Here is a 54,665-nt window from a genome sequence, read left to right on the forward strand (position 1 = left end):
TTATTGAGCACGGTGCGTCGGTTTTTAATATAAACAATGGCGGCAAATCTATTGCTGACTTAGCAAAAGAAAATAATAAACCGGCGTTGTTGAAATTGTTGGAATACCGCGGCGCAAAGACGACCGATTAATCGACATAAAAAAGCCCGCGTGAAGCGGGCTTTTGAATAACTGACTTATTGATTAAGCAAAGTTTTTCTCTACGAAATCCCAGTTTACTAGGTTCCAGAATGCGTTTAAGTAGTTCGGGCGCGCATTACGATAATCGATGTAATAAGCGTGCTCCCAAACGTCAACGGTTAGGATAGGGGTAACTGACGAGTCAGTTAATGGGGTTTCAGCGTTGCTGGTGTTCACGATAGCTACTGAACCGTCAGCTTTTTTCACCAGCCAAGTCCAACCTGAACCGAAGTTACCAGCGGCTTGCGCGCTGAATTCTTCTTTGAACTTGTCGAATGAACCGAACGCTGCATTAATAGCGTCCGCTACTGCGCCCGTTGGTGCGCCGCCGCCATTTGGGCTTAGGCAGTTCCAGTAGAACGTGTGGTTCCATACTTGCGCTGCGTTGTTAAATACGCCGCCTTTAGAAGTCTTGATGATGTCTTCGAGTGACTTGCCTTCCATATCGGTGCCTTTTACCGCATCGTTCAGCTTGGTCACGTAAGTTTGGTGATGCTTACCATAGTGGTATTCAATGGTTTCAGCTGAGATATGTGGCTCAAGTGCATTTTTCTCGTAAGGCAATGCTGGTAATTCAAATGCCATGTCGACTCTCCGTTGTTGTTGAGAAATGAATGTTTGTTGTGGTTTTAAATTCTTGGCATTTTACCATTGAATTCAAAACTTGCTGTCACTATATAGTTAAATTGTGGCACAAAAGTTTATTTCAAGGGTTAACTTTACCCAAAAGTATAACTTGTTTGTGGCGATTTGGCGTACTGAAAGTGTCATGGACATGTGATAAACTGTGCGCCGTTTGAAACGCTTAATACCTGAGGTAATCATGGAAACTGTTGAAAAGATTAAGCAGCAGATCGCAGAAAACCCGATTCTGTTATACATGAAAGGTTCTCCGAAGTTGCCAAGTTGCGGCTTCTCTTCGCAAGCTTCACAAGCCCTAATGAGCTGTGGCCAAGCCTTTGCGTATGTCGATATTCTGCAAAACCCTGAAATTCGTGCTGAGCTGCCTAAATATGCAGACTGGCCAACGTTCCCGCAGTTATGGGTAGAAGGCGAGTTAGTCGGCGGCTGTGACATTATTTTGGAAATGTTCCAAAAGGGTGAGTTACAAGAATTAATTAATGAAGTGGCTGCGCGTCATCCGGCGCCAGAAGCTGAGTAATTTTCGTTTAAACACACAATAAAATGGAGATAAACCATGGGTGTATTAGTAGGTCGTAAGGCTCCTAACTTTACTGCTGCTGCAGTATTAGGCAACGGTGAAATTGTTGAAAACTTCAACTTGTTCGAGCAAATCAAAGGTAAAAAAGCAGTTATCTTTTTCTACCCACTCGACTTCACTTTCGTATGTCCTTCTGAGTTGATCGCATTTGATCACCGTTTAGAAGAATTCAAAAAGCGCGGCGTTGAAGTGATTGGTGTGTCTATCGACTCACAATTCACGCACAACGCATGGCGTAACACTGCCGAAGCTGACGGCGGCATCGGTGAAGTGAAATATCCATTGGTTGCAGACGTGAAGCACTCTATCTGCCGTGCTTACGACGTTGAGCACCCAGAAGCTGGCGTTGCTTTCCGTGCGTCGTTCTTAATCGACGAAGACGGCGTTGTACGTCACCAAATCGTGAACGACTTACCATTAGGTCGTAACATTGACGAAATGATTCGTTTGGTTGACGCGTTGAACTTCCACCAGAAGCACGGCGACGTATGCCCAGCTGGCTGGAAAGAAGGCGACGAAGGTATGAAGGCTGATCCGAAAGGCGTTGCTGATTACCTGTCTAAAAACGCTAACAAGCTGTAAATACGAAGAGCGTTATTCGTTATTCGTTGTTCGTTATTCGGAAGAGTGAAAACGAACGATCGGAAAGGTCGCCCTTGGGCGGCCTTTTTTATTTTAGGGCGGAAGCGACGGCTCTCGCGGCGTGAATTTCGGTGGTGTCGTAGAGTTTTATGGTGGTGTCCAATTGGTTTATGAGTAAGCTAATTTCAGTGCAGCCTAAAACAACTCCTTCGGCGCCGAATTCGGCCATTTCTTGTATAATCTCTAAGTAATCTGCTTTCGAATTTGCTTCTATTTTTCCAAGACACAATTCGTTAAAAATAATCTCGTGTACACGGTTGCGCTGTGCTGAGCTCGGCACAACCACGCAAATGCCGTGATCTTCTAGGCGCTGCCGATAGAAGTCTTGTTCCATGGTGAACTTGGTGCCGAGTAGGGCAACGGTTGTGATGCCATCGGCCTGCAAGGCCTCTGCCGTGGCATCGGCAATGTGCAGCAATGGAATGTTCACGGCCAACTCAATTTCTGGCGCTACTTTGTGCATGGTGTTGGTGGCTAAAACAATAAAGTCAGCCCCTGCGGTTTCAAGAGCTTGCGCTGCTTCGGTGAGAATTTCGGCGGTACCGTCCCAGTCGCCGGCATGCTGCAATGGTTCGATTTCGGCAAAATCAACGCTGTATAGAATGAGCTTGGCTGAGTGCAAACCACCGAGTTGCTCACGTACTTTCTGATTAATTAGCCGGTAATAGGTTTGCGTGGATTCCCAGCTCATACCGCCAATAACACCGATGGTTTTCATTCGTAGTGGCTCCATAATCGCAGTATTTTAACTGTTTGTTCGCTCTCAACTACTTGATAAACCAAGCGGTGTTGAATGTTAATTCGTCGCGAATAAGTGCCGGCTAAGTCACCAACAAGTTTTTCAAACGGCGGCGGAATTTTAAATGGATTTTCTGCAATGACATGAAGTAATTCCAACGCTCGTTGTTTTAGGCCGCAAGCTGCTAACTTTTTCGCGTCTTTTTGTGATTGCTTGGTATAAACCAACGTCCATGTCACCAGTTAAGCTCCTTGTCACAGTCTTTTGTATTCGTTTCCATACCTTGTCGAATAGACTCGCGCATACCTGGAATAGATAACAAGTACAAAGTCTCTTGAATAGCGTTCCAGTCTTGCTCGGACAGCAATACTGCATTATTTCGTTTACCAGAAATGATAATGGGCTGGTGCGATTCCGCCGTTTCATCAATAAGACGATATAGGTTACCGCGGGCTTCGGTCACGGAGATATTAGACATAGTACACCTTTTATTAATTCCTAAATTGACTAAAGTGTACGCTATTGCGAACGTACGTCAATACGAACGTAAGTGTAAAATTGAGCACATGCATCAATATATGTTCACCTTGTGACCTACGGTATTTGTCGCTAGATTACATCTAGCATAGATCAATTGCTTCGATGGGAAATTACGAGATTAGCAGCGTATTATTTCAACTTTACTCACACAAGAAGGAGCTTGCAGATGAAACATTGGTTGATTGCTTTTAGCTTATTTTTTATCAGCTTTTCAGCTTTAGCGAATAAATGTGCGTTTCGCATTAGTGGCGGCGAGCTCATTCGCTGTGGCATGTCGAAAATTGAGGTGATGAACCATTTAGGACAGCCTGAACTGACGAGTACTGAGTCGCTTGGTGTGAATGATGGCTTTGGTCATGGAGGACAAACCGTGGAATCTTGGTCATATGTTGCGGTTGGTGACATTGGTGGGGAGTATTATCTAACCGTCCGATTTGCTGAAAGTAAGGTCATCGGAATTGAGTCAGAGCAGGTCAATCGCTAACCATGGCGGAGCAAGTATTTATTGGGGTTGATGTTTCCTGTGCGCTGAAAAAGCGCATCCCCATTGTGTTTGCGGTGAAGCGCAAAGGGCGACTGGTGCCGTTGCCGGCACGGCATTTACCGATGAAAGCGCCTTATGGGCATGGTAATCGGTATGTGATTGAGCACCAGCGAAACCTCGATTACGCCAAAGCGGTGCGCGACTATGTGCTAGAAGTGTGTGATCATTTTGGGGTGCAGCCAACGTGCATCGGCGTTGATTCGCCGCTGCGCCCGCGCGCTGAAGCCCTTGATTACCGAATTGCTGAACGGGCTTTAAACCAGGCCGGCATTAGCTGCTACAAAACTCCCTCAGCCACTGAGTTTGAGGCTATTAAGGCTAAAGCACGGCAGCATTTGGCTACCGGTGGTGAGCTACAACGCATGCCACATGCCATGCAATTGTGGATGTTGGCGGGCATTGAGATTGCTCGTGAGATGGCCACCATAGCACCCGTTCGTGAAGTATTTCCGCAAGCCAATATTCGCCTGTTAATTCCTAACGCGCCACACAAGAGTGGCAAAGGCGTGCCGCTGTTGCAATTGCAAGCACTCGCGAAGCAGACGGGGTGGCCGCTCACGCAAGAAGAGTGGAAAGCGTTAAAACAGATTAGCGCTGGAGGTACGCATGACCAAGTGGATGCCTACAGTGCCGCCTGGGTGGCAAGTTTAGCTGACACTGACATTGATATTTTTGGTGATATTCGGCAACAAGACGCCATTTGGGTGCCGTGCCGCAGAATAATTGAGCTATAGTCATAACATTGGCAGCCAATAGTGGCGGATTAGCCAATATCAGTGGGGCATAGGTTATGAATAACAGTGAACAGGGTCTTTTCGGCTACTTAAAAAGCGGTTTTTCATCGGGCTTGGGTTGGCTAATTAGCTTGGGCTATTTATTGGCATTTATATTTGCCGGCCTGCTTATTTTTTGCGGTTATAAATTCTTTACCGTAGCAGCAGACCAGCAACTTTATTGGGGCGTTTGTTTTATTGTCAGTTTTATTGCGCAAGTAGCAACAAAGCTTTGGATATTCATGCAAACCAACCACAACCGCGTGATGCATGAACTACGTCGCTTGAAAAAATAATTTAAAGGGCCCTAGCGCGAAATCGTTTGCCTTTTATTTTGTCGTTATTGATAAGCGACAACGCATGTTTAGCGCTGGTGTTATTTACCGTGACGAACGACCACTGATTTTGCACTTTTATTTTACCAATATCAGCCATAGTGAGTTTATTGTCGCGCGTTAATGCGCCAACAATGTCGCCTGGACGCAGTTTGTCCTTTTTACCGCCACTTATTTGCAAGGTGACTAAATCGCTTTTTAATGGTTTCGCTGCGTTTGGCGGCTCTGGTAATGGCTGCAATTTAATCGGCGCTGCCATGTCGTCTTCCAGCAAACGCATTTTGTAATCGTCTTGCGGGCCAATCAAGGTTACTGCAAGCCCTTCAGCGCCTGCACGCCCGGTACGCCCAATACGATGGGTGTGGGTATCAAGGTCATGGGCCATATTCACGCTAATCACTAAATCAAGCTCGGCAATATCAAGGCCGCGGGCGGCAACGTCGGTGGCCACTAATACGCGCGTGCTACCGTGGCTGAACTGGATCATGGTTTGATCGCGATCTTTTTGTTCTAAATCACCATGTAGCGCCAATGCACTAAAACCCTTGGCAGCTAATTTGTCGGCAATGGTTTGCGCTTCGGCTTTGGTATTACAAAACACCATGGCATTGGCCGGCTGCAAGTCTAATAGTAATTGCTGTACGGCATAGGCAGCAAAGGTGTCGGCTAAATCATAGAAGCGCTGCACAATTTTCGCTTTCGTCTGCGTGGAGGCCACTTTAATGTGCTCAGCCTGCGGCGTGACCTGCTTGGTTAATCGCGCTATGCCCGACGGATAAGTTGCGCTAAACAGCATGTTTTGTCGTGTGTTCGGCGTTTTGGCGATAATCGCTTTCATATCGTCTTGAAAGCCCATTTCCAGCATGCGGTCAGCTTCATCAAGAACCAAAGTGTTCAGTTTTGAAAAATCGAGGCGCTGTTGACTTAAGTGATCAAGCACGCGGCCAGGCGTACCCACCAATACATGCGCACCGTGCTCAAGCGAAGCAATTTGACTGCGCGCCGGTACGCCGCCGCAAAGCGTCAGAACTTTGACGTTGCCCATGGTTTTGGCTAATCCACGAATAGTTTCAGCAACTTGCTCGGCCAGTTCGCGGGTAGGGCATAACACCAATGCCTGCGGTGAAAAATGGTTGGTATCAAGTTTGGCTAAAATTCCAAGCGCAAACGCTGCGGTTTTGCCCGAGCCAGTTTCTGCCTGCACCACCACGTCATCGCCACGCAAAATAATAGGCAAACTTAAGGCCTGTACTGGCGTTGTTTGGGTGAATCCGGCGTCTTTAACGCTGGTTAATAGTAATTGTGGCAGTGGCAAATCTTTAAATGACGTTACTGCAGGCGTGGCTTCAGACATGATGATAAATCGCTTGTTAAAAATAAGGCGTCAGTATAGCAGAGTCTTTGTTTAGGTTTTCTAATTCTGGTTCGGTAATTATTCTTGCGCGAATTTTCGCGGTTGGTTAAATTCCAACTAATTCACAAAAGGACTAATTTAAGATGCTGCGCAGAAATGGAACCGTGATTAGTTGGAATGCTGACAAAGGCTATGGCTTTATTCAATCTGCAAACAATCAGCAGCAATTTTTTGCGCATATTACAGCTTTTTCAAATCGGCGCCGCCAACCTGCTATCGGTGACCATGTTACCTTTATGGAGCAACGCCAAGCAGACAATAAACATCGCGCTATAGACATTGACTATGTGCATACCAAGCTCAGCTTTGCTCTATTACCCATTCTAACCATTGCCGTCGCCTATATTGCAGTTATCGCCTATCTCGGTTTGCTCGGCTATTTACCCGTTCAGCTGTGGTTGATCTTCACATTTGTCAGCGTAATTGCTTATGTTTTTTATGCTCTCGATAAAAAAGCGGCACTTAACAATAAACGCAGAACGCCAGAAGATTGGCTGCAATTTTTAGCATTAATGGGTGGTTGGCCAGGGGCCTTAATAGCGCAACAGCAATTTCGTCATAAAACGCGTAAAACATCGTTTCGGGTGGTGTTTTATTTAGCGGTACTGATAAACATAGCCACGATTACTTTTTATATTTTGGAAAAAGACACGATTATTCAATGGATAAAAAGCACTCTGGGTGCGATAAGATTGTAAAACTATAACTTTTGTCATGCGAAATTCATAAAAGCATGGTTAAATACGCTCGTTTATGTCGCGATTTGATTAAAATGCGATCAATTCAGGCTGAAAACACTCGATGTATACACCAATAATATTAAAAAATATAAAAGGTAAATCGATGAGCGCCCACACCAATAAAAGCCTTTTCAAGAAAGGCCTAATTGCGGTATCTAGTTTTTCTTTATTATCATTTTCTTTTGCTGTTTCGGCAGCACCACCCGCTGGTTATTACAACAACGTTGATGCGACGAATGCACAAACTTTGCAGCAGTCATTGCATGAAATAATTGATGACCATCAGCGCTTCCCATATACCTCTAGTAGTACCGATACATGGGATATTTTGGAAGCGGCAGACCAAGACCCGGATAACCCCAACAACGTTATCGACATTTATAAAAATGCCAGTTACGGAAAAGTTGGCGGCGGCAATACCTTATATAACCGGGAGCATAGTTGGCCAAAATCATATGGTTTTCCAAATGACGGCAGCAGCAATTATGCCTATACCGACGCCCACCACTTATTTATTTCCGATAGTAGTTATAACTCCAGCCGCAGTAATAAACCTTACGCCAATTGCACCTCTGCTTGTACCGAAAAACCAACCGAATTTAATAACGGCCGTGGCGGCAGTTCGAGCCAATCAAACTGGACCGATGGTTCGTTTGATACGGGTAGTTGGGAAACCTGGTCTGGCCGTCGTGGCGACGTAGCGCGTGCGTTAATGTACATGGCTGTGCGCTACGAAGGGGGCACCCATGCAGTAACGGGCCATAGTGAACCCGACTTGATCTTGACCGATGATCGCAACTTAATTGCGCAGTCCAACCAAGGCGCAAACATTTCGGTCGCTTACATGGGGTTGAAGTCGGTGTTGCTGCAATGGCACCAAGAAGACCCTGTAGACGACATGGAGCGCCGTCGTAACGACGTTGTGTATTCGTTCCAAGGCAACCGTAACCCGTTTATTGATAACCCCGAATACGTGGCGTGCGTGTTCGAGAACATCTGTAACGGTGGTGGCGGCGGCTCGGGCGATACCACAGCCCCAGCAGCACCTAGCTACCTCAGTGCAACGCCAGGTACTGGCATTGTGTCACTGGCGTGGAACCAAGGCAGTGAAAGCGACTTAGCTGGCTACTACGTTTATCGCAGCGATATTTCAGGCAGCAACTATACCCGCTTGAACACCAGCTTGATTACCGCAGCAGCGTTTGACGATTACAACGTGACCGGCGGCAGCAATTACTTCTATGTGGTGACTGCGGTAGATGCCTCGGGCAACGAGTCGGTATTTAGCAGCGAAGTAAACGCCACGCCAAACCAAGGCTCAACCGGCAGTGGCCAAGTGTGGATTAACGAATTGCACTATGACAACGACGGTACCGACACCGGCGAATTTATTGAAGTAGCCGGCAGCGCAGGTACAGACCTAAGCGGTTGGCAGATTATTGCCTACAACGGTAACGGCGGCACAGCATATGCAACCGGCAACTTAAGCGGCGTTATTGCCAACCAAAGCAACGGTTTTGGCGCGGTTAGCGTGGCCATGAGTGGCCTGCAAAATGGCTCACCAGATGGCGTGGCACTGATTGACGCACAAGGCACTGTGGTGCAGTTTATCAGCTACGAAGGCACCATGACTGCCACTGACGGCCCTGCAAGCGGCATGACCTCACAAGACATTGGCGTTAGTGAAACCACCTCAACGCCAGTCGGGCATTCATTGCAATTAGCCGGCTCGGGCAGTCAATACAGCGACTTCAGCTGGCAGGGCCCGCAGGCTGGCAGCCCAGGCCAATTAAATAGTGGCCAAAGTTTTGTTAGCTTAGAGCCAGTAAACGAAGCGCCGATGGCCTCGTTCTCAACTAGCTGCAATAACTTAGATTGCGCGTTTGATGCTTCAGCAAGTAGCGACACCGACGGCAGTGTTGTCAGTTATAGCTGGGACTTTGGCGATGGTAACGCAGCCAATGGCGTTAACGTAAACCACAGTTATGCCGCAGCCGGTGACTACTCAGTGACTCTAACCGTTACTGATAACGCCAATGCCACGGACACCATGACCGTTGTGTTGTCAGTAACGGCCCCACCAGCAGCGCCAGTGGTGTGGATTAACGAGTTGCATTACGACAACAAAGGCGGCGACCGCAATGAGTTTGTTGAAGTTGCAGGTACTGCCGGAAGTGACCTAACGGGCTGGTCTATTCAAGGCTACAACGGTGCCGACGGCGGGGTTTATGCAAGCATTAACCTCACAGGCGTTATTGCCAACCAACAAAATGGCTTTGGTACCTTAGCGTTTGACTTTGGCGGTTTGCAAAATGGTTCACCAGACGGCTTAGCGCTCGTTGACGCACAAGGCCAAGTGGTGCAGTTTATTAGCTATGAAGGCACTTTTGTGGCTTCGGCTGGCGCTGCTGCAGGTTTAACGTCCGAAGCTATTGGCGTAGAAGAAACCTCAGGCACCTCAGCCAACAACTCACTGCAACTAAGCGGCAGTGGCTCGCAATACAGTGACTTTATCTGGCAAAACCCTGCACGCAACACCGCGGGCAGCGTGAACAAGGGCCAAACCTTAGGTTTGTAACGAGCGCAAAGCTAAGAATGCAAAAGGGGCTTTTCAGCCCCTTTTCTTTTAGCAGATGAAGTAACAATCATCAAAGCTGCCCACCAACCCCTTTGAATTTCTCAACAAACGCCGAGATCTTCTGAAACACCGTTTGCTTCTTAGTTCGGTATTCCGGGTTCAGCGGGCTTAGTTTCGGCAACGTGGAGTTGAGTTCGGTGCCGTTTTCGCTGGCGTATTCGCGGCGCAATGAGGCTGCGATGTAGCGCTTGGCCGCGTCTTCATTTAGGTTTTCTGAACGAATGAGCTCTTCGGCTTCGCGCTGTTGCTCGGCTTGAGCGAACTTGAAGAACTCATCGATAATGCCCGCTTTATCGGGCATTTCATCTAGGTCGGTCTGGTTGATAAAATCGACAATTAAGCTTTCTTTGGCACGGTTGCCAAGGCTTGCACGAATCAGACGGCGAACTTCTTCAATCAAGTCACCTTTGCTTTTGTTTTTCTTGTTCTGCTCGAATATCAGTTCAAGAATGTAGTCGAGATTAATCTCCTGCGACTTCAGCAAGTCGATTTCAAACTCGATATCGTCCCAGTCAATCGTTGACTGTGCTTGGTTCTCGGCTGATTTCTCGCGGCGTATCCAGTCGCGAATATCGTTATAGGTCGAGCGGTAATCCTGCACCTTGCGCTCAGGCGGTATGCGAATCGTTTGCAACGTCGCGATATCGTCGTCGCTTAAATGGTGCTCAATCTTGAACGCTTCAACAGCTTCCGCATCGCTCGTATCAATGGTCTGCAACGCCTTTAAGCTGGCAAATTCATCGTAGTTTTGCAGAATGTTTTCAACTCGCAAATATTCGCCGAATAACTTGGCGAAGTCTTTCTTGTCTTTCTCGAGCTCAATTTCATCGGGGTTCGGGAAACGCTGCTCAAGTTCGGAAACAACTTCCACAAAACCACGTCGCGCTTGCCCAGTCACGAGGTCTGTAAAGCCTTCCATGTACTCTTTATAGCTCTTCTCGAGCACCACGTTCTTGGTATTCTTATCACCAAATAGAGTGATGGCATCAATCGTCGCTTTCTCCAAATCACGGAAGGTCACGATATTGCCGAAAGTCTTCGTAGCATCGTAAATACGATTGGTGCGCGAATAGGCTTGAATAAGTCCGTGGTAACGCAGGTTCTTATCCACAAACAAGGTATTCAGTGTCGGTGCATCAAAACCGGTTAGGAACATACCCACCACAATCAACAAATCAATTTCTTGGCTTTTCACACGCTTGGCAAGATCACGGTAATAGTTTTGAAAGCCGTTGCTGTCCACACCATAGTTGGATTGAAACATGGCGTTGTAATCAGCAATCGCTGCGCTTAGAAACTCTTTACCGCTGCTATTCATGGCAGAAACTTCAAAGCTTTCATCGGGTATCTCACCGATGGAATCTTGCTCTTCATTCGCGGCGAACGAGAAAATGGTCGCCACACGCAAAGGTCGCTCGGCATCTTGTTGCAGTTGCTTAAACGCCTCGTAGTAGGCTTTTGCAGCATCAACGCTGCTGACCGCGAACATGGCATTAAAACCTCGCCCGCCCGCCTTCATTCGGTGCGTTTTTTGTCGAAAGTGCGTCAGTATGTATTGGGTGACTTCCCGAATACGTTCAGGGTGTAGTAATGCTTGTTTATTCTCTGCGGCATTGAGCTTTTTCTCGTCCTGCTCGGTCTCAATTTGGCGGAACTGGGGTCGTACGTCGTTGTAGTCCACTTTGAACTTAAGCACTTTTTCGTCGCGAATGGCATCAGTGATCACGTACGAATGCAGTTCACGGCCAAACACGCTAGCGGTCGTCTCAGCGCCTAATGCATTCTGTGGAAATATCGGCGTTCCGGTAAAACCAAACTGATAATAGCGCTTAAATTTCTTTTGTAAGTTCTTCTGCGCTTCACCAAACTGGCTACGGTGGCATTCGTCAAAAATAAACACCACCTGCTGACGATAAACTGGCAAGTCACGCTCGGTTTTCATCAGGTTATTTAGTTTCTGAATGGTGGTCACAATGATTTTGTTGTCATCCAAACTCAAATTGCGCTTAAGCCCTGCGGTGCTATCCGAGCCATTCACGCTATCCGGCGAGAAACGCTGATATTCCTTCATGGTCTGGTAATCGAGATCTTTACGGTCCACCACGAAGAATACTTTATCGATAAAATCGAGCTCGGTCGCCAAACGCGCCGCTTTAAAGCTGGTTAATGTTTTCCCCGAGCCTGTGGTGTGCCAGATATAGCCGCCAGCATCGGTTGAACTCCATTGCTTGGCCTGAAACGCGCTCTTAATCTTCCATAAAATTCGCTCTGTGGCGGCAATTTGGTAAGGCCGCATCACCAGCAAGGTGTCGCTCACATCAAACACTGAAAAGTGCAGTAATACTTTGAGCAGGGTTTCTTTTTGAAAGAAGGTGGCGGTGAAGTCTTTGAGATCTTTAATCAAGCCGTTGTCAGATTTCGCCCAGTTCATGGTGAAATCAAAGGTGTTCTTGTTACGCTTCACGGTGTTAGCAAAGTAGCGCGTGTCGGTACCGTTTGAAATCACAAATAGCTGCAAATATTTAAACAGCGAGCTTTCGGCATTGAAGCTCTCTTTGCTGTAGCGATGCACTTGGTTAAAAGCTTCACGAATGGCCACACCGCGTTTTTTCAGTTCAATTTGAACGAGTGGCAGGCCGTTCACCAAAATGGTGACGTCGTAACGATTCGCATGCGAACCCGTTTGTTCAAACTGCTTGATCACCTGCACTTTATTGCGTGCGATGTTCTTTTTGTCAACGAGGTAGATGTTTTGAATGCGGCCATCATCAAAAACGAAATCTTCAATGTAATCGTCATGAATCTTGCGAGTTTTGTCGGTGATGCTGTCACTGGGCCTATCAAGGTAGGTTTCAACAAAACGCGCCCACTCGCCGTCTGAAAACGCAACGTTATTCAACGCTTGTAACTGCACGCGCACGTTGGCAAGCATCGCCATTGGGTTATTCAGCCCGGGAACATACTCATAGCCCTGATTCACTAAATCTTGAATCAGCTCACGCTCTAAATCACTCTCGCTTTGATAGCTTTCAGCAACTTCATATTGCTTGGTGTACTTATCTAAAACGATAAAGTGTTTTGACTCGGCTATGGGTTTGTAGGTGGTCATTCCTTTGTTTCCTTTTTCTGCAACAGCGCTTTATTCACGTGCGGTTGAGTGGTTGTTTCCAAAGTGGAAATAACCAATTAATCATCTGCTTTTAATAAAATAAAGTGCTCGACTAAACGAATCATCAGCTCTTTTTGGTCGGGCAAGCTTTCAGCCACTAATAGTGCCAGCGCAACCAGCGTATTGTCGTTTATCAGTTGCTCAACGGGCTTTGCCAATAAGTGCTGATTCACTCGTAAATACCATAAAAATAAAAATGACCCGGTGCGCTTATTACCATCGGCAAGCGGGTGGTTCTTAATGACAAAGTAGAGCAAGTGTGCAGCACGGCTTGCAACGTTCGGGTAGAACAATTCGTCGGCGAAGCCTTGCTCTATGGTAGCCAGTGCAGACGCCAAGCCGTCACCACGCATTTGGCCAAACAGCTCTGTCGCCTCACCTTTTGCAATGAGCGTCTTTTTGAGTTCGGCAATGGCAACAAGTACATCGTCTAGCTCCAGCGCCAGCATGTCATTTTGTTTTTTCGTTAGCGATTTTAAGCTTTGTTCGTCGTACCCCTGTAACAGGCTCCAGCTGCGCGCATAGTCATTAATAACAGCAAGCACCGCCTCGCCTTCATCACTCACTAATTGTTGGTTTGCAAGAGTACGAGAAAGCAAAGCAATCGCTAGCTCGAACTCAACACCACGCTCTTCCAACCGGCGCTGGTTAATCGTGTAGCCTTCAATGAGATGCTGTTTCAGGATACTGTTGGCCCACTGACGGAACTGTACGCCGCGCTGGGACTTAACCCGATAACCTACGGAAATGATCACATCTAGGGAGTAAAAGGCTACCGGCTTGTCGGAGCCAGCAATATGCATTTTTTGCATATTGCTTTTTTCAGACAATTCTCCGTCCTTGAATACATTGCGAATATGTCGAGATAACACTGACTGGTCACGCCCAAATAGCTCTACCATTTGTAGTTGGGTGAGCCAAACCGTTTCGTTCTCAAGGGTAACGTTGAGTTCTAGTTTACCGTCATCGGCTTGGTAAATTTCAATACTATTGGTCATCGGAAATTCCTTTTCCTTGAATGCCATTAAATCGACTAACGACTTGAACTGGTAAGAAATCCTTATCAGTTGCGGTTGGCCGCGCACTTTCTTTGCGAGCAAGGGTCTCAGTTGCTCGGAAAGCAACACTCAAAAGATTGATATTTCCGAGCGCCATCGACATATCAAGCTGCCTGCTCGTCTGGCTTGGGAAAGCTTAGCAGTAAATCACGGTAGTACTCGTACTGCTTTTGCCGCAGCTCGATTTCGCGCGGGAGGCCTTCGGTTATAGAGTTGGTTAGAGCGTCGAATTTGTCGAGTATCGCGACAACACGAGTCTGCTTTTCGGTATTTACAATTGGAATTGGTATTGACTTAATCGCTTTCAAACTCAAAGTTTTTTGATTTCCGCCACCGACGTTTTTCTCTATAAAGCTCTGCCCGATCGCAGATACCAAAATATGGAAGAGATATTTGCTATTAATTTTAGGTTGGATCACCACTGTGTTTTGCCCCATACAAACAGAGTTATCCGAGGGAATGATTCCAACATTCCCATAAGAACCAACTCGAGACATAACCAAATCAAGTTTCTGTGGGCGGTATTTTTTTGTGAAATTGTTAAAAACATCTTCACTAACTTTCAATGTGGTGTTCAAGTTGACAAAACCACCTTTTATATCCGTGACTCGAACCATACTTAAACCAGTTTCCGAATATTGAGGGGTTTGATGTAAAGAATCAAAAACATTCGCCACTTCCCCCAAAGACTTCCACTCCACCTCGCCGTCTTCAAAGCTGAGCAATTTATCGCGGTAGTAGTTGTATTGTTTTTTGCGTGCGGTAAGCTCGGCGGTAAGCTCGGCGGTAAGGGAGGTAAATGCGTCCAAAATTCGGACGATTTCCGCTTGGATTTGCAGCGACTTTTCTGGGTTTTCAGGGCATGGGACTGGGATTGTTATATCGACCAATTTTCCTTTGGTCAGCTTAGCTCGTCCTCCACCAGATAAAAACGGGATGAAGTTAACAGTACAAAGAAAGTGATATAAAAAACGTGTATTCACCCCTGATTTACCTCGGACAACATGGACATGATTGTTAGCCCAAAACTTTCCAGTAACATGCTGAACCGAATAGTTTTCAAGACTTGCTGAGCCATCTTCGGCAATTAAGACGAATTCACCGTCATGAGTATGACCCTCAACATAGTCTTGAATGTTGTTAGCGCCATAGTAAGGGATCGAACCAGGCGCGCGTAGAGACGCTTTGACCGGTTTCCTCCCACTATTGGCTATTTCAAAAAACTGAATATCACCTAGTGTCTTCCAAGCGATGTCAATATCACCAAGTAGCTTCTCCAGATAGTTTATTGCTTTCATGCCTGAGTCCCTTCAATCTCCGCCACAATCGCATCAATATCCGCACGCAATTGGTCAATCTTGGCAACGGTGATTTTCAGCTCGGCGTTAAGCTCGCTAATGTCGATAACTTCGCGATTATCTTTGGCTTCCACATAGCTACTGACGGAGAGGTTGTAGTCACTTTCTGCAACTTTCTCGAACGGTATCGACTTGGCAAAATGCTCAACATCCTCTTTGCTCTCGAACACTTTCATGATCTGCTCGATGTGCTCATCGGTCAGAATATTGTTGTTGGTTTCCTTCTTGAACAGGTTACTCGCGTCAATAAACTGTGTACTGGTGTCTTGCTTATGCTTGGAGAGCACCAAAATGTTGACGGCAATCGTGGTGCCAAAAAACAAGTTTGGCGCTAACGAAATCACGGTTTCAACGTAGTTGTTATCCACGAGGTACTGACGAATTTTTTGCTCAGCACCACCGCGATAGAAAATGCCAGGAAAGCAAACAATGGCTGCACGGCCTTTGCTTGAAAGGTAACTGAGTGCATGCAACACAAAGGCAAAGTCAGCTTTTGATTTTGGTGCTAGTACGCCTGCAGGGGCAAAACGCTCGTCATTAATCAGTGTTGGGTCGTCACTACCTATCCATTTCACCGAGTAAGGGGGGTTAGAAACAATGGCATCAAACGGCTTGTCATCCAGAAAATGTGGGTTAGTGAGCGTGTTTCCTAACTGGATATTGAACTTGTCGTAGTTAATGTTGTGCAAGAACATATTCATACGGGCAAGGTTGTACGTGGTGTGGTTAATCTCCTGCCCGAAGTAACCGTCCTCAATACGATGCACGTCGATGTGCTTTCTCGCCTGCATCAGCAGAGAACCCGAACCCGCTGCTGGGTCATAAATTTTATTGATGCTGGTTTGCCCATGTATAGCCAGTAACGCAATGAGCTTCGATACATGTTGTGGCGTGAAGAACTCGCCACCTGATTTCCCGGCATTCGCTGCATAGTTTGAAATAAGAAACTCGTAAGCGTCTCCGAATAAATCGATTTGGTTGTCTTCGAAGTTGCCGAAGTCTAACCCGGCTACGCCCTTTAATACGGCCGCTAAACGTAGGTTTTTGTCTTTGACGGTATTACCCAAGCGATTGCTGGTGGTATCAAAATCTGCGAACAAGCCTTTAATGTCATCTTCCGATGCATAGCCGTTGGCTGAATTTTCAATTTCACCAAAGATGCGGGCCAGGTCGGTGTTCAAGCTCTCGTTATTGTTCGCGTTTTTGGCAACGTTTACGAATAACTGGCTTGGGTAAATGAAATAGCCTTTGGTTTTAATGGCATCGTCTTTGATTTCGTCGGTAATCACTGAGTCATCAAGTGATGCATAGTTGATGCTTTCATCACCGGCTTCGATGTAGCTGGCGAAGTTTTCGCTGATAAAGCGATAGAACAAGGTACCGAGTACATACTGCTTAAAATCCCAGCCGTCTACTGAGCCACGAACGTCGTTAGCAATCTGCCAAATTTGGCGCTGAAGCGCGGCGCGCTGTTGGGTACTTGTCATTATTTTTCCTGTTTTAGTCCGTTAAAAACGAGTTCGCGACGTAAGGGAAGGCGTCGCGATTTTTATGATTTTGTGATGGTTAAAGTGTGGTTTATTTGGGGGGGCAAGTAAAGCCTAAGTGGGCTGAAATTGCATAAAATTCGGAAGCAATTAAGGGGCAAAATATGGCGACCATGTAAATAGGCCACCATGGTTGCTAACCTGTCAGTTTTTACAGCCATTATTGATTTCCTCTTTTGAGTTTACATAGTAAGCTTCTTGAGTTTAGTTTATTAATTAACCATTTGCGTATAGCTAGCAGGAATCGTGGTTGAAAAATATCACTTCGCTTCGCTAGCTGAACCGCTCAGCGTCATCAAGTGAGGAGAGAGTATTGCTGTTTAAATACCTAGACCCAGACCGGATTGATGTTTTAGATTCGAATCTTATTCGCTTTACGCAGCCGGCTGATTTTAATGATCCCTTTGAGTTCAAGCCGTCCATTTCAACTTTGGCATCTAGAGGTGAAATGGACAATGTGGTTGAACATGAATTGAAAAACTCTCTACAAACGGAGTTAGAAAAGGTACCTGCGGAGGTACGTGGGTTGATTCCCAGAGCACAGTTAGAAGCATTGACGATGGAATTTTATGATCAGCAATGGCCGAAACTGGAAAAGCAATTTTTAGCAATGGGGGACGCCTTTTTTCAAACCTTTGTTCAAAAATCAAATGAACTAATTGGCGTACTCTCGCTAACTGAAAAAAGCAATAATTTACTGATGTGGTCGCATTATGCTCGTTCCCATAAAGGTTTTTGCATCGGTTTTGATGAAAATGATCCGTTTTTCGATCAAAGAAGAAGTGATAAGGACGAGTTTTATTATCTTCGAAAGGTTAAATACGCAAAAGATAGACCGACAAAAAGTATGATGAAGTTGACTGGAACTGAGCTCTTTTTAGTGAAATCAGATGATTGGTATTATGAACAAGAATGGCGCATGTGTGCCGTGTTAAGTGACGCTCATAAAACTATCGAAACGGGAACCTTCCCCATACAGCTTTTTAAATTTCCCAGAGGCGCGGTTAAAGAGGTTATTTTAGGAGCGTGTATGGAAAATAAGTTAAAAGATAAGTTGCTCAATGTTCTTCGAGAGAAATACGAAAAAGTGGTTGTAAAGCAGGCGATTATCTCATCAAATGAATTTAAATTAAATTTCGTTGAGTTATAACTACCCGCATGATTTAGAACTGCTGTATTATGTCGACCTTTCAATCAACAACAGATTCTAGGCAACATGTAACAACGAGATGACAGTATTATAAATTGGCTATTTACAGTAGAATGCACACTCTAATCACAATTGAGATGCCCATTTATACATGACTTTTTCTGAACTCGGGCTTTGCCCTGAAATACTCACCGCCCTTACACGTCAAGGTTACACCGAACCAACCCCTATTCAAGCGCAAGCAATTCCGGCCGTTTTGGCTGGCAAAGACGTGATGGCGGCTGCGCAAACAGGCACGGGTAAAACCGCTGGCTTTACCTTACCGATTTTAGAAATGCTCAAAGACAATGAGCGCGCCACCGCAAATACCGCGCGCGTGCTGATTTTAACGCCAACTCGCGAGCTTGCTGCGCAAGTAGGCGAAAGCGTGATGAATTATGGTGCTGGCTTGCCGATGAATTACGCCGTAGTGTTTGGCGGGGTGAAGATTAACCCGCAAATGATGAAGCTACGCAAAGGTGTTGATATTTTGGTGGCGACCCCTGGCCGCTTGCTTGATTTGTACCAGCAAAACGCCATTCGATTTCCAAAACTTGAAATGCTGGTATTGGACGAAGCCGACCGCATGCTCGACATGGGCTTTATTCACGACATTAAGAAAATTATTAAGTTACTGCCGGCCAAGCGCCAGACGCTCATGTTCTCGGCCACGTTTTCAAATGACATTCGCGCGTTGGCCAAGGGCTTGGTGAACGACCCAGTAGAAATTTCCGTAGCACCACCGAATGCCACTGCTGAGCGTATTGATCAGATCATGTACGCGGCTGATAAAACTCAGAAACCGCGCATGCTCATGCAAATTTTGCGCAATTTGAATTTGCCGCAGGTCATCGTGTTCTCGCGCACCAAACATGGCGCCAACCGTTTGGTGAAGCAATTAGATGGCGACGGCTTTTTAGCGGCCGCAATTCACGGCAACAAAAGCCAAGGCGCGCGCACCAAAGCGCTAGCCGATTTTAAAGCCGGCAAGGTGCAGGTGTTGGTTGCTACTGACATTGCTGCGCGCGGGTTGGATATTGAAAAACTGCCTTATGTAATCAACTACGACTTACCACAAGTACCCGAAGACTATGTGCATCGCATTGGCCGTACTGGCCGAGCAGGGCAGGTGGGCCACGCTATTTCGTTGGTTATGGATGAAGAATTCAGAACGCTTAAAGCGATTGAGCGCTTAATTGGTCAGCCCATTGAACGCCATAAGTTGGAGGGCTTTGCTGATGTTGAGCTTACTGGCAAAACCCCACCACCGAAGAAAACGCCGCGGCCACCGCGTGCTGGACGTAAACCGCAAGGTGGTGGTAACAAGCCAAGCGGTAACAAGCCAAGCGGTAACAAGCCAAGCGGTAACAAGCCTTCGGGTGACGGTAAGCGCCGTGATGGATCTCGTAAAAATAACAACCGCAATCGCGGCCGCGATTAACCTTAAAGGTGTCGTAAGCAGGGGCAGATATGGACATTGCACTATTTGATTTTGACGGCACCATAACTCACCAAGATACCTTTACGCAGTTTGTAAAAACCGCGATACCCAAGCGCCGACAAAAGTGGGGCCGAATAATTTTGGCCCCCAGTATTTTGGGGTACCGCTTGGGTTTAGTTTCGTCCTCGACTATGCGGCAAAAAATTATAAAAGTTGGCTTTCGTAATGTGCCGGCGCAACTTATTGAAGCGCAAGGCCGTACCCACGCAGAAAACTATATTCCTACCGTACTGCGCCCAGAAGCCCTAGAGCGTATTCAATGGCACAAAGCCCGTGGTGACCGCGTTGTGGTCGTTTCAGCATCGTTGGCGTGAAATTGAATGAGTTTGGTGTGGTGGGTGGCAGTAATCGATAAACAAGGAAAAATAATGAAATTAGGTTGGATGTTGTTAGGGCTTGTATTTCCTGTGATGGCTTTTGCTAATCCCAGCTTTGTGAAAGTTAAGGGCTATGATCTGGAATATGAGATTGCCGGAAGTGGTCATGACGTTGTTTTTCTAGAGGCCGGTGGCAGCGCAGGTATGTCGGACTGGAACCCTGTGTTCGAGAGAATATCAGAGCATGCAAAAGTTATTCGCTATTCTCGCGTCGGTAATGGTAACTCAACTGCAATCAAGCAGCATTTTACCTCGCGAGACTATGCTGACCTAGCTAGCACTTTGCTCACTGAACTAGGTATTCAGCAACCCGTCATATTTGTCGCTCATTCCTATGGCGGAAGTGTTGCTCGAGACTTTGCAGCAGCATACCCCGAACAAATAAAAGCCTTGATGATGTTAGATCCTTCGTCTGAGCACGATGTGGATATTTTACGCGCCATAGACTTAGAAAAGGGCAATGAAGAAATTGCTCAAATTAAACTTGCCGATATGGAACGCGGAATGTCGAACCAATATTTGGATTTTTGGAGCAAACGCCCGTTACCAGACTACCCTCAAATTAAAGACATGCCCGTAACCGTTATTACTTCTGTAAAAAAAATGGAAAACCCACCGAATTTGTTCTTTACCGATAGAGGAAGGGAAATGTGGGGCGAACTATGGCAAAAGTGGGCCAATGCGTTCCCGCAAGGTAAATCGGTTTTAACTGAAAAAAGCGGCCATTTTGTGCAAGTTGATGAACCCGAATTAGTGGTTCGCGAGCTTTTGTTGTTGATGCAAAAGGCTGAAAAGTAGCTCTGCAGGCTACAGAGGAAAATTTGATGACTCATTATTCTGGTTCTTGCTTGTGTGGGAATGCAAAATTTGAAGTGGTAGGGAAGTTCGATGGCTTTTACCTATGTCATTGTCAGCATTGCCAAAAGGATACCGGGTCTGCTCATGCCGCAAATCTATTTTCGAACTCAGCGAAGCTGACTTGGTTGGCAGGCTCAGATGCTGTGACTACATTCACGCTTCCAGGGACTCGCCACAAGAAAAGTTTTTGTAAGTTCTGCGGTTCAGCATTGCCAACCATTCACGAGGTGGGGCTGCTCGCCATTCCCGCCGGATGTTTGGATACGGAAGTCGCTATGTCACCAACAGCTCACATCTTTACAGCGAGCAAAGCTGTTTGGACTACAGGTTTAGGTGATGTGCCCGAATTCGAGGGGCTGCCAGAGTGAGCAGCTGTCGCATAATTGCACTGACTAAGAATAGATTGCCAGATAATATTAGTAGGGTCCGCTAAGAGCGAAGACCGGAGATAAGAAAACCTACCTATTGCGTTGTATATTATCGCACCAAAAGGTCAGCCAACACTCTCTTGACATTTTCTAAGTTACAGCTCAAAATAACCTATCAAAATGATAGGTGGCTCATGGACGAGAACACTCCAAAGGGAATTGTCGAATTCCCTCTAACTGAGATGACGGCGCGTTACATCGTTAATGATCTTGCGGTGAACTATAGTTCTCGAATCCGCTGGAGTCGGCATGTGAAACAACGAATGCTTGAGCGAGGCGTTACCTCGCGCCAAATTCTGACACTTTTAAAGAGTAAGCATTCAGTGTTTAGAGAGGGACCTTATCAAGAGCTAAATGGCGATTGGAAATTTAACCTTAAAGGACTTGCCGCGGGGAAAATAATCGAGTTGACGGTAGTGCTTAAAAGTCATCAAGACGCACCGAGTTCGGTGCTTGTTACGGTTTGGGTAGATTAGGAGATGACCATGTACCATTACATTGAAAGCGGTTTGCCTAATGTGTACCTGAAAAATGGCTATTCGATCGAAGTGATTGATGATGAAGAATATACCAGTATTGATGATATGGATGGGCTCCATCGCGTTTTGGCTAGAACAATAGCGAGTAAAGCGATGCCGCTAACCAACGCCGAATTTAAATTTTTACGAATAGAACTTAACCTTTCACAACGTGTTTTGGGCAAATGGTTTGGTGTTTCTGAGCAAACAATTGCTCGTTATGAGAAGGGTCAGTCAGAGATTCCACGTACGACAGATGCAGCATTACGGTCTTTATATATGGAAAGTATTGAGCAAAATAATTCGGTCAGTTATTTCTTAGATTTACTTGCCAACTATGAGGCCGCGCAGGCAGCACAGGAAATTTTACTTGAGGAAGTTGATCGACAGTGGAAACTCGCTGGTTAAGCCATAAATTCAAGAATTAATCGCACTAGGGCCAATGTCCGCTGTTGGCACCAAGCAGCCCCCAACCGCGCATTCTTCAGCGCGATTTAGCTCAGATATCTGACCAAACGGCATACTCATTGTCGCTGGGGCAGGTGAAGTGGAAACGGCGGCCACCCGGGAAGCTGAAAATAGGCTTCACAATAGCGCCGCCAGCTTGTTCAACGCGTTCTAGGCTAGCTTCAAGGTTATTGCTGTAAAGCACTATCAGCGCGCTGCCGTTGCTGGTTGAGGCAACACAATCTGCGCGGTAAAAGCCGCCATCAAGCCCAGCATTTTCTAAGGCGGCGTAGTCAGGGCCATAATCAACGAATGACCAGCCGAAAGCGCGTGTAAGAAAGGCTTTGGTGCCTTCTAAATCGCGAGCTGGCCAACTCTACGTAGTTAATTTTCTCGTTGCTCATATAACTCTCTCCAAGGCTTAGCAGCTACTTGTTGTTGTGGAAGTGGCAGCTATAACAGATGGTATGATAACGGCTACCAGCACCGCGGCTTGAACGGCGTCAATAACATCTTGGGTTACGGCGCCGAGCTCTTCGCCTTTGGCTATTTTTTCAATGCGCTCTTTGTGTGTCTTCAATTCGTCTTTGCTGAACACGCTTTTTAGTAGGTCTGAGCTTTTTGCTAAAGAAACGGTAAGTGCAATTCGTGGGTCTATTTCTAACGGCTTATCTAGCACCAAGCGGCGCATTTCGCTGCGAAGCTGACGCTCTGGCTCGGGATTCGCTTCTGGGTATACCTTGTAGCTAAATATCCACAGAACTTTCTTTTCTTCGCTAGTAATAATGCCGTCTGCAACTAATTGCTCGGCAACTTTGTGCTTTAGTTTGCTGATTTGTGCAATGTGCGATACCCAATTTTTAATGGTGTCAGGACGTTTTCGGTCGGCCATTTTTTGCAATGCCTCGTCCATCACAGTGTCACCTGTAGGCGAGTTGTCGAGCACCTCAACTTTGTCTTTGTTGTCAGTGTTCACGCGAATTCGTTTCAATAAAAGCAACTCAGCAATAATAGCGGCGGCAATAGTGTACTCAAGGTGTGAACCCTTTGTGTTACCGGTTTCTTCTTGCAGTGCAAGTAAGACTAACCCTTCGTATACCTTCATGGTTTTACTCCATTGGTTCGCTAGGTTCTAGTGCGCCAAATACTTGGCCGATAATTTTGTATAAGTTTTGATGATCAAATTCATACTCGGTTTCGGTTTGCACACGGTGAACAAAGACTAGGTCAGAACTTGGGTAAACGCCAAGCATGTGTATGCCAACGCCGGTGTGGTAAAAGGCACGGTTTGGGCGTTTTTCGTTGGGGTTAATGACATTCCATAACATGCCGTAGCCGAAGTCCATGTATTGATTAGTGACTGAGTATGAGGTGGTGCTCTTGATCAATGCGTTGTACCTGCAAATGCTCGGGGTAACCCGGTTCGTTACAGCCACTTAATAGCTCAATGGCTAACAACCCTGTGGCAATCTTTATCTTGATATCCATGATTTCTCTCGTTTTTATTTATCAAACGCCTAACAAAAGCAGTTCGAAAATCGCATTTGTAAATGGATATTGCCTGTGCAATATTCAGGCCTACTTTGCCGTTATTGAGGAACTAAACATGGACAAATTTATGCAGGCAGCCATTGAGGAAGCCAAAAAAGGTATGGAAGAGGGTGGGGTGCCGATCGGTTCGGTGATCGTGCACAACGGCGAAATTATTGGCCGTGGGCATAATCGCCGAGTACAAAGCGGTAGCCCAATTTTACATGGTGAAATGGATGCGTTTGAAAACGCGGGCCGTCAACCGGCTTCGGTGTACCGCGACTGCACTATTTATACGACGTTGTCGCCATGTTGCATGTGCTCTGGCGCAATAGAGTTGTATGGCATTCCGCACGTGGTGGTGGGTGAAAACCAGACTTTTATGGGCGCCGAAGCGCGTTTGCGTGCAGCCGGAGTGAAGGTTGATGTATTACAAGATCCAACCTGTATTGAATTAATGAACACTTTTATTGCCAATAATCCGACGCTTTGGAACGAGGACATAGGCGAATAACTTACAGAGATATAAAGCTTTAATCACTTATGTGTGTTGCTGCTAGTGAGTAAACTGATTCATGCAGATAAACATTAATTATTGACAGTGTTGCGCGACGCGCTACACTTTGGTGTACATGCATGATCAAATCAATAAAACATAAAGGACTGAAGCTTTTCTTTGAAACAGGAAGCACCTCGGGAATTCAAAGCAAACACGCTAAGCGGTTACGCATGCAGTTAACGGCGCTTTCTACTGCGATAGACATCGGTGATATTAATTTACCAGGTTATGGACTACACGAGTTGAAAGGCAGTCGAGCAGGGATATGGTCTATATCGGTTAGCGGAAATTGGCGGCTGACCTTCGATTTTTTAAATGGCCATGTATACTTACTGAATTACGAGGATTATCATTAATGATCATGGAAAATCCAGCGCATCCAGGCGAGTTTATTGTCGAAACCTACATGCGGCCTTACCAATTAAGTTGTCGGTTTTTGGCTAAAAAACTTGATGTAGCGCCTTCAACTTTAAATCGTATTCTAAAATGCCAAAGTGCAATTAGTCCAGAAATGGCTTTGCGTTTATCCAAAGCGTTAGGGCGTACCCCACAAAGCTGGCTTGCAATGCAAGATAATTACGACCTTTGGCAAGCGTCGCAGTGTGTGCGGTTAGACAATGTTGAAAAAATTGCCATGCTTTAATTGGAATGACGGTATTTGGAGAACCAGAACAACACCAATGCTGCCAATGCACCCAGGGTATCGGCGAGCATGTCTTTTTGTGCGTCCCACTCGTCGCCTTGCGAGCCTAGAAACTCGATACCGGCATCGCCGCCTTCTATAACCGCAAATTGCCATTCAATAATTTCATAAGCCGCCGCCACCGACATGATAAAAAATAACCCGAAGAACATGGCTGTAACGGGGCGCGCCCAGTTTTTGCGTACCAGTAGTTCGGCAGCCGCATAGGCATAAAAACCGACGCTAAAGTGCGCTACACGGTCATAATGATTGCGTTCAAACCCAAAAGTGTCAGTCACCCAGTCAAACGGCACGTTGGCAAACGTATAGTGAGCGCCAACGGTGTGCATAATCAGCAATACGCTCATCAGCACGTAACTGGTATTGCTGAATTGAAATTTTCGGTAGGTAAGTAGTAACCCAGCAAAAATAGCCATGATGGGAACCATTTCAGCCCACCACACGCGCATGTCGGCCGGGTTAATAGACGACCACACCATGGTGGCAACAATCATCAAGGCTAGAATATGAGGAACACGTTGTTGCCAGGCCATTGGTTTGTCCTTATTTTGGTTTTGTTCTAATCGTTGCAGCGACTTACCTGAATGTTTTTGTGCGGTAAGGTTTTAACTAACGGTTCAGTAAGTGCCAATTGTAACGCTTTTTCGGTTTCAATATGTTCTATACAAACCCAGCAGTCTCGTTGCGTTTCTTTGCCGTAGTATAAAGCCGCATCGGCTAACTGAACTAGGGTTTGCCACGTTGCGCTAAACATTTGCGTATTAAACGGATAAATAATACCACCAAGGGTGCACGTTAGCGTTACTTGCTCAGTTTTATTTACAACAAACGGCGTGCTTCTTACTGCTAAGCGTATGCGGTTAGCAATATCTTGATAGGCCGTATTTTTGTCAACGCGACTAACGACCACAAATTCTTCGCCACCCCAGCGCACGAGCATATCGGTTTCGCGTATTGCTGATTCAACACGGCGGCTGAATTCGCACAGTACCTTATCGCCAACATCGTGGCCATAGGTGTCGTTAAACGATTTGAAATGGTCAATATCGAGTACAAAAATAGCTAATTCATACGGATTTTTTTCTTCAATGGCACGCTTCACTAACTTTAATTCACGACCAATTTGTTGTTCAAAATAACGTCGATTATAAAGCCCAGTTAATGCGTCATGTACACTCATTTGTTCAAATTGTTGTGCTAATTTTCGGTTCTTCTCTAAGCGTAAAGCAAATAGTAATACGGCCATAACTAATATGACGGTAATAGCAAACGTGAGTGTTACTTGGCTTTCGTGTTTTTCTTGCTCTGCTCGCTTGAGGGCTTTTTCGTTTTCAATTAGCTGTGACTTTAAACGCGACTCTTGCGTTAGGCGATTCAACTCAGCGTTTGAAGCAGCTATGGTTGAGCTCTGCTTAAGGCTTTTCTCAAGTTTATTAACAAATAATCTGTGTAAGCCATTTAGGCCTATTATACGAATATTGTCGTCAGCATGCTGAGCAATACGCTTATATAAGTCTAGTTCTACTTCGACTGGAGTATTGGCCGATAACCTTTCGCAATTGGGTAAGCCACTAATCTCGCTCCAATTCAGTAGTAACCAGTCGCGGTAGCAGTCGAGATATTGGGTATCAATTTCGTTACTGTGCGGGGAAGAATCAGCTTGCTGAAGATAGTTTCGCGCGAGTTCTAGTTGTTGTGTTTTGTATGCAGCTAGCGCCGAAAAAATGAGTGTAGATTTACGCAGGTCATTGCGGTTGATATCAACTTTTTCAAACCACTCTAAGGCTTCGTCATATTTATGAACATGAAAGGCGTTGGCAACCCCTAAGTTGAAGTAGGTTAACGTAATGGCGCGATCGGAATAAGCAGCATCCTCAGGGTGTGATTGTTTTCGCTCTTTAAAGCGTTCAATAGTTTCTTTATGAAGCTGAATGCCCTTTGCTACATAGTCAGCATCGCCGTACATGATATAAAGCGTGGCGGTATTCAACATCAAGTCATTGAGTACAAAAAAGTTAATTTTATCGCCGAATTCGAGCCCTTGTTCGTAGGTGGCGAATGCAGCGCTGATGTTACCTATGCTCGCTTGTGCCCAGCCTATCGACGATAGCATACGCGCGGCATCATTAATGCGATCGGCTTCAAGCGCGTCGGCATAGAACTGATACATTAATTCGATGGTTGTCTCATCGACATCTAACAATGATTCGACGCAAATAAAGCGGTAATCAAAGTCATCAGGCTTGGGCGGAGTTTCGCGACAAATTTCTTGCGCTTGAGCGTTATTGAAATCGCTGTAGTATTGATTAGCAAGTATACGCTGCTGTTGATAATGCGCGTCGTCTGCTTGGGGTTGGGCAGTGCTCGGCGCCCCTAAAAAAGCACCGAACAAAACGATGGAAAGTGTCAGATAGCGAATAGTATTGAGTCGTTTCCATCGGTACATCGAACACCTTATTTATTACATTATTATTATAGATGAACCTTTAGTAACAAATTTACATTGCGTTCGTCAACATTTGGAATGCCGAACTTGTTATTCCAATGAGCGTATTCAACACCCACATATAGGCGGTTGTCATAACCGATCATAGGGCCGATGTTGTACTTGAGCTGTGAGGTAAAGTTCATTTCGGCGGCATGACCTTCGCTGGCTGAAGACCAGTCGATAAATCCGTCGTAGTAGAAGTTTTCGGCAAAAGGCACGCCCCAAACGGCGGTGAGCTGATAGTTACTTTCGTAAAACTCGTTGCTACGGCGGTATGCATTGAGCTGTAAGTAATCAAAACCGGTTACATTTAAGTCGGTACCTAAGCCAATTAGATAGTTATCGAAGCCTTGGCCGATTTCCCAAGTGGTTGCCACGTAGGCGGCTTTGAATAGGTTATTTTCATTGAAATCCATGACTTTGAAGCGTGGTGACACTTCGGCATAAGTTTCGGTGTCGCCGTTATCTGACTTTAACCGGTCAACAAATAAAAATGAGTCGCCCCAGCTGTAGCCGGCTGCATGTTCAAAGGTGAAAACTTGGCGGTTGGTGTCGCCAACTTCATAGTTTGAGCCATTTAAGTAGGTGGCGCTGATGTCTTGCCAGTTTATTTTGGCTTGGGCGGCTGGCGCTGCAACTAGAGTAGCTAAGGCTAGGGTGGTGAATAGCTTTTTGTTCATACATCATCTCGCGTTATCGTAGCCCGGCGTTTTACGCCGGGTGATGCACAGCATCGTTACTGTTCAATTTGGTGATCAAATTTTGCACCGTGGTCGCATGCGGCAATCACAGCTGGCACCGTGGTCGCATGCGGCAATCACAGCTGGCACCGTGGTCGCATTTGGCAATCACAGCGCTTCGCGCTACCCGGCGTGGAACGCCGGGCTACAGCGGCCAGCCGCCGAGGGTTTTGTAGCGGTTGACCATGTAGCAGAAGAGTTCGGCTGTGCGTTCGGTGTCATATACGGCTGAGTGCGCTTGTTTACTGTCAAACTCAATGCCTGCTGCTTGGCAAGCCTTAATCAACACGGTTTGCCCCAAGAACACGGCAGCGAGGGCAGCGGTGTCGAAGGTAACAAACGGATGAAACGGGTTACGCTTTAAATTGGCTCGCTCGGTTGCTGCCATAACAAAGCCGTGATCAAAGGTGGCATTGTGGCCAACCAAAATACACCGCTGACAACCGGCGTCTTTTTGGGCTTTGCGAATTGGTTTAAACATTTCTTTTAGTGCTAAAGATTCGTCCACAGCGCCGCGCAATGGCGAGTGGGGATCTATGCCATTAAAGTCGATGGCCGCCTGCTCAATATTTGCCCCTTCAAAGGGCTCAATGTGATAATGCAGGGTTTGGTCGGGCACTAACAAACCGTCGTCATTGAAACGTAAGGTCACCGCAGCAATTTCAAGTAACGCGTCGGTTTTCGCGTTAAAGCCAGCTGTTTCCACGTCAATAACCACCGGCATGTAGCCGCGAAAGCGACTTTTCATCAGCTCGCCGGTAGTCGTTGTGTTTTCTACCGCTGGGGTTTGGTCAGTACTCATAAATCTCCAGGATTTTTGGCGCTGCGATCGATCAATTCAATGGCATAGCCGTCTGGGTCGCGTACAAATGCAATGATGGTTTTGCCGCCTTTCACTGGGCCTGGCTCGCGGTAAACATCTGCACCTGCAGCTTTTAGTTTATCGCATAACCCGTAAATATCTTCGACGCCGATGGCAATGTGGCCAAATGCACCACCATGTTCGTATTCGCTAACGCCCCAGTTATAGGTGAGCTCTAGCACGGTGTGGTCTATTTCGTCGCCATAACCGACAAAAGCCAGCGAGTATTTGTATTCTTCGTTGTCAGCTGTTCGCAACAATTTCATGCCCAAGTTTTGGGTGTAAAAATCAATTGAACGTTGCATGTCGCCAACACGAAGCATGGTGTGTAATAAACGCATGAAAAATACTCCTATTAGTCGTCTGTTTTGTCTTTAAACTCGCACAAGTCTTCAATAATACAGCTGCCACAGCGTGGTTTGCGGGCGATACAGGTATATCGACCATGCAAAATAAACCAGTGGTGCGCGTCTACTTTAAACTCGCTCGGTATGACTTTTTCTAAGCGATCTTCTACCGCACGAACGGTTTTGCCTGGCGCAAACTTAGTGCGGTTTGCGACGCGAAAAATATGGGTATCGACGGCAATGGTCGGCCAGCCAAAGGCGGTGTTTAATACCACGTTCGCGGTTTTACGGCCCACGCCCGGTAACGCCTCAAGCGCTTCGCGGCTTTCTGGTACTTCGCCGTTATAGTCGCGTACTAATATTTCACAGGTTTTGATAACGTTTTCGGCTTTTGAATTAAACAAACCGATGGTTTTAATATAGTCGCGAACGCCCTCAAGGCCTAAGTCAAGCATGGCTTGTGGGGTGCGTGCTGCTGGGAACAAGTGTTTGGTGGCTTTATTAACGCCCACATCGGTAGCCTGTGCCGACAGCAATACGGCTATCAACAACTCAAATGTTGAGCTGTATTCCAACTCGGTGGTTGGGTTTGGGTTGTTGGCGCGCAGGCGCTCAAGTATTTCAATTCGTTTTTGTTTGTTCATAGCAAATCAATATGACCCATTACTGAGAAGTGACGCGCGCACGCGTGACCACTTTTTCGGGTTTTTCAGCGCGGGCGGCGCGGTATTGGTCAATCCAATTTTTACCGGCAATAATAAAGCCCATAACAATAAATGCGCCCGGCGGCAATATTGCCAGTAGCAATGGGTAGTCTACGGTGAATAACTCAATGCGCAAGCCTGCAGCCCATTCGCCAAGTAACAAGTTGGCGCCGTCAAATAGGGTGCCGTTACCGATAATTTCGCGAATACCGCCTAATAGTACCAAAACTAAGGTAAAGCCCAAGCCCATCATTAAGCCGTCGAAGGCTGCGTGGTGCCATGGATTTTTCGACGCGTAAGCTTCGGCGCGGCCAATAATGGCGCAGTTGGTCACAATAAGCGGAATAAAAATACCCAGCGCTTGATACAAGCCATATACGTACGCGTTCATCAGCAATTGAATGACGGTGACAAAGGTCGCAATCACCATAACAAACACGGGAATGCGGATTTCTTTGGGGACAAACTCACGCACTAACGACACGGTGATGTTTGAGCCGATTAAGACTAATAAGGTGGCTAAACCTAAGCCCAATGCGTTGGTTACTGTTGCCGTAACGGCCAGCAACGGGCATAAGCCTAATAACTGAACTAACGCTGGGTTGTTGTTCCAAAGCCCTTGCCAAGTGAGTTCTTTGTAGGTGCTCATTGCGGTTCTCCTACGGTATCAATAGTGTCGGCGGGCGCATGACAGTTTGCCGGAGCTGTAAACCATACTTGTTGCTCTTTCTCAAACACAATAGCGGCACGTTTTACCGCTTGTACAACGGCGCGTGGGGTAATGGTTGCGCCAGTAAATTGGTCAAACATGCCGCCGTCACGCTTTACTGCCCAGCGGGTATCATCAGTACCGTTTACGCGCTGACCGTTAAAGCTAAGAATCCAGTTGTTCTTGCGCAGTTCTATTTTGTCACCAAGCCCAGGTGTTTCTTGGTGTTGCAAGGTGCGCACCCCAGCTACAGAGCCGTCAACATTCATTGCTACCAACAAATGAATTGCACCGCTGTATCCATTGGGCGCTGTCACTTCCATAGCGGCTGCGGTTGGCTGTCCGTCAACAAGCGCGCGGTAAACACGGCGAGGCTGCACACCTAAATCGGGGTGGCTAATGAGCGTGCAGCTGTCATATAAGTCATTATCATGCTTACTGGCTGGAATAATTTGGTTTAAAACGCGTAACAGTTCCTGCTGTTGTTGGCGCTCAATTTCGTCTTCAGTTAGTAGCGACGTCATGACCACTAAAAAGGTCGCTATTACAGCGAACCCAGCCAAAATAAGACCATTACGTTGCATGCTTTTTAAGATCATGAGCGACCTCCGTGCCCATAGGCTATCGGTTGGGTGTAGCGGTCGATAACGGGTACGCACATGTTGGCTAACAGCACGGCAAAGGCTACCGCGTCTGGGTAGCCGCCCCAGGTGCGAATTGCAAACACAATAAAGCCAACGAGCAGCCCAAATACCCAACGACCTTTGTTAGACGTCGCAGCCGTGACGGGGTCGGTGGCAATGAAAAATGCACCCAACATAGTGGCACCGCTAAGTAGGTGCAACATTGGGGTAATGGCTTGGTCGGGGTTAAACAACCAGTAAATAGCAGCGGGCACCAACAAGCCGACCAACATGCCGCCAGGTATGTGCCAGCTAATGATTTTTTGCTTAATGAGTACTAAACCACCCGCTAAAAATGCAAAATTAACCCAAGCCCAACCGATACCAGCAATATCGCCGAAAATAGGTTTATTTAGTGCCTCAGTTAAGGTTAATTGATGATTTAAATCATTGCGTAAGCTATCAAGTGGGGTTGCCATGGTCATGCCGTCAATGCCCATGCGCAGTTGCTCAAGGTTATAGCCAGCGCTGGTGAACCCAGTGAAAATAAGGTTGAGAGTGTCGGTAATACTTACCTGAATTTGTGCCAATTCGGCAGGAATAGGCCAGCTTGTCATTTGCACCGGAAAGCTGACAAGCAGTAACACATAGCCAGCCATGGCTGGGTTAAACAAGTTTTGCCCCACGCCGCCATAGACGTGTTTGACCACCACAATGGCAAACGCCGTACCCATAACAATAATCCACCAAGGCGCTAAGGCTGGAATACTTACCGCCAGCAATACCGCGGTAACAATTGCGGTGTGATCTTGCCAAGCATGGCCAATAGGGCGGCCACGCATGCGCATACACAAACCTTCAGCAACCCAAGCGGTGAAGAGCGCTAGCGCTAATTGAATATAAACGCCAAAACCAAAAAAATATGTTTGTACCAGCACGCCAGGAATTAACGCTAAATACACCCAGCGCATTACTTGCTGCGTGGTACGGCGTTGGTGGGTGTGGGGCGAAGCCGCTATTTTAAAGGTCATTCGTCGTCACCTTCTTGGTTTTGTTTGGCTGCGGCAGCCGCTTGTGCTGCTTTGCGTGCTTTGGCACGAGCAATCGCTGCTTGCACGGCGTCTTGCGGATTATCGCCGCCTTGGGCAACCGCTTCGGCTTGGGCTTTTTTACGTGCTTCGGCGGCTTTGCGATGACGCTCAAGGCGCTCTTGTTTTTCTCGCTCTAGGCGTTCTTGGCGCGCTTCAAAGCGTTCTCGAGCCACTTCGGCTTTGGCTTTTTCACGCGCAATATTTCGAATTTCAGCTTTGGCCTTACGGTAATAATGAACCAGCGGAATTTCACTTGGGCACACGTAGGCACAGGCGCCACACTCAATGCAGTCAAATAGGTTTTGTTGTTCTAAACCATCATAGTCTTTGGCTTTGGCCAGCCACTGCATTTGTTGCGGCAGTAATTGGGCTGGGCACACATCGGCGCAGGCGCCGCAGCGAATACAGTTCATTTCTTCAGCCGCGGGAGCTAATTCTTGGTTGCTCGGCACTAAAATGCAGTTGGTTATTTTTACCACCGGTACGTCTAAGTCAGGTAGGGTGAAGCCCATCATTGGGCCGCCCATAATCACTCGCTGTTCTTGTTTAGAGTCTGCAACAGGCTCAAAGCCGCACTGGTTCAATAGCTCGGCCACGGTAGTGCCTATGCGTACCCAGTAGTTTCCTGGCTTGGCGATATTGTCACCGGTAACAGTAACCACGCGCTCAATTAACGGCTTTCCGTTTAACACCGCCTGCGCGACAGCATAGGCGGTACCGACGTTTTGCATGACTAATCCAACGTCGATAGGCAGCCCACGGCTCGGCACTTGGCGACCAGTAAGTAGCTGAATAAGTTGCTTTTCGCCACCCGACGGGTACTTGGTGGGTACCACGCGCAAGGCCAGCTGTGGGTAGTTGGGCAATAATGCTTCAAAAGCTGCTATGGCTTCTGGTTTATTTGCCTCAATGGCGATCAGTGCTTTTTCGCAGCCGGCAATATGCAACAGAATTTCTGTGCCATCGATAATGGTTTGCGCGTGCTCGCGCATTAATCGGTCGTCAGCCGAGATATACGGCTCGCATTCAACGCCATTAATAATTAAGTAATCCAATGGCCGTTGTAGGGCTAATTTTTGTGCCGTCGGGAAGCCTGCGCCACCTAAACCAGCCACGCCAGCTTGGCGAATACGGTCGAGCAATTCAGCGCGGCTTAAGCTGGTGTAGTCGGCAAGTGGTGCAAAGCTATAAAACTCGTCGTTACCGTCAGCGTCAATGGTAATGACGGTGTCGGTAAGGCCCGACGGGTGGGCAATACGGCCAGGGCCTATAGCACTTACCGTGCCTGAGGTTGGGGCGTGCACCGGTAAGGCATTATTAATTCCCACTTGAGTTAATGGCTGGCCTGCTTTTACGTTATCACCGACCGCCACCAATAAGTCGCCGACCGGGCCTGAGTGCTGTTTAATGGGCACAATAAACTGCTTCGCCAACGGCAATACTTCAATAGGGGTGCTATTGGAACGGTCTTTACGCTCCGGTGGGTGAATGCCCCCCGGGAAAGTCCAAATATGACCGGCTTCAATCGCTTTCGTGGCTGCAGACATTAGTGCGACGACTCCACATTTTTCACAGGTATTTGTTGTAAGTCCCACTGCCAATTGTCGGGGCGAACGGGCACTGGCACCATATCAATGCAATCAACAGGGCATGGTTCAACACATAGGTCACAGCCGGTGCACTCGTGGGCAATGACTGTGTGCATTTGTTTCGCGGCGCCCAAAATGGCATCGACAGGGCAAGCTTGAATACATTTCGTGCAGCCAATGCACTCGTCTTCACGAATGACCGCCACTTTTTTAACGTCTTCTTCGCCATGTGCGGCGTCGAGCGGCTTGGCTTCGACCCCCATTAAGTCGGCGAGTGAGTTAATCGTGGCTTGGCCGCCGGGTGGGCATTTATTGATTTCATCGCCGTTGGCAATAGCTTCCGCGTATGGGCGGCAGCCTGGGTAGCCGCACTGGCCACATTGGGTTTGTGGCAGCAGGGCATCAATTTGGTCAACAATAGGGTCACTTTCAACCCGAAAGCGAACCGCCGCAAAGCCCAGTACCAAGCCGAAGGCTAACGCTAATACACCTAATACAATGAGTGCAGTTACAACAGTCATGCCGTAGTCACCAGTCCGCTAAAGCCCATGAACGCAAGTGACATAAGGCCGGCGGTGATCATCGCAACAGCAGCGCCTTTGAATGGCAGGGGCACGTCGGCAGCGGCTAAACGTTCGCGTAGTGCAGAAAATAATATCAGCACCAATGAAAAACCGACGGCGGCGCCGAAACCATAAATAATCGACTCTATAAAGTTGTGCTGTTCATTAATGTTCAGCAAGGCAACGCCAAGTACCGCACAGTTGGTGGTAATGAGCGGTAAGAAAATGCCAAGTAAACGGTACAGCGTCGGACTAGTTTTGTGCACCACCATTTCGGTAAATTGCACCACAACGGCAATAACCAAAATAAAGCTCAGGGTCTGCAATGCCATGAGATCAAGTGGCACTAAAATATATTCACTGACTAAATAACTTGAAACCGATGCTAGTGTTAGCACGAATGTGGTTGCTGCAGACATGCCAACGGCCGTTTCCAACTTATTGGAAACGCCCATAAATGGGCAGAGCCCTAGAAATTTTACCAACACGAAATTGTTGACTAGTACTGTTGCCACCAACAGCAGTAGGTAGTCACCCATGGTTGCTTCCGTCCGATTGCAATGAATGGGCGATATTATCGAATGTTTAGCGCTTTGAAACAACCGATAGACTGTAGTGTTATTCATATTTGTTGGATATTTTCTAGCACATTGTCATGAAAGGTTCACAAATCTGTCACTGAGCTGTTACTCACATTGGCTAAATTTCGTTCAAGTCAGGCACGGCAAGCCACAAGAGGCGAGAACGTATGACAGCTTTTATGACCCGTTGGGTTGGACGACTAAGCCAGTTTGATCAACGTAGTTTTCACTGGCTTAATGGCCGCGCCAGGCGCTGGTGCGGGCACAAGGTAACGCGCTGGATTTCGCGTTCGGGTGACGGCTATAGCTATGCCATTATCGCGTGCTTGCTAGCCAGTTTTCATGGCACCGAAAGTTTGCCGCTCATTACCACGTTAGTTATTGGTTTTGCTGTAGAAATACCGCTATTTACCCTGCTTAAAAGGCTGCTAAAACGGCAGCGGCCATACCAAAGATTTCCTTCGTTTCATGCGGCTATTATGGCCCACGACCAGTTTAGCTTTCCTTCGGGCCATACCACGGCCGCATTTTTATTCGCTGGCATTATGAGCGCGTATTTTCCGGCATGGATTAGCTTGTTTTATGTATGGGCAGTTGCGGTGGGTTTATCGCGTGTATTACTTGGCGTGCATTATCCCGGAGATATCGCTGCAGGCGCCTTATTAGGTTCAGCACTAGCATGGCTAGCATTGGGGGTTGTATGAAAATTCTAGTAGGCATTCAAGGCACCGGAAATGGCCATTTAAGTCGATGTGTTGCTTTGGCCGAGGCCTTGGCCAAATATCCACAAGTACAAGTTGATTATTTAGTGTCGGGCCGCCCCAAAGAGCAACTGTTTGATATGGAAGTTTTCGGTAACTGGCAATGGCGCGAGGGCTTGTCGTTTGTAGTGCAACATGGGCAGGTGAATGTACGAGCAACCTTAGCACGAAATAATTGGCAGCAGTTTTGGCGTGACGCACGCCAGCTAAAGTTAAACGATTATGACTTGGTGGTTAGTGACTACGAGCCTATCACGGCTTGGGCGGGGCGTTTGCAAGGCAAACCGGTTATTGGGTTAGGGCGCCAATATGCGTTTTTTAAAGAAACCCCAAGCTTACCGATTTCTGCATTGCAACGGCAGTTGTTGCGCTGGTTTGCGCCAGCTAAAACAGTGGTTGGTATGCACTGGCTTGACGATGCGTCACATGTCCTACCGCCAATTATTCATCATCGGGGCGATCGTCAACGCGTGATAGAAGGAAACTACTTGGTTTATCTGCCGTTTGAGGGCTTAGGCGCCATTCATGGCTTACTAAGTTGCTTTCCTCAGGTTCAGTTTCATGTATTTCATCCAGCAGCCGAGGAACAGCAAATTGGGCATATTCGCTATAGTGCTCCGTCTCGAATAGGTTTTGCACAAGCCATGGGGCAAGCTGAAGGCATCATTAGTAACGCTGGCTTCGAAACAGCAAGTGAAGCATTGGCGCTAGGGAAAAAACTTCTGGTGAAGCCGTTAGTGGGACAGTTTGAGCAGATAGCAAATGCCAATTGCTTACAGAAAGCTCGACTAGCTACGGTAATGAACAAGCTTGATGGTGAGGTATTGGGTGAGTTTTTATCATCCGCAACCGCTGTGCAATGCCAGTGGCCAAATGTGGCAGCCGAAGTCGCGCGTTGGCTTGCGCATGGCGCTCAAGAGCCTGTACATCAATTAAGTTCTGATCTTTGGTGTCAAATGGAATGGTGTCAAATGGAATGGCAACAGGAGTACTTATTGGATGCATTTTACGAGGTTGAAAGTGGCTCCCCAGGTTGGATTCGAACCAACGACACATGGATTAACAGTCCACCGCTCTAACCAACTGAGCTACTGGGGAATACTTCAAGAGTATATAGGGGGTGTTGTTAGATGTCTTGGCTCCCCAGGTTGGATTCGAACCAACGACACATGGATTAACAGTCCACCGCTCTAACCAACTGAGCTACTGGGGAACACATCTGACAACGGGTGCGAATGTTAATGGCGGTTGCGGCGCCTGTCAATACTTAAAAGTACTGTTTGCTTGTTTTGTGTGCAAACGGTTAGAAAAAATCAAAGTCAAGTTTTGAAACAGAAATCAACTATGATAAATGATATACTCGTGCTTGCTCACGGTTATCCACATGTAGCGCGATCGCGCGCCGTTAAAAGCCTAGACGATCTTATCCACTAAATCTGTGGATAACCTTGTGGGAAACTGTGTGAGTTGTCATGAATGATGGGCGGTTCGGGGCAATTTAGCGATTGCTTAAAAATTAACTTGGAAATTAAAATCAATTAAAAAACAATTAGTTATAATTATTTTGAAATCACTAAAATTACTTTGATTAAGAACATGTTGTTCGTCGCAATTTACATCAGCTGTTGTGCATTTTTTGCCTGAGTTGTACACAATTAAAGCATAAAAAAGGGGCCCGAAAGCCCCTAAATTCTTGATGATTAAATATTTGTGACAGTGCTGGTATTCGCCAATTTTAATTATTGCCGTTGGCGAACTCAGAAATTCTACGAACAGCTTCTTTCAATGTTTCCAAGCTACAGGCAAATGAAAAGCGGCAATGCCCAGGAGCACCAAACGCTGACCCCGGAACTAACGCCACTTTTGCTTCAGTTAATAGCATTTCACACAACTCAACGTCTGAACTTGCACCTTTAGCTGCAATTAACCCGTCAATATTAGCAAAAGTGTAAAAGGTGCCATCGCCGGCAATGCATTTCATACCCGGTATTTTATTCAGGGCATCCACTAAATAATCGTGACGTTCTTTAAAGGCACTGACCATGGTCTTGATAATACTCTGATCACCTTCTAAGGCAGCAAGTGCTGCATACTGGCTTATACTTGCTGGATTTGAAGTACTTTGGGACTGAATTTTCTTCATTGCAGCAATGAGCGGTTTAGGCCCAGCGGCATAGCCAATGCGCCAACCTGTCATGGCATAAGCTTTCGAGACCCCCGATAAAACCACAATGCGATCTTTTAAGTCTGGTGCCACCATTGCAATATTATAAAAGCTTTCATCGCTCCACAAAATATGTTCGTACATATCGTCGGTGGCAATTAAAACCTGCGGATATTTACGTAAAACCTCAGCTAGCGCTTCAAATTCTGCTTTGGTATAGGCAGTGCCGGTTGGGTTTGACGGGCTATTTAGGAACAATAATCGCGTTTTGTCGGTAATAGCTTGGTCAAGTTGAGACGCGGTGATTTTGTAGCGCTGCTCTATACCTGCTTCAATAAATTTTGGTACCGCGCCCACTAACAGCGACATATCTGGATAAGAAACCCAGTACGGTGCCGGAATAAGTACTTCGTCACCAGGGTTTAGCCAAGCACTAAGCAGGTTAAAAATACTGTGCTTACCGCCGGCCGAAATTAATATTTCACTAAGCTCATAGTCTAAGCCGTTATCGCGTTTAAACTTGTCAATAACCGCTTGCTTTAACTGAGGAATGCCGTCAACCGCCGTATATTTTGTGTGGCCTGCATCAATGGCTGCTTTGGCGGCTACTTTGACAAACTCTGGCGTATCAAAGTCAGGTTCGCCGACGCCTAATCCAATAACGTCATGCCCTGCAGCTTTGAGCTCGGCCGCTTTTTGCGAAACCGCTAAAGTAGGAGAGGGTTGAATAGCATTAACACGATCTGATAATTGATATTTCACAGCGTGATCCTAAACGTAGAAGGGGTTAAAAAGTTAGGCACACTATATAGTTTTCAGTGGTTTTTGTCTATTGATCGGCTTGGTTGATCGCTGAATGATCCGCTCGTTATTGCATAGCGAAATGGCGCAAAATTCGTTACACTAGCGCTTCTTTTTTTGCACGAATTAGGAACCACATGAGCCAAGCTGTAGCGGCAAAATCTCTTCTGCATGATCCCATACAACCTACGTTGTGGCGAATGACGTGGCCGGTTGTTATTGGCGTGCTTACGTTGATTAGTTTCAATGTGGTGGATACATTTTTTGTTGGCATGCTAGGCACAGACCCGCTTGCTGCCGTTAGCTTTACCTTTCCGGTTACCTTCACCGTGGTTAGCTTGGCGATTGGTCTTGGCATAGGTACTTCAGCGGTCATTGCTCGTAAACGCGGGTCGGGACGGGAAGAGCATGCTCGCTTTGACGGCACTGTGGCTTTAAGCGTGTCAGCGTTATTGGTGGTGGTTTTGTCGGTAATAGGCTACGTCAGTATGGACGCGATCTTTGCCTTGCTTCGTGCGCAAACACGTCTGCTGCCTTATATACATGACTATATGACCATTTGGTTTTTGGGGGCCGTATTATTGGTTACTCCCATGGTGGGTAACGCCGTACTTCGCGCCTCTGGCGATACGCGCACGCCCTCATTGATCATGGCCTCGGGCGGGCTATTAAACGCTATTTTTGATCCTATTTTAATTTTTGGCTTAGGGCCTATTCCGGCCATGGGCGTGCAAGGTGCTGCGTTAGCTAGCCTTATTTCTTGGATTATCGGTACCCTATTAGTGTTGTGGTACCTAAATTACAAGCAACTACTGACGTTGCTGGTACCTAAAGACGCAAGCTGGCTGCATTCTGCACGCCAAATTTTATCTATTGGTATACCCGCAGCTGGTGCCAACATGTTAACGCCATTGGCTATGGCTGTTTTAACGGCAATCATTGCCGCTTATGGAGCACCGGCTGTTGCGGCATTTGGCGTAGGCTCGCGACTAGAATCATTAGCGAGCGTGATTATTTTGGCGTTATCTATGTCGCTACCGCCGCTGATTAGTCAAAACTTTGGCGCCCATGCCTATGATCGGGTCAATGCCGCATACAAAGTCGCTATTCGCAGTGTACTTATCGTGCAGTTAATTATTTATGGTGTGTTGGTTGCGTTAGCGCCATGGGTTGCCGCTGCATTTACCGATGACCCAGAAGTAGCGCGACTAATTCGGTTGTTTATTTATATTATGCCGCTTGGTTACGGCGTACAGGGCGTGATTATTCTTACCAATTCAAGCTTCAACGCATTGCACAAGCCTATGAGCGCGTTAGGTTTAAGCATTATTCGCTTGTTTATTATGTTTGTGCCGTTAAGTTGGCTCGGTGCATTGGTGTACGATATTCCAGGCTTATTTGCCGGTGGTGTTATCGCCAATGTCATCACTGGTGGTATTGCATGGCTATGGTTTCAACGCGAAACAAGAACGCGTAACAAGGAGGCGTGATGAGTCGTTCGTTTGAACTTAAGTCTGACTATCAACCGGCGGGAGATCAACCTGCGGCTATTGAAAAGCTTGTTGATAACTTAGACGCTGGCCTTGCGCATCAAACCTTGCTGGGGGTTACCGGCTCTGGCAAAACCTTCACCATGGCCAATGTGATTGAGAAAATTCAGCGGCCGACGTTAATTCTTGCGCACAATAAAACCCTAGCCGCGCAGTTGTACGGAGAAATGAAAGAGTTTTTCCCGAACAATGCCGTGGAATATTTCGTGTCGTACTATGACTACTATCAACCAGAAGCATACGTGCCCACTACCGACACCTTCATTGAGAAAGACGCTTCAATTAACGATCACATTGAGCAAATGCGACTGTCTGCAACAAAAGCCTTAATGGAACGTCGCGATGTTGTTCTGGTGGCGTCGGTGTCATGCATTTACGGTTTGGGTGATCCTGAGTCATACATGAAAATGATGTTGCACTTGCGCCGTGGTGACATTATTGACCAACGCGACATTTTGCGCCGTTTGGCACAATTGCAATACAAACGAAATGACGCTGCATTCGAACGCGGTACTTACCGTGTACGGGGCGAAGTTATTGATATTTTTCCGGCGGAATCTGAGCAATTAGCGGTGCGTGTTGAGTTATTCGATGAAGAAATTGATCGCATTAGTTTGTTCGAGCCGTTAACAGGGCAGGTGACCGAGGCCGATGTGGCGCGCGCAACCATTTATCCGAAAACCCACTACGTGACGCCGCGTGAAACTATTTTAAAAGCTATAGACCAAATCAAAGAAGAGCTAAAAGAGCGCAAACAACAATTATTAGATAATAATAAATTGGTTGAAGAACAACGCTTAAGCCAACGCACCCAGTTTGACATTGAAATGATGCTTGAACTTGGTTATTGCTCGGGCATTGAAAACTATTCGCGCTATTTATCGGGGCGGGCGCCGGGCGAGCCGCCACCCACATTGCTTGATTATTTGCCAGATGATGCGTTGTTAATTATTGATGAGTCGCATGTTACGGTGTCTCAAGTTGGCGCGATGTATAAAGGCGATCGCTCGCGTAAAGAAAACTTGGTGAACTATGGTTTTCGTTTGCCATCGGCGCTTGATAATCGGCCGTTAAAATTTGATGAGTTTGAAGCCATTGCCCCGCAAACTATTTATGTGTCGGCAACGCCAGGCAAATATGAACTTGAAAAATGTGCGGGTGAAATTGTCGAGCAAGTGGTGCGCCCAACGGGCTTAATCGATCCAGAGATTGAGATTCGTCCAGTCGCGACACAAGTTGATGATTTGATGTCTGAAGTTCGCTTGAGGGTTGAGCGCAACGAACGCGTTTTGGCGACCACGTTAACCAAAAAAATGGCTGAAGACTTATCCGATTATTTGGACGAGCACGGTATTCGCGTGCGTTATTTGCATTCTGATATCGACACCGTTGAGCGAATGGAAATTATTCGTGATTTACGCCTGGGTGAGTTTGATGTGTTAGTCGGCATCAACTTGCTGCGTGAAGGTTTAGACATGCCAGAAGTGTCGCTAGTTGCCATACTTGACGCCGACAAAGAGGGCTTCTTACGCTCTGACCGCTCGTTGATTCAGACCATTGGTCGTGCAGCACGGAACTTGAATGGCCGGGCCATTTTGTACGCTGATCGTATTACTGGCTCGATGCAACGCGCTATTGATGAAACTGATCGCCGTCGCGCCAAACAGATTGCCTACAACGAAGAACATGGCATTACTCCAAAAGGCCTGAATAAACGCGTCACTGACGTGATGGATCTTGGTGGTGGCAGCATGCGTGCACCGCGCCGCGAAAAACAACGCGAAGTTGCCGAGAAAGAATTGGCCTACGACCCAGCGCTGTTTGATCCCAAAGCCTTGGTACAAAAAATTGAAGCGACCGAAAAGCAAATGTATCAAGCAGCCAAAGATCTCGAATTCGAAAAAGCCGCCGCGCTTCGTGACGAACTGGGCCAATTGCGCGAACAACTCAAACGACTGTAACCCGGCGTCTTTCCCTAAAGGTAAGGCCGGGTGGTGCGAAGCAACGCTATCGCGTTCACCTCTATCTGTTTTTTCAATTAGAATTAATAAAACCAAATGCTATTATCTATCCATAAGCAGCCAAGGGGGATAGAATTATGGCAAAAACAGTTTCATTCGGGGTTATGCACGTATCCGTCGCCTTCACCTTAGTTTGGTTAATGACCGGTGATGTAGTGCTTGGTGGTGCCGTGGCCCTTATTGAACCGGTGGTGAATACCGTAGCCTATTATTTTCACGAAAAATTCTGGGCGGCACGAAAAGCCCGTGAACAAAGTCGACAAATGGATTCGGTGCACGTAGCATAGCGCATGATTTTTTACCATGCTAAACGGAAAAGTACGTGCAACTGCAACCAGGCGATGAGCAATATGTAACTTTAGACGGCGCGTTAAAAACACCGCTGAGCCTGTTGTTTATGGTGGTGTTTTTTACGCGTGGCTATCTTGCGTGGATTATCTCTCTCACCTTTGTCGAAGATAGAGCTCGTCTACTTAAATTTTTTTACACCACAACCGAACAATTTGGTTTAGCGCTATTAGTTGGCGCCCCCGCATTGATGGTTTTTGTTCTAATAACCCAAGTGAAAACAGAAATAGCACCCTGGGTTAGTGCTAGCTTTAAAGTATTGCCACTGTTGCTATGGTTTAGTTGGATAGTTGATGGTGTGTTATTGCTTAGCTTGATTAGTCAATTGTGGCCAACGTTTTCCTTTGTGAAGGCGGTGCTGTTGTTTGGTTGGCTAATGGTTGGTTGGATGCTGTTGTTCTCGCGTCACTTGCGCCGCTTCATTTCGTTAGTCGTTAATCGATAGAAATGCGAGAGCGATATTGGATATTAAGAGCAAGAGCGATATTGGATATTAAGAGCGAGAGCGATATTGGATATTAGGTGTAGCAGGGAATATCAGATCTAATATCTAATATCCAATAGCTAATATCGTATTTGCATTTCGAAGAAGTGGTGGATGGTACTGGGTTCGAACCAGTGACCCCCGCCTTGTAAGGGCGGTGCTCTCCCAGCTGAGCTAACCATCCATCAGGGAGACAGAGAAAATGAAGAAGTGGTGGATGGTACTGGGTTCGAACCAGTGACCCCCGCCTTGTAAGGGCGGTGCTCTCCCAGCTGAGCTAACCATCCTTTTCTCTGCGTTGCGGGGCGTATTATAGGGAGCTTCACGATACTGTCAACAGGAAATATCACTTGTTTTGTTCGACTGCTTGCTTTTTCATCGTTTCGTCGTAAATTTCAACAATATGCCTGCTAAAAACCAAATATTCTCGTGTTCTGCCTAATGCGTACGCCGCGGCTTCTTGCTAGAATAGGCCTCAAAATAACCCGAATAATGCGGAGAAAGCAAGAACTATGACTGTTGTCACTCGATTTGCCCCAAGCCCCACTGGATATCTTCACGTTGGTGGCGCACGTACAGCTCTTTATTCTTGGTTAGTTGCAAAAGCAGCTGGCGGCAAATTTGTATTGCGCATAGAAGACACAGATCGCGAACGTTCAACTCAGCCCGCCATTGATGCCATTTTAGAAGGCATGGAATGGTTAGGCTTGAACTGGGACGAGGGCCCTTACTATCAAACCAAGCGTTTTGATCGTTATAACCACTATATCGACAAGCTGCTTGCTGAAGATAAAGCGTACAAGTGTTATTGCTCGACGGAGCGCCTAGAAAAAATGCGCGATGAGCAAATGGCAAACGGTGAAAAACCACGTTACGACGGTCACTGCCGTGATAATCCAAATGTGTCGGGCGGTAAATTCGTAGTGCGCTTTCGTAACCCACAAGAAGGAAGCGTGACCTTTGATGATCACATTCGTGGCCATATTGAGTTTGCTAACACTGAACTGGATGACCTGATTATTGCTCGCAGCGACGGCACACCGACGTACAACTTCTGTGTGGTTATTGATGACTGGGAAATGAATATCACTCATGTGGTGCGTGGCGAAGACCATATTAACAATACACCGCGTCAGATTAATATTTTAAAAGCCTTAGGTGCTCCCGTGCCTGAGTATGCACACGTTTCAATGATTTTAGGTGACGACGGTAAGAAACTGTCAAAACGTCATGGCGCTGTCAGCGTGATGCAATATCGTGACGACGGCTATTTGCCAGAAGCGGTATTGAATTATTTGGTACGTTTGGGCTGGTCACATGGCGACCAAGAAATTTTTAGCGTTGATGAAATGATCAAGCTATTTCGTTTAGACGACGTTAACAAAGCAGCGTCGGCCTTTAATACTGAGAAGCTTAATTGGTTGAATCAGCATTATATGAAGAGCCTACCGGTTGAACAGGTGGTGCCATACCTTCAATGGCATTTCACTGATCAAGCCATTGATGTAAGCAAAGGCCCGGCATTGGAAAGATTAATTCCTTTGATGGCTGATCGAGTGAAAACCCTCAAAGAAATGGCCTCGCAAAGTCGTTATTTTTACGAGGAATTCGAGCAATTTGATGCTGATGCGGCTAAAAAACATTTGCGCCCTGTTGCTCGTGAAGCATTAGAAGCCGTGCAAGACCGCTTAGCGAGTGTCACTAGCTGGAAGGCTGAAAGTATTCAAGCAGCAATACAGCAAACGGCAGAAGACTTAGGGGTTGGCATGGGCAAAGTGGGTATGCCGTTACGCGTTGCTGCTACTGGTTCTGGGAATTCACCTTCATTAGACGTAACGCTTGAATTAATTCCACAAGAACAAGTGGTAGGACGTATTGCTCGTGCAATTTCGTTTATCATTGAACGCGAACAAGCACAGTAATTAAGAAGAAGGCGCCGTTCAGGCGCCTTTTTTACAGGAGTTATAAACGATATGCCGAGAATTCGTCAGTTAATTGCCAATAACGAAGCATGGGCTAAGCGCATGCAAGAGCAAGATCCTGACTTTTTTAATAATTTGGTTGCCCAGCAAACACCAGAATACTTGTGGATAGGTTGCTCAGATAGCCGTGTACCGGCTAACCAAGTTGTTGGAATGGCGCCAGGCGAATTATTTGTTCACCGCAACGTTGCAAACCAAGTCATTCAAACCGACTTCAATTGTCTATCCGTAGTGCAGTACGCCGTTGAAGCGCTAAAAGTGAAACATATATTGGTGGTTGGCCACTACGGGTGCGGTGGTGTGCGTGCGGCGACGGAAAGCTGTAGCCACGGGTTGGTTGATCATTGGTTATTTCCGATCAAAGATATTTATCGTGAACATCACAAAGAATTAGAAGCTATTGCTAGCGAAACTGACCGCATTAATCGACTCTGCGAGTTAAACGTCATTGAACAAGTACGCAACTTGGCCAAAACGACCATTATTCAACAAGCATGGGATCGTGGTCAGCCATTAGCTATTCATGGATGGGTTTATAGTATTGAAGACGGTTTAGTGCGAGATATGGAAGTTACAGTACGAGATCGTGCTTCATTGGAACGTATTTATCACTTTGATGAATAGGTTAGCGATGCCAAAAGAACACTGGGAAAACGTGTATCAAACTAAATCAACCGATCAAGTCAGTTGGTTTCAAACGCGTGCCGACAGCTCTATTCGTTTGATTGAAGCGACGGGAATGGGTCACAGCGCCGCAATAATTGATGTGGGAAGTGGTGCTGCAAAATTAATTGATGACCTTTGGCATGAAGGTTTTCGTGAATTAACTGTTCTGGATATTTCAGCCGCAGCCCTGAAGACAACTAAACAACGGCTAGGCACTGAAATTTCTGCAGCTATAGATTGGCGAGTAGGGGATATACTCGGCTGTGACTTGCCGCATCAGCGTTATTTAATCTGGCATGATCGTGCTGTGTTCCACTTTTTCACCGAAACTGCACAGCAACAGGCCTATATTCAACAGGTTCGTACGGCATTGCAGGTTGGCGGTTATGTGGTTATTGCGACATTTGCTGAGGATGGACCTGAGCGCTGCAGTGGTTTGCCTGTGCAACGTTACTCTGTGGCAAAGCTAGCAGCGACGTTCGGTGCTGACTTCGAGCTTGTTCATGCAGAACGTGAAACGCACCAAACGCCGCAAGGCAGTGAACAGAAATTTATCTATTGTGTATTGCGCAGAGTCTAATTTTGCCAAGGTTATTGTGTGTCTATTAAGCGAACTGGCGTAAATTTCGGCAAACAATTCATTTTGCCGAAAAAAAGGTTGACGGTGGTGCGCCAATTACCCTAGAATTCGCACCGCTGTCAGGGTACTGATGTAGCACACGGCTTTTGAAGTTAGTGGGGCTATAGCTCAGCTGGGAGAGCGCCTGCCTTGCACGCAGGAGGTCAGCGGTTCGATCCCGCTTAGCTCCACCAAAAGCTGCAACAACAGTAGTGAATAAACTGATAGTGATTTGTTCTGGTGCGTCCCCTTCGTCTAGAGGCCTAGGACACCGCCCTTTCACGGCGGTAACAGGGGTTCGAATCCCCTAGGGGACGCCACTCTTATTGAGCAGAACAAATATGAATGTCCGGGGTCCCCTTCGTCTAGAGGCCTAGGACACCGCCCTTTCACGGCGGTAACAGGGGTTCGAATCCCCTAGGGGACGCCACTTCTTAAAACGTTATTCGTTAGTCGTTATTCGTTTCTCGAAAGAGCAAAGCCAATAACGAATAACCAGTAACGAGTAACCAGATTTTCAGTCCTTGTCCCCTTCGTCTAGAGGCCTAGGACACCGCCCTTTCACGGCGGTAACAGGGGTTCGAATCCCCTAGGGGACGCCACTTCTTTAAGAGCAAATGCGATATCAGCTGTTAGATATTTGATATTAGATCTAATATCTCAAGCTTTATCCAAACAGCTGCCAGTTTTCCAATATCCAATATCGCCGTTGTTTTTCTAATATCCAATATCTGATAGCTAATATCGTTTTTGCACTAGTTTCAGTAGGTGGGGTTCCATGATGTCCGCAATAAGCGGTTGCGCCTCACGATTAGGATGAATACCATCTCCCTGCATCAAGTTCTCATCCACAATTATTTGCTCCATAAAAAACGGAATTAATGGCACTTCTTTCTTTTCGGCTACCTGCGAGAACAATGACGAGAACATGTCGTTGTAGCGTGGGCCGTAGTTCGGCGGAATTCTTACCTGGCTTAACGCAACTTTAGCGTCTTGCTGTTGCAATTGGGTGATGATTTGTTCCAAATTGTTTGCGATAGTAGCAGGGTTAAAGCCGCGTAATCCGTCATTCCCCCCTAATTCAACAAAAACAGCATCGGGTTGATGACGCTCGATAACGCCGGCTAGCCGATTAAGGGCGCCTTGGGTTGTGTCGCCGCTAATGCTGGCATTAATTAGGGTAATGTCAGGATATTTTTCGGCCCAGCGTTGCTGTAAAACTCCAACCCATGACTCGCTTTGCGCCATACCATAACCTGCGCTAAGGCTGTCACCTAAAACAACAAGTGAGACATTTGCCGAAACTGGACGTATAACAACAAACAGTGCGACGATTACAAACAATTTAGCTAGGAAGTTTTTCATAAATGCTTATACAAACCACTCAATTAGAAAAAGAAGTGACCACTCAAGACGGTACGTTACACATTCTACAACCAATTGACTTGGCGATAAACGCCGGTGAAACGGTTGCGATTGTTGGTGCCTCAGGGTCGGGCAAATCCACATTATTATCATTACTTGCGGGTTTAGACATCGCAAGTAGCGGTGATGTTCTTATAGATAACGTAAAGTTGAGCGATTTGGATGAAGAGCAACGCGCAAAATTGCGTGCTGACAAAATCGGTTTTATTTTTCAATCGTTTTTATTGATCCCAAGTTTAACTGCTTTAGAAAACGTCATGCTGCCTGCTGAGCTAGCTGGCCACAAGAATGCTGAGCAACAAGCTCGGGAATTACTGACTAAAGTGGGGCTGGGAGAGCGCTTAACCCATTACCCAAATCAATTGTCGGGTGGTGAGCAGCAACGAGTCGCTATTGCTCGAGCGTTTATAGGTACGCCCAAAATATTATTTGCCGATGAGCCGACTGGTAATTTGGACTCAACTACAGGCCATAAAGTTGAAGACTTGCTGTTTCAAATGAACCAAGAGTCGGGTACCACCTTAGTGATGGTGACCCATGACGCCGAGCTTGCTGAGCGTTGTCAGCGTGTATTGCGCATGGACTCTGGGCAGCTAACCGAGGTGGTTCGTGATGTGGCATAAAATTTCATGGCGTTTATTGCGCCACGAATTAAAACGCGGCGAATTAACCATTATGGCGGCAGCGATTGTGCTCTCAGTTACTGCGGTATTGTCGCTATCTTTGTTTACTGAACGACTGCAGTCTGGCCTACTTGAGCGTAGTGCAGAGTTTTTAGCAGCTGATCGTGTTTTGAGCTCACGCCGCACCATTAATGAAAGCTGGATTAGCGAAGCGCAAACGCGAGGAATAAAAACCGCTGAGCGGGTGGTCTTTAACAGTATGGCATTTGCCGACGGCGAGTTAGCCTTGGTCGATGTAAAAGCAGTCGGCGACGGGTATCCGTTGCGGGGCGAGTTACGTACCGCGGGCGAACCTTTTGGCACGGAAGAACCCGCGAAGGGTTTACCGAATGCTGGCGAAGCTTGGGTTGCTTCAGCGCTGTTTCAAGAGCTTAATCTTGCCGTCGGCGATAGCTTAGAAATTGGTAACAGCCAATTTACAGTGAGTCGGGTACTGACTTATGAACCTGATGTCGGTTTTTCGGTGTTTACGGATAGCCCAAATGTGCTGATTCGTTACGATGAGTTAGAGCAAACAGGATTAATTCAACCCGGTTCGCGAGTGCGCTACAACGTGCTTTTTGCCGGTGAGCCGAGTGAGCTTGAGGCCTATGAAGAATGGTTGACGCCACAGCTCAACGAAGACACTCACAATTGGCGTAGCATTGAAGACGGTGATAGCCCATTATCGCGTAGCTTGCAGCGTGCAGAGCGTTTTATGCTGCTAGCAAGCTTACTCGGCGTGGTGTTGGCGGCTACAGCTGTGGCCGTGGCTGCGCAGCGCTATTGCCAGCGAAATTATGACGTTGTGGCGATTTTTAAAACGCTCGGTGCTGAGAAAGCGCAAATTCAAAAAATCTTTATTTTGCACCTGTTGCTGCTGACGTTAATTAGTATTTCGGTTGGCCTTGCGCTTGGGTGGTTTATTCAGGCTCAAGTGATTGAGGTGGTGGCAGATCAGTTAGGTGCAAGTTTGCCAGCTGCGGGCTGGCAGCCTTATGTATTAGCCTCGGCAACAGGCTTAGTCAGCGCCGTCATGTTTACCCTGTATCCGTTACTGCGCTTGATTGGTATTCCTCCTTTAAGAGTGTTGAATCGCCAATTAACCGGAACGGACAAACTGCGATGGCTGCATTGGGTTGCCTCTGCCGGCACTATTTATGCGCTGCTACTGATTTATAGTCAACAATGGCTGCTATCCACGGCATTGTTTGTTGGCGGTGCGATGGCGGCAGTTCTGTTATTGACGATTGGTCGTGTGTTTATTCGCGCGAGTCGCCAAGCGGGCATGCAAGCAGGAAGTTCCTGGCGCTTAGCGATGGCAGGGCTGCAACGTCGTGCGCAAGCCAATAGTGTACAAATGTTGAGCTTTGCAACCGCAATCATGTTGTTGCTGCTGGTGTTGGCGTTGCGCAATGAATTATTAGCTGATTGGGAGCGTCAATTACCCGATGATGCGCCTAATTATTTTATTATCAATGTGGCTGGCAATGATGTTGAAGCTCTACAGAAACGTTTTAACGAGCGTGACATTGTCTCTAATGATATGTACCCGGTGGTTCCAGGACGCATGACCGCAGTCAATGGCGTACCGGTTCGCGATGAGGTGACCAAAGAAGCTGGTGGTGATGAAGCGGATACGGCGACTAACAATGCCGAGCAGCGCGAAGGCTTTGGCCGTGAATTGTCACTTACCTGGCGTGATGAACTTCCGCCGAATAATACCCTGACAGCGGGCCAATGGTGGGGTGATGACCCACAACCACAAGTGTCTATTGAGCAAGAAGTTGCTGAACGTATGAATTTAAGCGTGGGCGATGAGTTGGAGTTTAATATTGGAGGAAACACCTTTACGGTGCCGGTAACCAGTATTCGTGAAGTGAATTGGGCGTCATTGCAGCCGAATTTCTTCATGATTTTTAATACCGCCACATTAGAGGACTTTCCGGCGACATTTATTTCCAGCTTTAATTTACCGCCAGAGCGTAAAAGCGAACTCTATGACTTGTTTAAGCCGTTTCCGCAGGTTTCCTTGATTGATCTTGACGCAGTTATGGAGCAATTGCGCGAAGTTATTGAGCAAGTGAGCATTGCGATTGCGTTTGTATTGGTTTTGGTACTTGTTGCCGGTATCTTGGTATTATTGGCGCAAGTGCAGGCATCAATGGAAGAGCGCCAGAAAGAACTGGTGATACTTCGTACGCTCGGGGCGCCGGCCAAGCTACTGAGTCGCAGCGTTACTTATGAGTTTGTCATACTAGGCGCTATTAGCGGCTTGATTGCTACATTGGCGATGGAATTGTCACTTTATATTTTGCAAACACAGGTGTTTGAAATGGCCGCGACAATTCACTGGCGCTTCTGGCTGTTCGGCCCGGTGTCTGGTGCAGTGGTGGTGGGTGTGCTTGGCCGCTTAGCCTGTGCGCGTTTGGTGCGCCGCAACACTGCACAGTTAATTCGCAAATTGGCTTAGCTACGAAATGCGCTTGGTGCGAGAGCTTTTTCAATATGTTGTTGAAAAAGCTCCGGCCAATAGTCTTGGTAGCTTGGTCGAAACACCGAAAAGTGGCCGATACGCCGCGTACCAATTTGTTCTGGTGTAATAACATGCCGCTGCTGTACCGCTGTTTTATAAAAATTGTGCATGGCGGTTATGTTGCGCTCTGTCAGTAACTCATCGTCGCTAAATGCTAGCGAGGTAATGGGAGTTTTTACTTCGGCGTAACGCTGATATAAGTTTTCGGCGCCGACTAAATAGTCAGGGTGTAGACACCAACGGCGCCATTGCTGCATGGCTTTTGCGGGTACATTACCGACAATGCCTAAGGCGCGGCCAGGGAAATAACCTCGCAGTGGAATGAGCCACGGTGTAATAGCTCGCCACAATAGCCATGACTTGTACTTAAGTTGTGGTTTAGTGTCTTTCCAAAAGCCGGTACCGGTTGCCACAGTGATCATATGCTGCACGGCGTTGTGGTTGGGTATCATACCGAATAGTTGCCCGCCAATACTGTGCGCAAACCACAACAAGGGTAACTGGGGGTAGTTACTGGTTGCATAGTCAATGATCGCTGCAGCGTCATAGGTGGCCCAGTCTGTTATTGAGGTGCTTAGCTGGCTAAGTGGCTTATCAACCGAGGCGCCAATACCATAGTAATCAAAGCTAATGACGTGAAAGCCTTGCGCGGCTAACCAATTACAAAAGTGCTGGTAGTAGGCTTGCGGCACCGCCATGGCCGGCGCCATGATAATGACAGCGCGTGGGGCTTCAGCTTGCCACTGGTAGGCGACAATATCACGCTGAGGGGCTGTATTGAGTGTAATACGCTTGGGTTGTTGCATCACTTATGGAAGTACTTTCAAGTAAGGTTTTACCGTAACCTGTTCGTACACGCCGGCAGCCAAATAGGGGTCGGCATTTGCCCATGCTTGAGCGTCGGCAAGGGTATCAAATTCTGCTACGACCATAGAGCCAGTAAAGCCAGCATCACCGGGGTCGGTGGCGGCAATAGCTGGGCATGGGCCTGCCACTAATAATCGGCCTTCCGTTTGCAAGGCCTTCAAACGGTCTAAATGAGCGGGGCGAGTCGCGCGGCGCGCGGCTAAACTGTTCGGTGCATCTTCAGCCCAAATAACAAACCACATTATTCAATTTCCTCTGCATCTTTTTCACGATCGGTGTGATGTTTGAACATATACGCACCAGAAAACACACTAAAAATAAGCGTCGCGCCCAAGGTGCCGAACACCTTAAAGTTTACCCAAGCGTCTAAGCTCATTTGTTCAGCGATATATAGATTTGTGACGGCTAGCGCTAACGCAAAAATAACCCAAGCATAAGTTAGGCGGCGCCAAGCAAAAAGTGGCAGGTTAATTTCGCTACCCAGCATACTTTGCAGTGGGCTGCGTTTTTTCCACCACATACCGATAAGTAGAAATAGGGCGATGGCAATATAAATAACGGTCACTTTGATCTTCACGAACCACTCATCGCGTAAGAACAAGGTAATACTGCCGAAAATAAGTACCGCCCACATAATAATCCAGTGGCGGGTTGTTATTGGTTCACGCATGAATTTCATGCCGATAATTTGCAGTATCGTGCCGAGCATTAATACCCCAGTGGCAATAAATATATCGCCCAGTAGGTAGAACACGAAAAACAAAACAATCGGTAAATATTCCAGTACTATCAGCATAATGAAATCCAATACTTAAACGAAATCGCAGTGTGCCAGAAAACTTCGCACGGTACTAGATTGTGTGGCTAGACTATAGTTAATAAAAACCAATAAACATGATGAAGCGGCAGCTTATAGGGTAACGGTATTATGAAATTATTGATCACTGGCGGAACGGGGCTGATTGGGCAGGCGCTAATTCCTCATTTGCTTAAAAGCTACCAAGTGACAGTGACTAGTCGCAATCCGCAACGGGCAATTGCCCGCTTAGGGCAGCAGGTACATGTAGTGCGCACTCTTGACGAAGTTAGTGATATGAGTGAGTTCTACGCCGTAATTAATTTACAGGGCGAGGGCATTGCTGATAAACGCTGGAGTTCGCGACAAAAACTTCGGTTGGAGCAAAGTCGTTGGAATATTACGCGCCAACTTACCGAGCGTATTCAAAGCGCTGCGCAACCGCCGCAAGTATTTATTAGTGGCTCGGCTATAGGTTTCTATGGGCCACAAGGCAGCACGCCGGTTACTGAAACAAGTGCGGTTGAAGCCGATGATTTTGCGCATCACTTATGCGCCGAATGGGAACGTTTGGCATTAGCCGCAGATTCACCGAAAACACGGGTGTGTGTTATTCGCACAGGCGTTGTATTGGCACCCGAGGGTGGGGCATTGAAAAAGATGCTGCCACCATACTTGTTAGGGCTTGGGGGGCCGTTAGGCCACGGGCAACAAGGGTTTAGTTGGGTACATATTGACGACATGGTGGAAATTATTCTATTTCTGCTTGAGCAGGGCGAAACACGTGGAGTTTATAATGCCACCGCGCCTAACCCTGTGAAGCAGCAGGAGTTTAGTCGGACGTTAGCGAGAGTCCTGCGTAAATCGCATTTTATGCGGGTACCGGCATGGGCACTTAAATTAATGTTAGGGGAAATGTCAGACATGTTATTAACCGGCCAACTGGTGTTGCCTGAGCGCTTGCAGCAGGCCGGTTATTCGTTCAAATTTGCGCAGGTAGAAGCAGCCCTTAAAGACTGCTTGTTGCCGCCTTCATAGATTGCACAAATTCTTGCAGGTTCTGGGTTAGAGCGTTTTCATCATGTTGATATTGCTCGATTATTTTCACAATGGCCGAGCCGCAGATAGCGCCAGCAGCACCGGCGGCTAAGGCCGCCTGCACGTGCTCGGGGCTGGCAATGCCAAAGCCCAAAAGCGGAGGCGCACTATGGTACTGGCGCAGTTGATCGATGATGTCGCTAGCTGGTGCCTGCATTTGTGTTTCGGCACCTGTTACCCCCGCTCGACTGAGTAAGTAAACATAGCCCGCACTGTTGTTGGCAACCTGTTGCAGTGTTGCTGATGAGGCATCGGGTGGCGCAATAAAAATAGGCTCGACGCCAAACTCGCGCGCAATGGCGGCAAATTGTTTGCCTTCACGCACCGGAACATCGGCTATCAATACCGAATCAACACCGGCTTGCTGGCAGCGTTGATAGAAACTATCCATGCCATTACTCACCACCAAATTAGCGTACACCAATAAACCAATAGGTAGCTCTGGGTAGCGCGCGCGCACTTGTTCAATAATGTGAAAAGCATCGCTAATGCGAGTACCTGCTGCTAGCGCCCGAATATTGGCCTTTTGAATAGTCGGCCCGTCGGCTACTGGGTCAGAGAAGGGTAGGCCTAGCTCTA

General features: G+C 47.0%; 60 protein-coding genes, 8 tRNA genes and 2 pseudogenes (2 of these 70 only partly in view). 34 read left to right on the plus strand and 36 right to left on the minus strand.

Going from position 1 to position 54,665, the window contains the following annotated elements; all coding sequences use genetic code 11:
• Positions 1-131 carry the 3' portion of an ankyrin repeat domain-containing protein gene (locus tag BM334_RS03860; protein ID WP_092838101.1) on the plus strand. 1,054 nt of this gene lie to the left of the window's left edge, so 131 of the gene's 1,185 nt are visible here — the last part of the coding sequence; its start codon lies off the left edge, out of view; it ends in the stop codon at positions 129-131.
• Between the two features lie 52 nt (positions 132-183).
• On the opposite strand, the gene sodB is transcribed toward BM334_RS03860, so the two are convergent.
• On the minus strand, positions 184-765 hold the full coding sequence (gene sodB, locus BM334_RS03865; protein WP_092838104.1) for a superoxide dismutase [Fe]: 582 nt from the start codon (positions 763-765) through the stop codon (positions 184-186).
• Positions 766-1,003: 238 nt separating this feature from the next.
• Here sodB and BM334_RS03870 point away from each other — a divergent pair, with 238 nt between their 5' ends.
• Together BM334_RS03870 and BM334_RS03875 are read left to right on the plus strand one after the other, a co-directional pair.
• Positions 1,004-1,342: a Grx4 family monothiol glutaredoxin gene (locus BM334_RS03870; RefSeq protein WP_092838107.1), complete on the plus strand. Its 339-nt coding sequence runs from the start codon at positions 1,004-1,006 to the stop codon at positions 1,340-1,342.
• A gap of 36 nt (positions 1,343-1,378) precedes the next feature.
• On the plus strand, positions 1,379-1,984 hold the full coding sequence (locus tag BM334_RS03875) for a peroxiredoxin (protein ID WP_092838110.1): 606 nt from the start codon (positions 1,379-1,381) through the stop codon (positions 1,982-1,984).
• 88 nt (positions 1,985-2,072) lie between these two features.
• Here BM334_RS03875 and BM334_RS03880 read toward each other — a convergent pair whose 3' ends face one another.
• Genes BM334_RS03880 through BM334_RS03890 form a run of 3 tightly spaced genes read right to left on the minus strand, consistent with a single transcriptional unit; the run spans position 2,073 to position 3,261 of the window.
• On the minus strand, positions 2,073-2,762 hold the full coding sequence (locus BM334_RS03880; RefSeq protein WP_092838113.1) for an aspartate/glutamate racemase family protein: 690 nt from the start codon (positions 2,760-2,762) through the stop codon (positions 2,073-2,075).
• Complete coding sequence (locus BM334_RS03885; RefSeq protein ID WP_092838116.1) at positions 2,759-3,022, minus strand: Txe/YoeB family addiction module toxin; 264 nt, start codon at positions 3,020-3,022, stop codon at positions 2,759-2,761. The genes BM334_RS03880 and BM334_RS03885 overlap by 4 nt, the downstream gene beginning before the upstream one ends.
• Positions 3,019-3,261, minus strand: a complete 243-nt coding sequence (locus tag BM334_RS03890; RefSeq protein ID WP_092838119.1) for a type II toxin-antitoxin system Phd/YefM family antitoxin — start codon at positions 3,259-3,261, stop codon at positions 3,019-3,021. Before BM334_RS03890 ends, BM334_RS03885 begins: the two co-directional genes overlap by 4 nt.
• Positions 3,262-3,489: 228 nt before the next feature.
• On the opposite strand from BM334_RS03890, the gene BM334_RS03895 reads away from it, so the two are divergent.
• From BM334_RS03895 to BM334_RS03905, 3 genes are read left to right on the plus strand one after another with little or no spacing between them, the layout of a single operon-like run.
• The gene (locus BM334_RS03895) at positions 3,490-3,807 is read left to right on the plus strand and encodes a DUF2845 domain-containing protein (RefSeq protein ID WP_092838123.1); all 318 of its coding nucleotides are present in this window, start codon (positions 3,490-3,492) and stop codon (positions 3,805-3,807) included.
• 2 nt (positions 3,808-3,809) lie between these two features.
• Positions 3,810-4,601 (plus strand): DUF429 domain-containing protein, encoded by a 792-nt coding sequence (locus BM334_RS03900; RefSeq protein WP_092838126.1) that lies wholly within the window; start codon positions 3,810-3,812, stop codon positions 4,599-4,601.
• Positions 4,602-4,657: 56 nt separating this feature from the next.
• A complete protein-coding gene (locus BM334_RS03905) occupies positions 4,658-4,936 on the plus strand; it encodes a DUF6768 family protein (protein ID WP_092838129.1) in 279 nt (92 codons plus the stop codon).
• 1 nt (position 4,937) lies between these two features.
• On the opposite strand, the gene dbpA is transcribed toward BM334_RS03905, so the two are convergent.
• Positions 4,938-6,329 (minus strand): ATP-dependent RNA helicase DbpA, encoded by a 1,392-nt coding sequence (gene dbpA / locus BM334_RS03910; RefSeq protein ID WP_092838132.1) that lies wholly within the window; start codon positions 6,327-6,329, stop codon positions 4,938-4,940.
• Positions 6,330-6,472: 143 nt separating this feature from the next.
• Here dbpA and BM334_RS03915 point away from each other — a divergent pair, with 143 nt between their 5' ends.
• Positions 6,473-7,087 carry a DUF1294 domain-containing protein gene (locus BM334_RS03915; RefSeq protein ID WP_092838135.1) on the plus strand — a complete coding sequence of 205 codons (615 nt, stop codon included), beginning with the start codon at positions 6,473-6,475 and terminating at the stop codon, positions 7,085-7,087.
• Between the two features lie 145 nt (positions 7,088-7,232).
• Positions 7,233-9,707, plus strand: a complete 2,475-nt coding sequence (locus tag BM334_RS03920) for an endonuclease (RefSeq protein WP_092838139.1) — start codon at positions 7,233-7,235, stop codon at positions 9,705-9,707.
• Positions 9,708-9,777: 70 nt separating this feature from the next.
• On the opposite strand, the gene BM334_RS03925 is transcribed toward BM334_RS03920, so the two are convergent.
• From BM334_RS03925 to BM334_RS03940, 4 genes are all read right to left on the minus strand, one after another.
• Positions 9,778-12,876, minus strand: a complete 3,099-nt coding sequence (locus BM334_RS03925; protein ID WP_092838142.1) for a type I restriction endonuclease subunit R — start codon at positions 12,874-12,876, stop codon at positions 9,778-9,780.
• 77 nt (positions 12,877-12,953) lie between these two features.
• Positions 12,954-13,934: a virulence RhuM family protein/type II toxin-antitoxin system death-on-curing family toxin gene (locus BM334_RS03930; protein ID WP_092838145.1), complete on the minus strand. Its 981-nt coding sequence runs from the start codon at positions 13,932-13,934 to the stop codon at positions 12,954-12,956.
• A gap of 164 nt (positions 13,935-14,098) precedes the next feature.
• Complete coding sequence (locus BM334_RS03935) at positions 14,099-15,292, minus strand: restriction endonuclease subunit S (RefSeq protein ID WP_092838148.1); 1,194 nt, start codon at positions 15,290-15,292, stop codon at positions 14,099-14,101.
• Complete coding sequence (locus BM334_RS03940) at positions 15,289-16,839, minus strand: type I restriction-modification system subunit M (protein WP_092838151.1); 1,551 nt, start codon at positions 16,837-16,839, stop codon at positions 15,289-15,291. The genes BM334_RS03935 and BM334_RS03940 overlap by 4 nt, the downstream gene beginning before the upstream one ends.
• Positions 16,840-17,212: 373 nt before the next feature.
• On the opposite strand from BM334_RS03940, the gene BM334_RS03945 reads away from it, so the two are divergent.
• The 7 genes from BM334_RS03945 (at position 17,213) to BM334_RS03975 (ending at position 22,178) form a co-directional block, all read left to right on the plus strand.
• Complete coding sequence (locus BM334_RS03945) at positions 17,213-18,049, plus strand: DUF2971 domain-containing protein (RefSeq protein ID WP_241970896.1); 837 nt, start codon at positions 17,213-17,215, stop codon at positions 18,047-18,049.
• Positions 18,050-18,200: 151 nt separating this feature from the next.
• Positions 18,201-19,529: a DEAD/DEAH box helicase gene (locus BM334_RS03950; protein ID WP_092838155.1), complete on the plus strand. Its 1,329-nt coding sequence runs from the start codon at positions 18,201-18,203 to the stop codon at positions 19,527-19,529.
• 29 nt (positions 19,530-19,558) lie between these two features.
• Positions 19,559-19,903, plus strand: coding sequence for an HAD-IB family phosphatase (locus BM334_RS03955; protein WP_092838158.1), 345 nt, complete (start codon positions 19,559-19,561; stop codon positions 19,901-19,903).
• Between the two features lie 54 nt (positions 19,904-19,957).
• Positions 19,958-20,764, plus strand: coding sequence for an alpha/beta fold hydrolase (locus BM334_RS03960; protein WP_092838161.1), 807 nt, complete (start codon positions 19,958-19,960; stop codon positions 20,762-20,764).
• Between the two features lie 26 nt (positions 20,765-20,790).
• Entirely contained in the window at positions 20,791-21,192 is a 402-nt protein-coding gene (locus BM334_RS03965; protein WP_092838164.1) for a GFA family protein, read from the plus strand.
• Between the two features lie 194 nt (positions 21,193-21,386).
• Positions 21,387-21,728, plus strand: a complete 342-nt coding sequence (locus BM334_RS03970) for a hypothetical protein (RefSeq protein WP_092838167.1) — start codon at positions 21,387-21,389, stop codon at positions 21,726-21,728.
• Between the two features lie 9 nt (positions 21,729-21,737).
• Positions 21,738-22,178, plus strand: a complete 441-nt coding sequence (locus BM334_RS03975) for a helix-turn-helix domain-containing protein (RefSeq protein WP_092838170.1) — start codon at positions 21,738-21,740, stop codon at positions 22,176-22,178.
• Positions 22,179-22,269: 91 nt separating this feature from the next.
• Here the strand turns inward: BM334_RS03975 and BM334_RS03980 are convergent.
• The 4 genes and pseudogenes from BM334_RS03980 to BM334_RS12805 form a co-directional block, all read right to left on the minus strand.
• Positions 22,270-22,621: pseudogene (locus tag BM334_RS03980) on the minus strand (VOC family protein).
• A gap of 17 nt (positions 22,622-22,638) precedes the next feature.
• Entirely contained in the window at positions 22,639-23,322 is a 684-nt protein-coding gene (locus BM334_RS03985) for a GOLPH3/VPS74 family protein (RefSeq protein WP_092838173.1), read from the minus strand.
• Between the two features lie 4 nt (positions 23,323-23,326).
• Positions 23,327-23,605, minus strand: a complete 279-nt coding sequence (locus tag BM334_RS03990) for a hypothetical protein (protein WP_177214999.1) — start codon at positions 23,603-23,605, stop codon at positions 23,327-23,329.
• The gene (locus BM334_RS12805) at positions 23,571-23,705 is read right to left on the minus strand and encodes a hypothetical protein (RefSeq protein WP_256209357.1); all 135 of its coding nucleotides are present in this window, start codon (positions 23,703-23,705) and stop codon (positions 23,571-23,573) included. Before BM334_RS12805 ends, BM334_RS03990 begins: the two co-directional genes overlap by 35 nt.
• 118 nt (positions 23,706-23,823) lie before the next feature.
• On the opposite strand from BM334_RS12805, the gene BM334_RS03995 reads away from it, so the two are divergent.
• The 3 genes from BM334_RS03995 (at position 23,824) to BM334_RS04005 (ending at position 24,949) form a co-directional block, all read left to right on the plus strand.
• Complete coding sequence (locus BM334_RS03995) at positions 23,824-24,261, plus strand: nucleoside deaminase (RefSeq protein ID WP_092838179.1); 438 nt, start codon at positions 23,824-23,826, stop codon at positions 24,259-24,261.
• Positions 24,262-24,383: 122 nt separating this feature from the next.
• Positions 24,384-24,662 (plus strand): type II toxin-antitoxin system RelE/ParE family toxin, encoded by a 279-nt coding sequence (locus BM334_RS04000; protein WP_092838182.1) that lies wholly within the window; start codon positions 24,384-24,386, stop codon positions 24,660-24,662.
• Positions 24,662-24,949 carry a HigA family addiction module antitoxin gene (locus BM334_RS04005; RefSeq protein ID WP_092838185.1) on the plus strand — a complete coding sequence of 96 codons (288 nt, stop codon included), beginning with the start codon at positions 24,662-24,664 and terminating at the stop codon, positions 24,947-24,949. The genes BM334_RS04000 and BM334_RS04005 overlap by 1 nt, the downstream gene beginning before the upstream one ends.
• Here the strand turns inward: BM334_RS04005 and BM334_RS04010 are convergent.
• The 12 genes from BM334_RS04010 to rsxA all read right to left on the minus strand — a co-directional run bounded on the left by BM334_RS04010 (position 24,946) and on the right by rsxA (position 35,264).
• The gene (locus BM334_RS04010) at positions 24,946-25,542 is read right to left on the minus strand and encodes a DUF2238 domain-containing protein (RefSeq protein WP_092838188.1); all 597 of its coding nucleotides are present in this window, start codon (positions 25,540-25,542) and stop codon (positions 24,946-24,948) included. The two genes, BM334_RS04005 and BM334_RS04010, sit on opposite strands and share 4 nt — an antisense overlap.
• Positions 25,543-25,568: 26 nt before the next feature.
• Positions 25,569-27,455, minus strand: a complete 1,887-nt coding sequence (locus tag BM334_RS04015) for a GGDEF domain-containing protein (RefSeq protein ID WP_092838191.1) — start codon at positions 27,453-27,455, stop codon at positions 25,569-25,571.
• A gap of 26 nt (positions 27,456-27,481) precedes the next feature.
• Positions 27,482-28,177, minus strand: coding sequence for a DUF5020 family protein (locus BM334_RS04020; RefSeq protein ID WP_092838194.1), 696 nt, complete (start codon positions 28,175-28,177; stop codon positions 27,482-27,484).
• A gap of 205 nt (positions 28,178-28,382) precedes the next feature.
• A complete protein-coding gene (gene rnt, locus BM334_RS04025; protein WP_092838197.1) occupies positions 28,383-29,039 on the minus strand; it encodes a ribonuclease T in 657 nt (218 codons plus the stop codon).
• Positions 29,036-29,440: a lactoylglutathione lyase gene (gene gloA, locus BM334_RS04030; protein ID WP_055438140.1), complete on the minus strand. Its 405-nt coding sequence runs from the start codon at positions 29,438-29,440 to the stop codon at positions 29,036-29,038. Before gloA ends, rnt begins: the two co-directional genes overlap by 4 nt.
• A 14-nt stretch (positions 29,441-29,454) precedes the next feature.
• Positions 29,455-30,090 (minus strand): endonuclease III, encoded by a 636-nt coding sequence (gene nth / locus BM334_RS04035; RefSeq protein WP_092838200.1) that lies wholly within the window; start codon positions 30,088-30,090, stop codon positions 29,455-29,457.
• A 19-nt stretch (positions 30,091-30,109) separates the two neighbouring features.
• Positions 30,110-30,799, minus strand: a complete 690-nt coding sequence (locus BM334_RS04040) for an electron transport complex subunit E (protein ID WP_055438138.1) — start codon at positions 30,797-30,799, stop codon at positions 30,110-30,112.
• Positions 30,796-31,455, minus strand: a complete 660-nt coding sequence (rsxG, locus tag BM334_RS04045; protein ID WP_420849432.1) for an electron transport complex subunit RsxG — start codon at positions 31,453-31,455, stop codon at positions 30,796-30,798. The genes BM334_RS04040 and rsxG overlap by 4 nt, the downstream gene beginning before the upstream one ends.
• On the minus strand, positions 31,455-32,513 hold the full coding sequence (rsxD, locus tag BM334_RS04050; RefSeq protein ID WP_092838206.1) for an electron transport complex subunit RsxD: 1,059 nt from the start codon (positions 32,511-32,513) through the stop codon (positions 31,455-31,457). Before rsxD ends, rsxG begins: the two co-directional genes overlap by 1 nt.
• The gene (gene rsxC / locus BM334_RS04055; protein WP_092838210.1) at positions 32,510-34,120 is read right to left on the minus strand and encodes an electron transport complex subunit RsxC; all 1,611 of its coding nucleotides are present in this window, start codon (positions 34,118-34,120) and stop codon (positions 32,510-32,512) included. The genes rsxD and rsxC overlap by 4 nt, the downstream gene beginning before the upstream one ends.
• Entirely contained in the window at positions 34,120-34,683 is a 564-nt protein-coding gene (rsxB, locus tag BM334_RS04060) for an electron transport complex subunit RsxB (RefSeq protein ID WP_092838213.1), read from the minus strand. The genes rsxC and rsxB overlap by 1 nt, the downstream gene beginning before the upstream one ends.
• A complete protein-coding gene (gene rsxA / locus BM334_RS04065; protein ID WP_092838216.1) occupies positions 34,680-35,264 on the minus strand; it encodes an electron transport complex subunit RsxA in 585 nt (194 codons plus the stop codon). Before rsxA ends, rsxB begins: the two co-directional genes overlap by 4 nt.
• Positions 35,265-35,473: 209 nt before the next feature.
• On the opposite strand from rsxA, the gene BM334_RS04070 reads away from it, so the two are divergent.
• Positions 35,474-36,010, plus strand: a complete 537-nt coding sequence (locus BM334_RS04070) for a phosphatase PAP2 family protein (protein ID WP_275069355.1) — start codon at positions 35,474-35,476, stop codon at positions 36,008-36,010.
• Positions 36,007-36,849: pseudogene (locus BM334_RS04075) on the plus strand (glycosyltransferase family protein); the annotation flags it as partial. The gene BM334_RS04070 and the pseudogene BM334_RS04075, both read left to right, overlap by 4 nt.
• A 10-nt stretch (positions 36,850-36,859) precedes the next feature.
• On the opposite strand, the gene BM334_RS12810 reads toward BM334_RS04075, so the two are convergent.
• The 4 genes from BM334_RS12810 to BM334_RS04090 form a co-directional block, all read right to left on the minus strand.
• Positions 36,860-37,123, minus strand: coding sequence for a hypothetical protein (locus tag BM334_RS12810; RefSeq protein WP_241970897.1), 264 nt, complete (start codon positions 37,121-37,123; stop codon positions 36,860-36,862).
• Positions 37,089-37,165 (minus strand) — tRNA-Asn (locus BM334_RS04080). Before BM334_RS04080 ends, BM334_RS12810 begins: the two co-directional genes overlap by 35 nt.
• Positions 37,166-37,203: 38 nt before the next feature.
• Positions 37,204-37,280, minus strand: a tRNA-Asn gene (locus BM334_RS04085).
• A gap of 522 nt (positions 37,281-37,802) precedes the next feature.
• Positions 37,803-38,993, minus strand: a complete 1,191-nt coding sequence (locus BM334_RS04090) for a pyridoxal phosphate-dependent aminotransferase (protein WP_092838219.1) — start codon at positions 38,991-38,993, stop codon at positions 37,803-37,805.
• Between the two features lie 176 nt (positions 38,994-39,169).
• On the opposite strand from BM334_RS04090, the gene BM334_RS04095 reads away from it, so the two are divergent.
• The 4 genes from BM334_RS04095 (at position 39,170) to BM334_RS04110 (ending at position 43,396) form a co-directional block, all read left to right on the plus strand.
• Positions 39,170-40,522 (plus strand): MATE family efflux transporter, encoded by a 1,353-nt coding sequence (locus tag BM334_RS04095; protein WP_092838222.1) that lies wholly within the window; start codon positions 39,170-39,172, stop codon positions 40,520-40,522.
• Entirely contained in the window at positions 40,522-42,543 is a 2,022-nt protein-coding gene (uvrB, locus tag BM334_RS04100; RefSeq protein ID WP_092838225.1) for an excinuclease ABC subunit UvrB, read from the plus strand. The genes BM334_RS04095 and uvrB overlap by 1 nt, the downstream gene beginning before the upstream one ends.
• A gap of 137 nt (positions 42,544-42,680) precedes the next feature.
• Complete coding sequence (locus BM334_RS04105) at positions 42,681-42,890, plus strand: DUF2061 domain-containing protein (RefSeq protein ID WP_055438130.1); 210 nt, start codon at positions 42,681-42,683, stop codon at positions 42,888-42,890.
• A 35-nt stretch (positions 42,891-42,925) separates the two neighbouring features.
• A complete protein-coding gene (locus BM334_RS04110) occupies positions 42,926-43,396 on the plus strand; it encodes a DUF2919 family protein (RefSeq protein ID WP_092838228.1) in 471 nt (156 codons plus the stop codon).
• A 147-nt stretch (positions 43,397-43,543) separates the two neighbouring features.
• Here BM334_RS04110 and BM334_RS04115 read toward each other — a convergent pair.
• Positions 43,544-43,619 (minus strand) — tRNA-Val (locus BM334_RS04115).
• 27 nt (positions 43,620-43,646) lie between these two features.
• Positions 43,647-43,722, minus strand: a tRNA-Val gene (locus tag BM334_RS04120).
• Between the two features lie 225 nt (positions 43,723-43,947).
• On the opposite strand from BM334_RS04120, the gene gltX reads away from it, so the two are divergent.
• The 7 genes from gltX (at position 43,948) to BM334_RS04155 (ending at position 47,304) form a co-directional block, all read left to right on the plus strand.
• Positions 43,948-45,357 (plus strand): glutamate--tRNA ligase, encoded by a 1,410-nt coding sequence (gene gltX / locus BM334_RS04125; RefSeq protein WP_092838231.1) that lies wholly within the window; start codon positions 43,948-43,950, stop codon positions 45,355-45,357.
• A 51-nt stretch (positions 45,358-45,408) separates the two neighbouring features.
• Positions 45,409-46,041: a carbonate dehydratase gene (can, locus tag BM334_RS04130; RefSeq protein WP_092838234.1), complete on the plus strand. Its 633-nt coding sequence runs from the start codon at positions 45,409-45,411 to the stop codon at positions 46,039-46,041.
• Between the two features lie 7 nt (positions 46,042-46,048).
• Positions 46,049-46,663 (plus strand): class I SAM-dependent methyltransferase, encoded by a 615-nt coding sequence (locus BM334_RS04135; RefSeq protein WP_198677336.1) that lies wholly within the window; start codon positions 46,049-46,051, stop codon positions 46,661-46,663.
• 157 nt (positions 46,664-46,820) lie between these two features.
• Positions 46,821-46,896: transfer RNA gene (locus BM334_RS04140), tRNA-Ala, on the plus strand.
• Positions 46,897-46,946: 50 nt separating this feature from the next.
• Positions 46,947-47,022: transfer RNA gene (locus tag BM334_RS04145), tRNA-Glu, on the plus strand.
• Between the two features lie 34 nt (positions 47,023-47,056).
• Positions 47,057-47,132: transfer RNA gene (locus BM334_RS04150), tRNA-Glu, on the plus strand.
• A 96-nt stretch (positions 47,133-47,228) separates the two neighbouring features.
• A tRNA-Glu gene (locus tag BM334_RS04155) sits at positions 47,229-47,304 on the plus strand.
• A gap of 136 nt (positions 47,305-47,440) precedes the next feature.
• On the opposite strand, the gene BM334_RS04160 is transcribed toward BM334_RS04155, so the two are convergent.
• Entirely contained in the window at positions 47,441-48,067 is a 627-nt protein-coding gene (locus BM334_RS04160; protein ID WP_092838240.1) for an arylesterase, read from the minus strand.
• Positions 48,068-48,069: 2 nt separating this feature from the next.
• On the opposite strand from BM334_RS04160, the gene BM334_RS04165 reads away from it, so the two are divergent.
• Positions 48,070-48,750: an ABC transporter ATP-binding protein gene (locus BM334_RS04165; protein WP_092838243.1), complete on the plus strand. Its 681-nt coding sequence runs from the start codon at positions 48,070-48,072 to the stop codon at positions 48,748-48,750.
• Positions 48,740-51,262 (plus strand): ABC transporter permease, encoded by a 2,523-nt coding sequence (locus BM334_RS04170; protein WP_092838246.1) that lies wholly within the window; start codon positions 48,740-48,742, stop codon positions 51,260-51,262. Before BM334_RS04165 ends, BM334_RS04170 begins: the two co-directional genes overlap by 11 nt.
• On the opposite strand, the gene BM334_RS04175 is transcribed toward BM334_RS04170, so the two are convergent.
• Genes BM334_RS04175 through BM334_RS04185 form a run of 3 tightly spaced genes read right to left on the minus strand, consistent with a single transcriptional unit; the run spans position 51,259 to position 52,988 of the window.
• Entirely contained in the window at positions 51,259-52,131 is an 873-nt protein-coding gene (locus BM334_RS04175) for an alpha/beta hydrolase family protein (protein ID WP_241970916.1), read from the minus strand. The genes BM334_RS04170 and BM334_RS04175 overlap by 4 nt on opposite strands.
• A 3-nt stretch (positions 52,132-52,134) precedes the next feature.
• Positions 52,135-52,434 carry a YciI family protein gene (locus BM334_RS04180; protein WP_092838252.1) on the minus strand — a complete coding sequence of 100 codons (300 nt, stop codon included), beginning with the start codon at positions 52,432-52,434 and terminating at the stop codon, positions 52,135-52,137.
• A complete protein-coding gene (locus BM334_RS04185; protein WP_092838255.1) occupies positions 52,434-52,988 on the minus strand; it encodes an inner membrane-spanning protein YciB in 555 nt (184 codons plus the stop codon). The genes BM334_RS04180 and BM334_RS04185 overlap by 1 nt, the downstream gene beginning before the upstream one ends.
• A 132-nt stretch (positions 52,989-53,120) precedes the next feature.
• Here BM334_RS04185 and BM334_RS04190 point away from each other — a divergent pair, with 132 nt between their 5' ends.
• Complete coding sequence (locus BM334_RS04190) at positions 53,121-54,026, plus strand: TIGR01777 family oxidoreductase (protein WP_092838258.1); 906 nt, start codon at positions 53,121-53,123, stop codon at positions 54,024-54,026.
• Here the strand turns inward: BM334_RS04190 and trpA are convergent.
• On the minus strand, positions 53,998-54,665 hold the 3' portion of the coding sequence (trpA, locus tag BM334_RS04195; protein ID WP_092838261.1) for a tryptophan synthase subunit alpha. 142 nt of this gene lie beyond the right edge of the window; the window shows 668 of its 810 coding nt (coding positions 143-810); its start codon lies off the right edge, out of view — the gene reads right to left on this strand; it ends in the stop codon at positions 53,998-54,000. The two genes, BM334_RS04190 and trpA, sit on opposite strands and share 29 nt — an antisense overlap.

The organism is Pseudidiomarina donghaiensis (genome assembly GCF_900116895.1).
GTDB lineage: Bacteria > Pseudomonadota > Gammaproteobacteria > Enterobacterales > Alteromonadaceae > Pseudidiomarina > Pseudidiomarina donghaiensis.

Bases quoted from the DNA above. Each gene is read 5' to 3' on its own strand.
- sodB (WP_092838104.1), bottom strand. From the start codon at position 765: ATGGCATTTGAATTACCAGCATTGCCTTACGAGAAAAATGCACTTGAG.
- BM334_RS03870 (WP_092838107.1), top strand. From the start codon at position 1,004: ATGGAAACTGTTGAAAAGATTAAGCAGCAGATCGCAGAAAACCCGATT.
- BM334_RS03875 (WP_092838110.1), top strand. From the start codon at position 1,379: ATGGGTGTATTAGTAGGTCGTAAGGCTCCTAACTTTACTGCTGCTGCA.
- BM334_RS03880 (WP_092838113.1), bottom strand. From the start codon at position 2,762: ATGAAAACCATCGGTGTTATTGGCGGTATGAGCTGGGAATCCACGCAA.
- BM334_RS03890 (WP_092838119.1), bottom strand. From the start codon at position 3,261: ATGTCTAATATCTCCGTGACCGAAGCCCGCGGTAACCTATATCGTCTT.
- BM334_RS03895 (WP_092838123.1), top strand. From the start codon at position 3,490: ATGAAACATTGGTTGATTGCTTTTAGCTTATTTTTTATCAGCTTTTCA.
- BM334_RS03900 (WP_092838126.1), top strand. From the start codon at position 3,810: ATGGCGGAGCAAGTATTTATTGGGGTTGATGTTTCCTGTGCGCTGAAA.
- BM334_RS03905 (WP_092838129.1), top strand. From the start codon at position 4,658: ATGAATAACAGTGAACAGGGTCTTTTCGGCTACTTAAAAAGCGGTTTT.
- dbpA (WP_092838132.1), bottom strand. From the start codon at position 6,329: ATGTCTGAAGCCACGCCTGCAGTAACGTCATTTAAAGATTTGCCACTG.
- BM334_RS03915 (WP_092838135.1), top strand. From the start codon at position 6,473: ATGCTGCGCAGAAATGGAACCGTGATTAGTTGGAATGCTGACAAAGGC.
- BM334_RS03920 (WP_092838139.1), top strand. From the start codon at position 7,233: ATGAGCGCCCACACCAATAAAAGCCTTTTCAAGAAAGGCCTAATTGCG.
- BM334_RS03925 (WP_092838142.1), bottom strand. From the start codon at position 12,876: ATGACCACCTACAAACCCATAGCCGAGTCAAAACACTTTATCGTTTTA.
- BM334_RS03930 (WP_092838145.1), bottom strand. From the start codon at position 13,934: ATGACCAATAGTATTGAAATTTACCAAGCCGATGACGGTAAACTAGAA.
- BM334_RS03935 (WP_092838148.1), bottom strand. From the start codon at position 15,292: ATGAAAGCAATAAACTATCTGGAGAAGCTACTTGGTGATATTGACATC.
- BM334_RS03940 (WP_092838151.1), bottom strand. From the start codon at position 16,839: ATGACAAGTACCCAACAGCGCGCCGCGCTTCAGCGCCAAATTTGGCAG.
- BM334_RS03950 (WP_092838155.1), top strand. From the start codon at position 18,201: ATGACTTTTTCTGAACTCGGGCTTTGCCCTGAAATACTCACCGCCCTT.
- BM334_RS03955 (WP_092838158.1), top strand. From the start codon at position 19,559: ATGGACATTGCACTATTTGATTTTGACGGCACCATAACTCACCAAGAT.
- BM334_RS03960 (WP_092838161.1), top strand. From the start codon at position 19,958: ATGAAATTAGGTTGGATGTTGTTAGGGCTTGTATTTCCTGTGATGGCT.
- BM334_RS03965 (WP_092838164.1), top strand. From the start codon at position 20,791: ATGACTCATTATTCTGGTTCTTGCTTGTGTGGGAATGCAAAATTTGAA.
- BM334_RS03970 (WP_092838167.1), top strand. From the start codon at position 21,387: ATGGACGAGAACACTCCAAAGGGAATTGTCGAATTCCCTCTAACTGAG.
- BM334_RS03975 (WP_092838170.1), top strand. From the start codon at position 21,738: ATGTACCATTACATTGAAAGCGGTTTGCCTAATGTGTACCTGAAAAAT.
- BM334_RS03985 (WP_092838173.1), bottom strand. From the start codon at position 23,322: ATGAAGGTATACGAAGGGTTAGTCTTACTTGCACTGCAAGAAGAAACC.
- BM334_RS12805 (WP_256209357.1), bottom strand. From the start codon at position 23,705: ATGGATATCAAGATAAAGATTGCCACAGGGTTGTTAGCCATTGAGCTA.
- BM334_RS03995 (WP_092838179.1), top strand. From the start codon at position 23,824: ATGGACAAATTTATGCAGGCAGCCATTGAGGAAGCCAAAAAAGGTATG.
- BM334_RS04000 (WP_092838182.1), top strand. From the start codon at position 24,384: ATGATCAAATCAATAAAACATAAAGGACTGAAGCTTTTCTTTGAAACA.
- BM334_RS04005 (WP_092838185.1), top strand. From the start codon at position 24,662: ATGATCATGGAAAATCCAGCGCATCCAGGCGAGTTTATTGTCGAAACC.
- BM334_RS04010 (WP_092838188.1), bottom strand. From the start codon at position 25,542: ATGGCCTGGCAACAACGTGTTCCTCATATTCTAGCCTTGATGATTGTT.
- BM334_RS04015 (WP_092838191.1), bottom strand. From the start codon at position 27,455: ATGTACCGATGGAAACGACTCAATACTATTCGCTATCTGACACTTTCC.
- BM334_RS04020 (WP_092838194.1), bottom strand. From the start codon at position 28,177: ATGAACAAAAAGCTATTCACCACCCTAGCCTTAGCTACTCTAGTTGCA.
- rnt (WP_092838197.1), bottom strand. From the start codon at position 29,039: ATGAGTACTGACCAAACCCCAGCGGTAGAAAACACAACGACTACCGGC.
- gloA (WP_055438140.1), bottom strand. From the start codon at position 29,440: ATGCGTTTATTACACACCATGCTTCGTGTTGGCGACATGCAACGTTCA.
- nth (WP_092838200.1), bottom strand. From the start codon at position 30,090: ATGAACAAACAAAAACGAATTGAAATACTTGAGCGCCTGCGCGCCAAC.
- BM334_RS04040 (WP_055438138.1), bottom strand. From the start codon at position 30,799: ATGAGCACCTACAAAGAACTCACTTGGCAAGGGCTTTGGAACAACAAC.
- rsxD (WP_092838206.1), bottom strand. From the start codon at position 32,513: ATGACCTTTAAAATAGCGGCTTCGCCCCACACCCACCAACGCCGTACC.
- rsxC (WP_092838210.1), bottom strand. From the start codon at position 34,120: ATGTCTGCAGCCACGAAAGCGATTGAAGCCGGTCATATTTGGACTTTC.
- rsxB (WP_092838213.1), bottom strand. From the start codon at position 34,683: ATGACTGTTGTAACTGCACTCATTGTATTAGGTGTATTAGCGTTAGCC.
- rsxA (WP_092838216.1), bottom strand. From the start codon at position 35,264: ATGGGTGACTACCTACTGCTGTTGGTGGCAACAGTACTAGTCAACAAT.
- BM334_RS04070 (WP_275069355.1), top strand. From the start codon at position 35,474: ATGACAGCTTTTATGACCCGTTGGGTTGGACGACTAAGCCAGTTTGAT.
- BM334_RS12810 (WP_241970897.1), bottom strand. From the start codon at position 37,123: ATGTGTCGTTGGTTCGAATCCAACCTGGGGAGCCACTTTCAACCTCGT.
- BM334_RS04095 (WP_092838222.1), top strand. From the start codon at position 39,170: ATGAGCCAAGCTGTAGCGGCAAAATCTCTTCTGCATGATCCCATACAA.
- uvrB (WP_092838225.1), top strand. From the start codon at position 40,522: ATGAGTCGTTCGTTTGAACTTAAGTCTGACTATCAACCGGCGGGAGAT.
- BM334_RS04105 (WP_055438130.1), top strand. From the start codon at position 42,681: ATGGCAAAAACAGTTTCATTCGGGGTTATGCACGTATCCGTCGCCTTC.
- gltX (WP_092838231.1), top strand. From the start codon at position 43,948: ATGACTGTTGTCACTCGATTTGCCCCAAGCCCCACTGGATATCTTCAC.
- can (WP_092838234.1), top strand. From the start codon at position 45,409: ATGCCGAGAATTCGTCAGTTAATTGCCAATAACGAAGCATGGGCTAAG.
- BM334_RS04135 (WP_198677336.1), top strand. From the start codon at position 46,049: ATGCCAAAAGAACACTGGGAAAACGTGTATCAAACTAAATCAACCGAT.
- BM334_RS04160 (WP_092838240.1), bottom strand. From the start codon at position 48,067: ATGAAAAACTTCCTAGCTAAATTGTTTGTAATCGTCGCACTGTTTGTT.
- BM334_RS04165 (WP_092838243.1), top strand. From the start codon at position 48,070: ATGCTTATACAAACCACTCAATTAGAAAAAGAAGTGACCACTCAAGAC.
- BM334_RS04170 (WP_092838246.1), top strand. From the start codon at position 48,740: ATGTGGCATAAAATTTCATGGCGTTTATTGCGCCACGAATTAAAACGC.
- BM334_RS04175 (WP_241970916.1), bottom strand. From the start codon at position 52,131: ATGCAACAACCCAAGCGTATTACACTCAATACAGCCCCTCAGCGTGAT.
- BM334_RS04180 (WP_092838252.1), bottom strand. From the start codon at position 52,434: ATGTGGTTTGTTATTTGGGCTGAAGATGCACCGAACAGTTTAGCCGCG.
- BM334_RS04185 (WP_092838255.1), bottom strand. From the start codon at position 52,988: ATGCTGATAGTACTGGAATATTTACCGATTGTTTTGTTTTTCGTGTTC.
- BM334_RS04190 (WP_092838258.1), top strand. From the start codon at position 53,121: ATGAAATTATTGATCACTGGCGGAACGGGGCTGATTGGGCAGGCGCTA.